The 54,528-nt window shown below is 73.2% G+C and carries 52 protein-coding genes and 7 pseudogenes (2 of these 59 cut by a window edge); 21 read left to right on the top strand and 38 right to left on the bottom strand.

Annotated features, from left to right (window positions below; genetic code table 11):
* Positions 1-414, bottom strand: partial view of a CarD family transcriptional regulator gene (locus ACOBQU_RS20965; RefSeq protein WP_003953493.1) — the 5' portion only. 69 nt of this gene lie to the left of the window's left edge; the window shows 414 of its 483 coding nt (coding positions 1-414); its start codon is at positions 412-414; the stop codon falls past the left edge of the window.
* 921 nt (positions 415-1,335) lie between these two features.
* Between ACOBQU_RS20965 and ACOBQU_RS20960 the strand changes: the two genes are divergently transcribed.
* Positions 1,336-2,115 (top strand): copper chaperone PCu(A)C, encoded by a 780-nt coding sequence (locus tag ACOBQU_RS20960; RefSeq protein WP_423628850.1) that lies wholly within the window; start codon positions 1,336-1,338, stop codon positions 2,113-2,115.
* Between the two features lie 77 nt (positions 2,116-2,192).
* Here ACOBQU_RS20960 and ACOBQU_RS20955 read toward each other — a convergent pair whose 3' ends face one another.
* Together ACOBQU_RS20955 and ACOBQU_RS20950 are read right to left on the bottom strand one after the other, a co-directional pair.
* The gene (locus ACOBQU_RS20955; protein ID WP_030682312.1) at positions 2,193-2,873 is read right to left on the bottom strand and encodes a response regulator transcription factor; all 681 of its coding nucleotides are present in this window, start codon (positions 2,871-2,873) and stop codon (positions 2,193-2,195) included.
* A pseudogene (locus ACOBQU_RS20950) lies at positions 2,870-4,134 on the bottom strand (sensor histidine kinase). The gene ACOBQU_RS20955 and the pseudogene ACOBQU_RS20950 overlap by 4 nt, the downstream one beginning before the upstream one ends.
* A 296-nt stretch (positions 4,135-4,430) precedes the next feature.
* Here ACOBQU_RS20950 and phoU point away from each other — a divergent pair.
* A complete protein-coding gene (phoU, locus tag ACOBQU_RS20945; protein WP_423628849.1) occupies positions 4,431-5,111 on the top strand; it encodes a phosphate signaling complex protein PhoU in 681 nt (226 codons plus the stop codon).
* 639 nt (positions 5,112-5,750) lie between these two features.
* Here phoU and ACOBQU_RS20940 read toward each other — a convergent pair.
* Entirely contained in the window at positions 5,751-6,248 is a 498-nt protein-coding gene (locus ACOBQU_RS20940; RefSeq protein WP_423628848.1) for a hypothetical protein, read from the bottom strand.
* Between the two features lie 177 nt (positions 6,249-6,425).
* Positions 6,426-7,186 (bottom strand): annotated as a pseudogene (locus ACOBQU_RS20935) (phosphoglyceromutase).
* A 185-nt stretch (positions 7,187-7,371) separates the two neighbouring features.
* On the opposite strand from ACOBQU_RS20935, the pseudogene ACOBQU_RS20930 reads away from it, so the two are divergent.
* A pseudogene (locus tag ACOBQU_RS20930) lies at positions 7,372-8,678 on the top strand (MDR family MFS transporter).
* Between the two features lie 175 nt (positions 8,679-8,853).
* On the opposite strand, the gene ACOBQU_RS20925 reads toward ACOBQU_RS20930, so the two are convergent.
* The 4 genes from ACOBQU_RS20925 to ACOBQU_RS20910 all read right to left on the bottom strand — a co-directional run bounded on the left by ACOBQU_RS20925 (position 8,854) and on the right by ACOBQU_RS20910 (position 10,982).
* Positions 8,854-9,327 (bottom strand): hypothetical protein, encoded by a 474-nt coding sequence (locus ACOBQU_RS20925; RefSeq protein WP_423628847.1) that lies wholly within the window; start codon positions 9,325-9,327, stop codon positions 8,854-8,856.
* A 10-nt stretch (positions 9,328-9,337) separates the two neighbouring features.
* Positions 9,338-9,604 carry a hypothetical protein gene (locus tag ACOBQU_RS20920; protein ID WP_423628846.1) on the bottom strand — a complete coding sequence of 89 codons (267 nt, stop codon included), beginning with the start codon at positions 9,602-9,604 and terminating at the stop codon, positions 9,338-9,340.
* A gap of 306 nt (positions 9,605-9,910) precedes the next feature.
* Positions 9,911-10,108 carry a DUF397 domain-containing protein gene (locus ACOBQU_RS20915; RefSeq protein WP_423628845.1) on the bottom strand — a complete coding sequence of 66 codons (198 nt, stop codon included), beginning with the start codon at positions 10,106-10,108 and terminating at the stop codon, positions 9,911-9,913.
* Positions 10,092-10,982 carry a helix-turn-helix domain-containing protein gene (locus tag ACOBQU_RS20910; RefSeq protein WP_423628844.1) on the bottom strand — a complete coding sequence of 297 codons (891 nt, stop codon included), beginning with the start codon at positions 10,980-10,982 and terminating at the stop codon, positions 10,092-10,094. Before ACOBQU_RS20910 ends, ACOBQU_RS20915 begins: the two co-directional genes overlap by 17 nt.
* Before the next feature lie 241 nt (positions 10,983-11,223).
* Here ACOBQU_RS20910 and ACOBQU_RS20905 point away from each other — a divergent pair, with 241 nt between their 5' ends.
* From ACOBQU_RS20905 to ACOBQU_RS20880, 6 genes are all read left to right on the top strand, one after another.
* The gene (locus tag ACOBQU_RS20905; RefSeq protein WP_423628843.1) at positions 11,224-11,388 is read left to right on the top strand and encodes a hypothetical protein; all 165 of its coding nucleotides are present in this window, start codon (positions 11,224-11,226) and stop codon (positions 11,386-11,388) included.
* Between the two features lie 11 nt (positions 11,389-11,399).
* The gene (locus ACOBQU_RS20900) at positions 11,400-11,855 is read left to right on the top strand and encodes a hypothetical protein (protein ID WP_423628842.1); all 456 of its coding nucleotides are present in this window, start codon (positions 11,400-11,402) and stop codon (positions 11,853-11,855) included.
* A gap of 164 nt (positions 11,856-12,019) precedes the next feature.
* Positions 12,020-12,925, top strand: coding sequence for a radical SAM protein (locus tag ACOBQU_RS20895; protein WP_423628841.1), 906 nt, complete (start codon positions 12,020-12,022; stop codon positions 12,923-12,925).
* Positions 12,926-13,062: 137 nt separating this feature from the next.
* Positions 13,063-14,058 carry a methyltransferase domain-containing protein gene (locus tag ACOBQU_RS20890; RefSeq protein WP_423628840.1) on the top strand — a complete coding sequence of 332 codons (996 nt, stop codon included), beginning with the start codon at positions 13,063-13,065 and terminating at the stop codon, positions 14,056-14,058.
* 170 nt (positions 14,059-14,228) lie between these two features.
* Entirely contained in the window at positions 14,229-14,477 is a 249-nt protein-coding gene (locus tag ACOBQU_RS20885) for a hypothetical protein (protein WP_423628839.1), read from the top strand.
* Between the two features lie 65 nt (positions 14,478-14,542).
* The gene (locus ACOBQU_RS20880; RefSeq protein ID WP_423634619.1) at positions 14,543-14,734 is read left to right on the top strand and encodes a hypothetical protein; all 192 of its coding nucleotides are present in this window, start codon (positions 14,543-14,545) and stop codon (positions 14,732-14,734) included.
* A 40-nt stretch (positions 14,735-14,774) separates the two neighbouring features.
* On the opposite strand, the gene ACOBQU_RS20875 is transcribed toward ACOBQU_RS20880, so the two are convergent.
* The 3 genes from ACOBQU_RS20875 to mshA all read right to left on the bottom strand — a co-directional run bounded on the left by ACOBQU_RS20875 (position 14,775) and on the right by mshA (position 18,624).
* Entirely contained in the window at positions 14,775-16,451 is a 1,677-nt protein-coding gene (locus ACOBQU_RS20875; RefSeq protein WP_423628838.1) for a glycosyl hydrolase family 28-related protein, read from the bottom strand.
* Positions 16,452-16,787: 336 nt separating this feature from the next.
* Positions 16,788-17,276, bottom strand: a complete 489-nt coding sequence (locus tag ACOBQU_RS20870; protein WP_423628837.1) for a YbjN domain-containing protein — start codon at positions 17,274-17,276, stop codon at positions 16,788-16,790.
* A complete protein-coding gene (gene mshA, locus ACOBQU_RS20865; protein WP_423628836.1) occupies positions 17,269-18,624 on the bottom strand; it encodes a D-inositol-3-phosphate glycosyltransferase in 1,356 nt (451 codons plus the stop codon). Before mshA ends, ACOBQU_RS20870 begins: the two co-directional genes overlap by 8 nt.
* A gap of 314 nt (positions 18,625-18,938) precedes the next feature.
* On the opposite strand from mshA, the pseudogene ACOBQU_RS20860 reads away from it, so the two are divergent.
* From ACOBQU_RS20860 to ACOBQU_RS20850, 3 genes and pseudogenes are all read left to right on the top strand, one after another.
* Positions 18,939-19,755, top strand: a pseudogene (locus ACOBQU_RS20860) (class I SAM-dependent methyltransferase).
* A gap of 178 nt (positions 19,756-19,933) precedes the next feature.
* Positions 19,934-20,983 carry an NlpC/P60 family protein gene (locus tag ACOBQU_RS20855; protein WP_423628835.1) on the top strand — a complete coding sequence of 350 codons (1,050 nt, stop codon included), beginning with the start codon at positions 19,934-19,936 and terminating at the stop codon, positions 20,981-20,983.
* Between the two features lie 355 nt (positions 20,984-21,338).
* Positions 21,339-22,784: a PP2C family protein-serine/threonine phosphatase gene (locus ACOBQU_RS20850; RefSeq protein WP_423628834.1), complete on the top strand. Its 1,446-nt coding sequence runs from the start codon at positions 21,339-21,341 to the stop codon at positions 22,782-22,784.
* Between the two features lie 61 nt (positions 22,785-22,845).
* On the opposite strand, the gene ACOBQU_RS20845 is transcribed toward ACOBQU_RS20850, so the two are convergent.
* The 6 genes from ACOBQU_RS20845 to ACOBQU_RS20820 form a co-directional block, all read right to left on the bottom strand.
* Positions 22,846-23,172, bottom strand: a complete 327-nt coding sequence (locus ACOBQU_RS20845; RefSeq protein ID WP_423634618.1) for a DUF2516 family protein — start codon at positions 23,170-23,172, stop codon at positions 22,846-22,848.
* A 149-nt stretch (positions 23,173-23,321) separates the two neighbouring features.
* Positions 23,322-23,933, bottom strand: coding sequence for a hypothetical protein (locus ACOBQU_RS20840; protein ID WP_423628833.1), 612 nt, complete (start codon positions 23,931-23,933; stop codon positions 23,322-23,324).
* 43 nt (positions 23,934-23,976) lie between these two features.
* Complete coding sequence (locus ACOBQU_RS20835) at positions 23,977-24,438, bottom strand: helix-turn-helix domain-containing protein (RefSeq protein WP_423628832.1); 462 nt, start codon at positions 24,436-24,438, stop codon at positions 23,977-23,979.
* Between the two features lie 28 nt (positions 24,439-24,466).
* Complete coding sequence (locus ACOBQU_RS20830) at positions 24,467-25,732, bottom strand: NAD(P)/FAD-dependent oxidoreductase (protein WP_423628831.1); 1,266 nt, start codon at positions 25,730-25,732, stop codon at positions 24,467-24,469.
* Complete coding sequence (locus ACOBQU_RS20825; RefSeq protein WP_423628830.1) at positions 25,732-26,055, bottom strand: 2Fe-2S iron-sulfur cluster-binding protein; 324 nt, start codon at positions 26,053-26,055, stop codon at positions 25,732-25,734. Before ACOBQU_RS20825 ends, ACOBQU_RS20830 begins: the two co-directional genes overlap by 1 nt.
* A gap of 397 nt (positions 26,056-26,452) precedes the next feature.
* Positions 26,453-27,412 (bottom strand): LysR family transcriptional regulator, encoded by a 960-nt coding sequence (locus tag ACOBQU_RS20820; protein WP_423628829.1) that lies wholly within the window; start codon positions 27,410-27,412, stop codon positions 26,453-26,455.
* A 206-nt stretch (positions 27,413-27,618) separates the two neighbouring features.
* Here ACOBQU_RS20820 and ACOBQU_RS20815 point away from each other — a divergent pair, with 206 nt between their 5' ends.
* Entirely contained in the window at positions 27,619-28,896 is a 1,278-nt protein-coding gene (locus ACOBQU_RS20815; RefSeq protein WP_423628828.1) for a cytochrome ubiquinol oxidase subunit I, read from the top strand.
* A 118-nt stretch (positions 28,897-29,014) separates the two neighbouring features.
* On the top strand, positions 29,015-30,103 hold the full coding sequence (locus tag ACOBQU_RS20810; RefSeq protein WP_423628827.1) for a cytochrome d ubiquinol oxidase subunit II: 1,089 nt from the start codon (positions 29,015-29,017) through the stop codon (positions 30,101-30,103).
* A 622-nt stretch (positions 30,104-30,725) separates the two neighbouring features.
* On the opposite strand, the gene ACOBQU_RS20805 is transcribed toward ACOBQU_RS20810, so the two are convergent.
* The 4 genes from ACOBQU_RS20805 to ACOBQU_RS20790 all read right to left on the bottom strand — a co-directional run bounded on the left by ACOBQU_RS20805 (position 30,726) and on the right by ACOBQU_RS20790 (position 34,746).
* Positions 30,726-31,508: an ABC transporter permease gene (locus ACOBQU_RS20805; RefSeq protein ID WP_423624894.1), complete on the bottom strand. Its 783-nt coding sequence runs from the start codon at positions 31,506-31,508 to the stop codon at positions 30,726-30,728.
* Entirely contained in the window at positions 31,505-32,509 is a 1,005-nt protein-coding gene (locus ACOBQU_RS20800) for an ATP-binding cassette domain-containing protein (RefSeq protein WP_423628826.1), read from the bottom strand. The genes ACOBQU_RS20805 and ACOBQU_RS20800 overlap by 4 nt, the downstream gene beginning before the upstream one ends.
* Positions 32,510-32,705: 196 nt before the next feature.
* Positions 32,706-33,542 (bottom strand): DUF4097 family beta strand repeat-containing protein, encoded by an 837-nt coding sequence (locus ACOBQU_RS20795; protein ID WP_423628825.1) that lies wholly within the window; start codon positions 33,540-33,542, stop codon positions 32,706-32,708.
* A gap of 553 nt (positions 33,543-34,095) precedes the next feature.
* Positions 34,096-34,746, bottom strand: a complete 651-nt coding sequence (locus tag ACOBQU_RS20790) for a TetR family transcriptional regulator C-terminal domain-containing protein (RefSeq protein ID WP_423628824.1) — start codon at positions 34,744-34,746, stop codon at positions 34,096-34,098.
* Positions 34,747-35,000: 254 nt separating this feature from the next.
* Here ACOBQU_RS20790 and ACOBQU_RS20785 point away from each other — a divergent pair, with 254 nt between their 5' ends.
* The gene (locus tag ACOBQU_RS20785; protein WP_423628823.1) at positions 35,001-35,693 is read left to right on the top strand and encodes a peroxiredoxin-like family protein; all 693 of its coding nucleotides are present in this window, start codon (positions 35,001-35,003) and stop codon (positions 35,691-35,693) included.
* Here ACOBQU_RS20785 and ACOBQU_RS20780 read toward each other — a convergent pair.
* Complete coding sequence (locus tag ACOBQU_RS20780) at positions 35,591-36,658, bottom strand: LysR substrate-binding domain-containing protein (RefSeq protein WP_423628822.1); 1,068 nt, start codon at positions 36,656-36,658, stop codon at positions 35,591-35,593. The genes ACOBQU_RS20785 and ACOBQU_RS20780 overlap by 103 nt on opposite strands.
* A gap of 198 nt (positions 36,659-36,856) precedes the next feature.
* On the opposite strand from ACOBQU_RS20780, the gene ACOBQU_RS20775 reads away from it, so the two are divergent.
* Both ACOBQU_RS20775 and ACOBQU_RS20770 read left to right on the top strand, forming a co-directional pair.
* Complete coding sequence (locus tag ACOBQU_RS20775) at positions 36,857-37,963, top strand: diaminopropionate ammonia-lyase (protein ID WP_423628821.1); 1,107 nt, start codon at positions 36,857-36,859, stop codon at positions 37,961-37,963.
* Complete coding sequence (locus tag ACOBQU_RS20770; protein ID WP_423628820.1) at positions 37,960-38,559, top strand: LysE family translocator; 600 nt, start codon at positions 37,960-37,962, stop codon at positions 38,557-38,559. Before ACOBQU_RS20775 ends, ACOBQU_RS20770 begins: the two co-directional genes overlap by 4 nt.
* Before the next feature lie 149 nt (positions 38,560-38,708).
* Here ACOBQU_RS20770 and ACOBQU_RS20765 read toward each other — a convergent pair.
* A pseudogene (locus ACOBQU_RS20765) lies at positions 38,709-40,750 on the bottom strand (HelD family protein).
* Between the two features lie 332 nt (positions 40,751-41,082).
* Between ACOBQU_RS20765 and ACOBQU_RS20760 the strand changes: the two are divergent.
* Positions 41,083-41,672: pseudogene (locus tag ACOBQU_RS20760) on the top strand (TetR family transcriptional regulator).
* A gap of 2 nt (positions 41,673-41,674) precedes the next feature.
* On the opposite strand, the gene ACOBQU_RS20755 reads toward ACOBQU_RS20760, so the two are convergent.
* The 3 genes and pseudogenes from ACOBQU_RS20755 to ACOBQU_RS20745 form a co-directional block, all read right to left on the bottom strand.
* Positions 41,675-42,679 (bottom strand): phosphotransferase, encoded by a 1,005-nt coding sequence (locus ACOBQU_RS20755; protein ID WP_423628819.1) that lies wholly within the window; start codon positions 42,677-42,679, stop codon positions 41,675-41,677.
* Positions 42,680-42,940: 261 nt separating this feature from the next.
* On the bottom strand, positions 42,941-43,663 hold the full coding sequence (locus tag ACOBQU_RS20750; RefSeq protein ID WP_423628818.1) for an HAD family hydrolase: 723 nt from the start codon (positions 43,661-43,663) through the stop codon (positions 42,941-42,943).
* Positions 43,664-44,562: pseudogene (locus tag ACOBQU_RS20745) on the bottom strand (winged helix-turn-helix domain-containing protein).
* A gap of 152 nt (positions 44,563-44,714) precedes the next feature.
* Between ACOBQU_RS20745 and ACOBQU_RS20740 the strand changes: the two are divergent.
* Positions 44,715-44,903 carry a hypothetical protein gene (locus tag ACOBQU_RS20740; protein ID WP_423628817.1) on the top strand — a complete coding sequence of 63 codons (189 nt, stop codon included), beginning with the start codon at positions 44,715-44,717 and terminating at the stop codon, positions 44,901-44,903.
* Positions 44,904-44,991: 88 nt separating this feature from the next.
* On the opposite strand, the gene ACOBQU_RS20735 is transcribed toward ACOBQU_RS20740, so the two are convergent.
* From ACOBQU_RS20735 to ACOBQU_RS20725, 3 genes are all read right to left on the bottom strand, one after another.
* Positions 44,992-45,924 (bottom strand): winged helix-turn-helix domain-containing protein, encoded by a 933-nt coding sequence (locus tag ACOBQU_RS20735; RefSeq protein ID WP_423628816.1) that lies wholly within the window; start codon positions 45,922-45,924, stop codon positions 44,992-44,994.
* Positions 45,925-46,515: 591 nt separating this feature from the next.
* The gene (locus tag ACOBQU_RS20730) at positions 46,516-47,484 is read right to left on the bottom strand and encodes an asparaginase (RefSeq protein WP_423628815.1); all 969 of its coding nucleotides are present in this window, start codon (positions 47,482-47,484) and stop codon (positions 46,516-46,518) included.
* 69 nt (positions 47,485-47,553) lie between these two features.
* Entirely contained in the window at positions 47,554-48,186 is a 633-nt protein-coding gene (locus tag ACOBQU_RS20725) for an ABC transporter substrate-binding protein (RefSeq protein ID WP_423628814.1), read from the bottom strand.
* A 157-nt stretch (positions 48,187-48,343) separates the two neighbouring features.
* On the opposite strand from ACOBQU_RS20725, the gene dtd reads away from it, so the two are divergent.
* Entirely contained in the window at positions 48,344-48,769 is a 426-nt protein-coding gene (dtd, locus tag ACOBQU_RS20720) for a D-aminoacyl-tRNA deacylase (RefSeq protein ID WP_423628813.1), read from the top strand.
* Positions 48,770-48,897: 128 nt separating this feature from the next.
* Here the strand turns inward: dtd and ACOBQU_RS20715 are convergent, their stop codons facing one another.
* From ACOBQU_RS20715 to ACOBQU_RS20705, 3 genes are read right to left on the bottom strand one after another with little or no spacing between them, the layout of a single operon-like run.
* Positions 48,898-49,863 (bottom strand): YgfZ/GcvT domain-containing protein, encoded by a 966-nt coding sequence (locus ACOBQU_RS20715; protein ID WP_423628812.1) that lies wholly within the window; start codon positions 49,861-49,863, stop codon positions 48,898-48,900.
* 34 nt (positions 49,864-49,897) lie between these two features.
* Positions 49,898-50,377, bottom strand: coding sequence for a Fur family transcriptional regulator (locus ACOBQU_RS20710; protein ID WP_423628811.1), 480 nt, complete (start codon positions 50,375-50,377; stop codon positions 49,898-49,900).
* A 17-nt stretch (positions 50,378-50,394) separates the two neighbouring features.
* Entirely contained in the window at positions 50,395-50,967 is a 573-nt protein-coding gene (locus tag ACOBQU_RS20705; protein ID WP_423628810.1) for an FABP family protein, read from the bottom strand.
* Positions 50,968-51,213: 246 nt separating this feature from the next.
* Here ACOBQU_RS20705 and ACOBQU_RS20700 point away from each other — a divergent pair, with 246 nt between their 5' ends.
* A complete protein-coding gene (locus tag ACOBQU_RS20700; RefSeq protein ID WP_423628809.1) occupies positions 51,214-51,474 on the top strand; it encodes a DUF3099 domain-containing protein in 261 nt (86 codons plus the stop codon).
* A gap of 195 nt (positions 51,475-51,669) precedes the next feature.
* Here the strand turns inward: ACOBQU_RS20700 and ACOBQU_RS20695 are convergent, their stop codons facing one another.
* The 5 genes from ACOBQU_RS20695 to ACOBQU_RS20675 form a co-directional block, all read right to left on the bottom strand.
* Positions 51,670-51,957: a DUF1416 domain-containing protein gene (locus tag ACOBQU_RS20695; RefSeq protein ID WP_006139129.1), complete on the bottom strand. Its 288-nt coding sequence runs from the start codon at positions 51,955-51,957 to the stop codon at positions 51,670-51,672.
* A 54-nt stretch (positions 51,958-52,011) separates the two neighbouring features.
* Positions 52,012-52,857 (bottom strand): sulfurtransferase, encoded by an 846-nt coding sequence (locus ACOBQU_RS20690; protein ID WP_423628808.1) that lies wholly within the window; start codon positions 52,855-52,857, stop codon positions 52,012-52,014.
* 153 nt (positions 52,858-53,010) lie between these two features.
* Positions 53,011-53,091 (bottom strand): putative leader peptide, encoded by an 81-nt coding sequence (locus ACOBQU_RS20685; protein ID WP_361843195.1) that lies wholly within the window; start codon positions 53,089-53,091, stop codon positions 53,011-53,013.
* Between the two features lie 239 nt (positions 53,092-53,330).
* Positions 53,331-54,083: a DUF2993 domain-containing protein gene (locus ACOBQU_RS20680; protein ID WP_423628807.1), complete on the bottom strand. Its 753-nt coding sequence runs from the start codon at positions 54,081-54,083 to the stop codon at positions 53,331-53,333.
* A 141-nt stretch (positions 54,084-54,224) separates the two neighbouring features.
* Positions 54,225-54,528, bottom strand: the 3' end of a protein-coding gene (locus tag ACOBQU_RS20675; RefSeq protein WP_423628806.1) for a hypothetical protein. The gene runs 962 nt beyond the window's last position; 304 of the gene's 1,266 nt are visible here — the last part of the coding sequence; its start codon lies off the right edge, out of view; its stop codon occupies positions 54,225-54,227.

Here is a 54,528-nt window from a genome sequence, read left to right as displayed (position 1 = left end):
CTCGCTCACCAGGATCTGGCGGGCCTTGGCGAGCATGCGCTTCTCACCGGCGGACAGTCCGCGCTCACGCTCTCGGCGCCACAGGTCACGGACGACTTCCGCGACCTTGATGACATCGCCGGAGGCGAGCTTCTCGAGATTTGCCTTGTAACGGCGCGACCAGTTCGTGGGCTCTTCGGCGTACGGCGCGCGCAGCACTTCGAAGACCCGGTCAAGGCCGTCCTGACCGACCACATCACGCACACCGACGAACTCCGCATTGTCCGCTGGCACACGTACCGTCAAGTCGCCCTGGGCGACCTTCAGCACCAAGTAGGTCTTGTCCACGCCTTTGATCTGGCGAGTTTCGATGGCCTCGATCAGCGCGGCCCCGTGATGGGGATAGACCACGGTGTCGCCAACCTTGAACGTCATGTGACAGGTACCCCTTCCGTGGCTATCCAGGGTAACACGGATACGGCGTCTTCTGAATGGCGTTTTCGCAGGTCAGGGCATATCTCGGGGCTTGACAACAGCAACAGGAACGTGCTGCGGACGGGTCACGGAAGGGGGTATTCGCAGGTCGGAGCGGCTCTTCGGGGAGGGGGAAACAGGCACGTTACACGCCCCGCGCGAGCGCCCCAAGGGGACGAACGTCCCGGTTTGCCGGGTTCCCGTAGGTGAACTTCCGCTACTCCGTTCGGTGACCGGCGACACGTACCGGCCGACATCGGCACGAAGTCCGCCCCCTCCCCGGGGGCGATTCCAGAATTGATCAAGAAGCGCGCCGAACGCTTCGGTGAACTGTTCGGTGATCGGCGTGGAGATCGGCGTACAGATCGATGTACGGATGGGCGCGCACATCGCGCGCACATCGGTGTGGAGATCGGCCGGAGATCGCCGGGAGATCGGCAGGAGATCTCGCCGAGATCGGCCGGGAGATGTCCCCGCCGAACAGGTCGAACAACTCGGGTGCGCGCGCGGACAACGCACGGAGATCACCCCGAGATCACCCCGAGATCGCCCGGAGATCGCCCGGAGATCACCCCCGTAATGTGGTCGATCGGATACCGGGGCGAAAGGCGGCCCGAAGCGCCTCCCCCGGGGCGGGCGGGGATCGCGGGAAATCGCCGGAAGGCCCCGGCGGGGGTGAGCGAGGGTTTCGGGAGGCGGCGCAGGCGGAGCCGGAGGGGCGCCTTCCCGGGGCGGGGCGCGGGCGCCGGGAGTGGGCCGCGCCCCCTTGGGGGCGGGTCGGGTGCCGCGGCGCGGGAACGGCTCGGTAACCTAAGCGCGCTGACACACCCTTAGGGCACCTGCCCTCCCCGTACCGCCCACGTACAAGGAGTTGCCGCCGCCGTGAGCCGCAGCCTTCGACGCGGCGCCATCGCCGCCACCGCCCTCGCGATCTCGCTCGCCTCGCTCACCGCGTGCGGTGCCGGGAACAACGCCCAGACGATCGAGATCAAGCCGGACAACGCGGCGACCGCCGTCGGCGACATCAAGATCCAGAACGCCATGATCATCACGCAGCCGGACCGCGAGTCGACGGGCCCCGCCGTGGTGTCCGCGACGGTCTTCAACGAGGGCCGCACCGACCAGACCCTGGAGTCGATCGAGGTCGACGGCACGGGCAAGAAGGCCGAGCTGAGCCCCGCCAAGGGCGACCGGCCCGGCAAGAAGGGCAAGGGCGGCGGCCTGGTCATCCCGGCCGGGGGCTCCGTGGTCATCGGCGGCAAGGACAACGCGTCCGCGGTCCTGCCGAGCAGCCGCGAGGCCGTCAAGGACGGCAACGCCCAGCCGGTCACCTTCGCCTTCAGCAAGACCGGCGACGTCAAGCTGAAGACGTTCGTGATCCCGGCCGAGAGCTACTTCGAGAAGTGGGGCCCGACCGAGCTGCCGAAGGCCCCCGACGGCAAGCCCTCCGGCTCCCCGTCCGGGAAGCCCTCCGACAAGGCCTCCGACAAGGCCTCGGGCAAGCCGTCCGACGACGCCTCCGGCGCTCCGTCCGGCAAGCCCTCGGACGGTGCCTCGGACGACGCTTCCGGCGAGCCGTCGGGCGAGGCCGAGGCCCCGGCGGACGGCGCCCGGGCCGACGCGGACGCCTCGCACGGCGCGGAGAGCGGCCAGCAGCACTGACGGGCCGTACAGGACGCGTGAAGGGCGGGAACCCCCGGGGTTCCCGCCCTTCACGCGTGTCCGGGGCCGGGCGCGGTCTACGGCTCGAACTTGTAGCCGAGGCCCCGCACCGTCACCAGGTAGCGCGGCGCCCCCGGGTCCGGCTCGATCTTCGCGCGCAGGCGTTTGACGTGGACGTCGAGCGTCTTGGTGTCGCCCACGTAGTCGGCGCCCCAGACGCGGTCGATGAGCTGCATGCGGGTGAGGACGCGGCCCGCGTTGCGCAGCAGCATCTCCAGGAGGTCGAACTCCTTCAGGGGGAGGTCGACCTTGGAGCCGGACACCGTGACCACGTGGCGGTCGACGTCCATGCGGACCGGGCCCGCCTCCAGGGCCTGCGGGGTGACCTCCTCGGGCTCGCCGCGGCGGCGCAGGACCGCGCGGATGCGGGCGACCAGCTCGCGGGACGAGAAGGGCTTGGTGACGTAGTCGTCGGCTCCTATTTCGAGGCCGACGACCTTGTCGATCTCGCTGTCCTTGGCGGTGACCATGATCACCGGGACGTTGGAGCGGCTGCGCAGCTGGCGGCAGACCTCGGTGCCGGGCAGGCCCGGCAGCATCAGGTCGAGCAGGACGAGGTCGGCGCCGTTGCGCTCGAACTCGTCGAGACCGTCCGGGCCGGTGGCCGCTATCGCGACCTCGAAGCCCTCCTTGCGGAGCATGTACGACAGGGCGTCGCTGAAGGACTCCTCGTCCTCGACGACGAGCACTCGGGTCACGGAAGGACCTCCGGGGCGGCTGGGATGGGTTCGTATGCGGTTGTGACGTCGGGCCTTGCGCCCTGGCGCGCGTCCTCGTCGCCGAGACCGTGCCCGGATCCGCGGTCGCGGGTGGCGCCCGCCTCGGGCAGGCGCAGGGTGAAGGTGGAGCCCTGTCCCTCCGAGCTCCAGACGGTGACCTCCCCGCCGTGCGAGGCGGCCACGTGCTTGACGATGGCGAGGCCGAGGCCGGTGCCGCCGGTCGCCCGGGAGCGGGCCGGGTCGACGCGGTAGAAGCGCTCGAAGATGCGCTCCTTGTCCTTGTCGGAGATGCCGATGCCCTGGTCGGTGACCGCGACCTCGATGAGGTCGCCGCCGGGGGCGGCGACCCGGCGGGCGGCGATGCCGACGCGGGTGCGGGCGGGCGAGTAGTTCACGGCGTTCTCGACGAGGTTGCCGAGGGCGGCGGCGAGCTGCCCCGGTTGCCCCACACGTGCAGTTCGGCGGTGCCGCCCGCGGCCATGGTGATCTGCTTCGTACCCGCCTGGTGGCGGCAGCGGTCCATGGCCTCGGCGACCAGCTCGTCCACGCGGACGGGCTCGGCGTCCTCCAGCGGGTCGTCGTTCTGCACCCGGGAGAGGTCGATCAGCTCCTGCACGAGGTTGGTCAGGCGGGTCGCCTCGGTCTGCATGCGGCCCGCGAAGCGCTCCACGGCCTCGGGGTCGTCCGCGGCGTCCATGACGGCCTCGGAGAGCAGGCTCAGGGCGCCGACCGGGGTCTTCAGCTCGTGGCTCACGTTGGCGACGAAGTCGCGGCGCACGGCCTCGATGCGGCGGGCCTCGGTCAGGTCCTCGACCAGAAGGAGCACCAGGCGGGAGCCGAGCGGGGCCACGCGGGCGGACACGGCGAGGGCGTCGCCGCGGCCGGTGCCGCGGCGCGGCAGGTCCAGCTCGACCTGGCGTATCTCCCCGTCGCGCCGGGTGTCGCGCGCCATCTGGAGCATCGGCTCGACGGCGAGCTTCCCGCCGCGTACGAGTCCGAGGGCGTACGCCGCCGAGCTGGCCTTGACCACGCTGTCCGCCTCGTCGAGGACGACGGCGGAGGAGCGCAGCACGGACAGGACGGTGTCGACGCCGGGCGGCAGCACCGGGTCCATGTGCAGGGAAGTACGAGTGGGGCGTTTCTGGTCGCGTTCGCTCCAGCGGAACGCCAGCATGGCGATGACGCCGGTGCACACCCCGGCGATCGCTGCCGCTGCGGCGACCGCCGCGTTCACGTCCATGTCTTTAGGTTATGCGGGCGCGGAGCACCGGCCACAGCCATCCGGGTGGCCGCGCGGTCAGTCGTCGCCCAGAGTTCACCGAGGGGACGGTGCTGGTTCATTTCGGGTGGTCCGGGCACCCGGGAGCGCGGGACGGGCGAACAAGGGGCGTCGCCCACAGTTCACCTCGGTGACAGGACTGGTTCATTTGCGGTGCCGGAAACGGTCGCGTCCGGGCCGCACCGTGGCAGCGTAGGGGACAGCCCCTGTGCCTTGAGGGGGCCTCCCCCTGTGACGTACGAGAGAGGGACAGTCAGATGCGTGACGCGTACCACGAGGAACTTGACTCGATCGGCGAGGGCCTGGTCGAGATGGCACGCCTCGTCGGGTCGGCGATCGGGCGCGCCACCACGGCCATGCTCGACGCCGACCTGAAGCTGGCCGAGAGCGTGATCGCCGCCGACCAGAAGGTCGACGACCTCCAGCACGACCTGGAGGCCCGCGCGATAGCCCTGCTCGCGCGGCAGCAGCCCGTCGCCACGGACCTGCGCATCGTGGTGACGTCCCTGCGGATGAGCGCGGACCTGGAGCGCTCCGGTGACCTCGCCCAGCACGTGGCGAAGCTGGCGCGGCTGCGCTTCCCGGACTCGCCGGTGCCGCGCGACCTGCACGCGACCATCCTGGAGATGGGCCAGCTCGCGCAGCGCCTGATGGCGAAGGCGGCGGAGGTCATCATCACCAAGGACGTCGACCTCGCGCTCCAGCTGGAGCAGGACGACGACGAGATGGACCTGTTGCACCGCACGCTCTTCCAGCACCTGATGGACGACCGCTGGAAGCACGGCATCGAGACGGCGGTCGACGTGACGCTGCTCGGCCGCTACTACGAGCGGTTCGCCGACCACGCGGTGTCGGTGGCCAAGCGCGTGGTGTACCTGGTCACGGGGGAGCACGCGGACGAGATCCAGCCGGGGGTCACGGCGGTCGAGAGCGCGTAGGCGCGGGCGCCCGGGGGCGGGGGTGGGGCGGAGGCTGCGGGGCGTGTGGGGCGCCGGGGCAGAGGGGGCTGGCCCGCCCGCCGGGGCGCCGCCCGCCAGGACGCCGCCCGTCAGGACGCCGCCCGCCGGGGTGCCGGTGCCGGGCCGGGGCCTGGCCGCCCGCCGGAGTGCCCGGACGCCGAGGCGCCGGGCCGTGCGCCGGAGCCGAGGGCCTGGCCGTGCGCCGGAGCCGAGGGCCTGGCCGTGCGCCGGGGCGTGCGCCGTGGCGCCGAAGCCGGGCGCTGGAGCGCCGGGCCGGGCCGGGGGCCTGGACTGCCCGCCGTGCGCCGGGGCGCCGGTGTCGAGGCCGGGAGCCTGGGGCGCGCGCCGGGGTGCTGGAACGGCGGAGGGGGTGGGGCAGGCGCCCCACCCCCCTGGATCCGGCGGAGTGTCAGCCGCAGCCGCCACCGCACTGGCAGGGGCCGCCCGACTGGCAGCCACAGCTACAGCCGGGGCCGCACTGGCAGCCGTTGGCACAGGTGTCGCGCTCGGGGGGTACGGGCATGGTCTCCTCCTCGAAGGCGTGAGCGAACTGCCTGCTACCCATTCCATGCAGGCGCCAACGGGGCGCGTCAACGGCGCACACGAGCGCGCTCACCCTCATGCACGCCGGGCATCGCCCCTGCCGTCGCTCCCGCCCCGCGCACCGCGCCCGGTCGCCTCCCGGCGGCGGCGCCCCGTCGCCGTACGCGGCATCGCGAGCCACGCGGCCAGCAGGCCCGCGGCGAGCCCGGCCAGGACGGCGAGCCGCGCGGTGGGGTGCTGCTCGGCCCACATGCGGCCGTCCGGGCCCAGGCCGAGCGAGCCGAGCAGTCGGCCGTTGCGGCCGGGGATCAGGCACACCACGGCGAGCGTCGCCACGAGGCCGGTCCCCGTGGCCAGGGCGCACCGCGGCCAGTGCCGCCGCGCGCGGGCCCGGGCCGCCGCCCAGCAGGCGATGACGCCGAACCCGCACAGCGCCCCGAAGACATGACCGGCCACCGGCCCGCCCGCGCCCGCGAGGCGCCACAGCCGGTCCCCGAAGGCGATCGACGCGAGGGCCCCGCCGAGGAAGACGGCCCCGCCGACGACCGTGGCGCGGCGCTCGGATGTGCTCATGACTGACTCATCGATGGCTCAGGGCTGACTCGTGGAGGGCTCAGGGCCGACTCGTGGAGGGCTCAGGTGGACGGCTCACGGGGGGCTCAGGTGGACGGCTCACGGTGGTGGCCCGCGCATGACGACGGCACCGTCGCGCCCCTGGGCGCGACGGTGCCGCGGCCGCCTCGGCGGCGGTTACTTCTTCTTGCCCTGGTTCTTGACCGCCTCGATGGCGGCCTTGGCGGCCTCCGGGTCGAGGTAGGTGCCGCCCGGGTTCAGGGGCTTGAAGGCGGCGTCCAGGTCGTAGGCGAGGGGGATGCCGGTGGGGATGTTCAGGCCCGCGATGTCGGCGTCGGAGATGCCGTCCAGGTGCTTGACCAGGGCGCGCAGGCTGTTGCCGTGGGCGGCGACGAGGACCGTGCGGCCCGCGAGGAGGTCCGGGACGATGCCGTCGTACCAGTACGGGAGCATGCGGACGACGACGTCCTTCAGGCACTCCGTGCGGGGCGCAGCTCCGGCGGGATGGACGCGTAGCGCGGGTCGTCCGACTGGGAGAACTCGGCGCCGTCCTCCAGCGGGGGCGGCGGGGTGTCGTACGAGCGGCGCCACAGCATGAACTGCTCCTCGCCGAACTCGGCGAGGGTCTGGGCCTTGTCCTTGCCCTGGAGCGCGCCGTAGTGGCGCTCGTTCAGGCGCCAGGAGCGGTGGACCGGGATCCAGTGCCGGTCGGCGGCCTCCAGGGCGAGCTGCGCGGTGCGGATCGCGCGCTTCTGGAGGGACGTGTGGACCACGTCGGGGAGGAGACCGGCGTCCTTCAGGAGCTCGCCACCGCGGACCGCCTCCTTCTCGCCCTTCTCGTTGAGGTTGACGTCCACCCAGCCGGTGAACAGGTTCTTCGCGTTCCACTCGCTCTCGCCGTGGCGGAGGAGGATCAGCTTGTACGGTGCGTCGGCCATGCCCACGAGCGTAATGGAACTCCCGTGGGGGCCGCCCCGGGCGCGGGGCCGGGGGCCCGGCCCGGCGGCGATTGACGGTCGGCGTCAATCGAGTGGTCGGCGTCCACCCGCACGCCGTAATTTGTGCTCGTCGCTTTGACACTTACCGAGCCTTGACGCTTACCGCACCACCACGGGGGACCCGCATGCTCACCGCCGCCAGACGCGCCGTCAGAGAATCCGTCTCCGGGCTGCCCCGGCGTTCTGGTGGCTGTGGACCAGCACCCTGGTGAACCGCCTGGGCGCCTTCGTGTCCACGTTCATGGCGATCTACCTCACGTTGGAGCGGGGCTACTCGGCCACGTACGCGGGTCTCGTCGCCGCCCTCCACGGGCTCGGCGGAGTGATCGCGTCCGTCGCCGGGGGCGTGCTCGCCGACCGGCTCGGGCGGCGGCCCACGCTGCTGATCGCGCAGGCGTCGACGGCGGGCACGGTGGCGCTGCTCGGGTTCATGACCCACCCCGTGGCGATCGCGGCGGTGGCCTTCCTCGTGGGCGCCGCCAGCAACGCCTCGCGCCCCGCCGTGCAGGCGATGATGGCGGACATCGTGCCTCCGGAGAGCCGCATCCGGGCCTTCTCGCTGAACTACTGGGCGATCAACCTCGGCTTCGCGATCTCCTCCGCGGGCGCGGGCTTCATCGCCTCGTACAGCTACCGCGCGGGCTTCCTCATCGAGGCCGCCATGACGCTCGTCTGCGCGGTCGTGGTGTTCGTGAAGCTGCCCGAGTCGCGCCCGGAGCGCACGGCCGCCGAGCGGGCGGGCGAGGCGGAGGTCAGCCTCGGCACGGTGCTGCGGGACGGGCGGTTCATGAGCGTGGTCGGCCTGTCCTTCCTGGTCGCCCTGATCTTCCAGCAGGGGTCCATGGGCCTGCCCGTGGCGATGGGCGAGGCGGGCTTCTCGCCCAGCGACTACGGAGTGGCGATCGCCGTCAACGGGGTGATGATCGTCGCGTTGCAGATCCCGGTGACGCGGTTCATCGAGCACCGCGACCCGCAGCGGCTGCTGGTGCTCTCCTCGCTGATCGCCGGGTACGGCTTCGGCCTGACCGCGTTCGCCGGTTCGGTGGGCGTCATCGCGCTGACGGTGTGCGTGTGGACGCTCGCCGAGATCGTCAACGCGCCCACCCAGACGGGCCTGGTGGTGCGCCTCTCGCCGACGCACGGGCGCGGCCGCTACCAGGGCGTGTACGCGATGTCGTGGTCGGTGGCGGCCCTCGTGGCGCCGCTGATGTCCGGGTTCCTCATCGACCGCCTGGGGCCTCAGTGGCTGTGGGGCGGCTGCGCGGTGGTGGGGACGGTCGCGGCGCTCGGGTACTGGGGGCTGATGCGGGGGCTCCCGGCGGCGGAGGTGCCGGGCGAGGGGCCCGCCGAGGCGTCCACGGGGCGGCGGCCGGAGTCCCGTACGGAGAAGACCGGGGCCGAGCCCGAGACCGTGACCGAGGGCAGGGGCTGAACCCGACGGCTGAGGGCAGAGGCTGAGGGCGGCTCGTCCGGTACCGGCACGAGGCGTTCCCGCTCGCCTCGAAGACCGTCCCGCACCACTCAGTTCGGATCACCCGTCCGCGCCGAAGCCCCTCCCGTGGGGCAGGGCGGCGATGACCCTGTCGGCGCCATCCAAGCGTGGGCTCTCAGCGGCTGGCGCCTTCCGGCCACAGGATGCGGACGGGGGTGCCGCAGCGCTCGGCGTAGGCAACCACGTCCGCCGTCCCGCCATATCCCCGCGCCGGTTTTCCGTCCCACACGGCGACCAACTCATCTACCAGGCCGACCAGGATTTCTGATCCGGCCTGGTGCGCCTCGGGCGTCGATGCGGTCATGCCGGTCTCGTGGACGTCAGCCGCGCGGGACAGCAGGACGTCGTACGTCGCGTGGTGCCACTCCGGCAGGTTCTCCCGGTATTCCACCGCGGGCACGACGACCTCAAGTCGGCCGCCGTGCTTGAGCACGGCTTCGGCAAACCAGGCGTCGGGGCCGTCCGCGATGCACGAGACGGCGACCAGCTCGGACGCCTCGTAGCCGCTAACGACCTCGCCCAGCATCGCTCGTATACGCTCCTCAACCTCCGTGCTGAGCCCGCGGTGACCGGTGATCCCCACCCGCATGCCTGTCCTCCTACAGGTAGACGCCGTGGAGGCGCTCGTCGAAGTCCCGCACCGCCTTGGGCGGCGTGGTGGTGGTGAGGGTACGGCGCACAGCCCGGGCCCGCTCTACGATCCGCCCCGACCGGTACTTGAGTCCCGTGTCCCGTGCACGCCCGGCGAGGGCGAACGCGGCATCAACCCGTCCGTCGGCGAGATGCCCGGCAGCGATGTCGAGCACCAGCAGGGCCCGCTGCTTGGCATGCCCTGTGGCCAGGGCTTCGGTGTCCTCGGACAGCACCCACCTGGAGAGACCTAGACGGGCACCGCACGCTACCCGCGCGGCGACAGCCTTCGTCTCGGTGAACGTGAACACCCAGGGCCACGGCGGCGGCCCCTCTCCGACCGCGAGGCCCGCCTCGACGACCTGGAACGCCGCCGCTGGCCCCTCCCGCTGGTCACCGCCCTGGTCGCCGTGATCGGCCTCGCCCTGTCGACCTGGCAGCTTGCCCGCTGAAACAGGCCCCCGGTTCCTGGCACTGCGCCTGGAACCGGGGGCCTGTTCTGCTCTCTCCGTAGGGCGGTACGTCCTCGGACCCGAGGCGAACTAGCTCCGCCTCATCCAGGTGACGAGCGACGACCACGCACCGGAGCTGATCACCACTACCGGCCCGTGACTCTGCTTACTGTCCCTCGCCGCTACCTCGTGCGCCGAAAGGTGCGCCACTTCAAGGCAGTTGCCGTCTGCGTTGCTGTGGCTCGACTTGAACCACACCGCACCCTGTATCTCACCGTTGCTGCTCATGGCTCCCTGCTACCTCATAGATCAGGCGTCGGGACGCCTGCTCGTCAAGCGCCGCTTCCCAGATTCCCTGAAAGGCTGCGTCGTAGCGCTCTACCTCGTTCGGCCTGTCCAGGTACAGACCCCCCGTGTATCCGTCCGCGTAGACAGTCGGCGGCTCCGTTTCGCTCCCGTCACTGTTGCGCGGGAACCGAAGCGTCACGAACGGGCCCGTGATGGCTCCGGGGTGCATGCCCGCATCAAAGGGCACCACCCGGATGTCTACGTTGTCCCGCTCGGACGCCTGCACGAGGCGCGCCATCTGTGTGGCCATCACATCATGTCCACCAACCGTGCGACGCAGCACGGTCTCACTCAGCGCCAGCCGCAGCGTAGGGGGCGCCGCGCTTCGCGTGAGCAGGCCCTGACGCTCGATGCGCAGATTGACGCGAGCTTCTATGTCGTCGGCAGTCATGCCCCCCTTCGTACCGATCACCTCCCGGGCGTAGTCCGCCGTTTGCAAGAGTCCCGGTACGAGGTCACTCTCGTACGTGGTCAGACTCGACGCGGCTTCCTCAAGCCCGATGTAGAGATCGAACCATTCGGGGATCACGTCGCCGTACGCGTGCCACCAGCCGCGCGCCTTTGTCTCCTTGGCCAAGCCCATCAACGCTTCGGTCAGCTCGTCAGAGGCGCCGTAGACGAAGCACATGGCCTTGACGTCGAGGCTGCGCAAGGGCGTTTGCCCTGTCTCGATGCGCCACATCTTCGCCTCCGACCACTCCAACTCACGAGCCGCCGCACGGACCGTCAGCGATGCCTTGTTCCTGAGTTCTCGAAGGCTCCGCCCTAACTGTCGTCGCGGAACGGTCGAGCCGGTCGGCCGATCCTCGGCCATACGCCTCCCCCTTCTGTCCTGTACCCATTTTGAAAGACTTCTCCGCCCACGATGAAAGTGCCAAGTCATGCACCACGGCGCACAGTTCAGCAGTTCGACATCATCGCGGCGAATCATCTCCGTGAAGTCTTGCACGGCGACAGCCCCAGTAGCAGTGTGATGACTTGATCACTGTGTGCGTCAACCCAGGCACGCAGCAGGGACGTTGACGTTCGCCATGGCCATCCGTTGAGGGGTCCGCATGTCGACAGCTCAGGAACCGCCGCCGGAAGTCGCGCCGAAGCCGCCGGTGCCCGACGACCTGAACGCACTGGCCGACGAGTTGGGCAGGCGGATCGAGCGGCACCTCGCCATACTCAGCCGGGAGGGCGAGCAGAGCGGCACCGTCCCCGGGAGCGGGAAGTGACGGCCCCGCCGATGCCCGCTACCGCGCCGCCCCCGGCCGAGCGCCACCTGTGGTGCGAGATCACCGCGGCCGAGGCCGTCGCGCCCGAGCGGGCCCGCGAGTGGCTGGTGCGCGGTTACCTCGCCCCCAGCCCGCGCCTGGCCCTGCGCTGGCTGACGTCCCAGGCTCGGCACCTGGCCGACCACATCGACCCGCCCCTCGACGCCCCATGGGCCCCCCTGCGCGCCATGCGGGTCCTCAAGGAGTACGAGGCCCGACTCGACGCGCCCAGCACCCTGCGGCTGTGGGCCGACCTCGCTTCCGCGCCCCTCGGCATGGAGCGCCACCGGGTCCTCGACACGCTGCGCCGCGGCGCCCTGTACCGCCTCACCGTCACCGACGACACCCTGCGCTACAGCCTCTCCGCCCGCACCCTGCCCCTGCCGACCCGCGGCTACGCCCCCTCGCCCCCCGCCCCCTGCCCGTGACCGTCACGGCTCCCCTTGCCCGGCACCACCGGGCAAGGGGCGGGTCACCAGATCGCGCACCTGCCAAGACGAAGGGACGCAAGGACGCAAGGATCATCGCCGTCGCCCAATGGAACCTGGGGCATGACGGCGGATCAGACTAGCGAGAAAAGGAGAGCGCAGCCGTGACAACCGCAGCGGATCGCCCCGCCACCTCCCCCACCACGACCCTCAACTCGCTCGCGCTGGAACTGACCGGCGGGTGCCAGCTCACCTGCGCTCACTGCCTGTCCAGTTCGAGTCCGCAGGGCACGCACGGCACGATGTCCCTCGTCGACTGGGCACAGGTCATCCAGGACGCGGTGGCCCTAGAGGCCCCGCGCATCCAGCTCATCAGCGGTGAACCGACGCTCCACCCGCACTGGGTCGAGTTGGTCGACCTGGCGTTGAGCCTTGGCCGACAGGTCGAGGTGTTCACCAACCTGTTCCACGTCCGCCCGGCGTGGTGGGAGGTGTTCGCCCGCGACGGCGTGACGCTCGCGACGAGTTACTACAGCGACCGGGCCGCCGAGCACGACCGCCTCACCACTCGCCTCGGCAGTCACGTCCGCACCCGCGCCAACATCGCCGAGGCTCACCGCCGGGGCATCCCGCTACGGGTGGGCATCGTGGAAGTCCTCGACGGGCAGCGCGTGCACGAAGCCCGCGCGGAGATCGACGGCATGGGCATCACCGAGGTCGGCACCGACCGAGTGCGCGCGGTCGGCCGCGCGGCAGGCACGATGCCACCGACGGTGGACGCGCTGTGCGGGCACTGCGGCCGAGGGCACGCGGCGGTACTACCCAACGGTGACCTTGTCCCGTGCGTGATGGCGCGGTTCATGCCGTGCGGCAACGTACGCGAGCGGCGGCTCGCCGACCTCCTCGGTAGCGAGCCATGGCGGCAGGCCGTCGACCGCGTACCGGCCCCGGGGGCACAGGGCTGCAACCCGCCGTGCGAGCCCAACGACTCATGCAAGCCGCACACCCCCGCGTGCCTCCCCAAGTTCACGGCCGCACCGTTCGACGCGTCCCAGGACGGTGCACAATGACCGCGTGGCAGCAGCACGCCGACACGTTGGCACACGAGGTGACACACCCACAGTCCCGGTGGCATCAGGCCGTGCGCTCCACACCCCGGCACCTGTTCGTTCCCCGCTGGTGGGAGTCCGGGCCTGACGGTACGGCCGTGTGGCAAGACGGACCGAGCGACCCGGGACGATGGCTGCGCACCGCCTACAGCGACACCACCCTCGTGACGAAACTCGCGAGGGTGCACGCCGACCGGGCCGACCCCGGCGAGCACCCCCAGTGGCGCCCGACATCGTCGGCGACCCTGCCCTCGCTGGTGGTGCAGATGCTCCGGCACGCCCGCCCCGACGAGGGCATGGACGTGCTCGACGTCGGAACCGGGTCGGGCTACTCCACGGCTCTGCTGTGTCACCGCCTGGGCGACCGGCGCGTGACCACCGTGGACGTCGACCCGTACCTGACCGATGCGGCGCAGGAACGCCTCGCTCAAGCCGGGCACCATCCCGCGGTCGCCACCGTGGACGCCACCGGCGCCCTGCCCGGCACCTACGACCGCATCGTGACCATGGTGTCCGTCCCGCGCGTTCCCGCCTCATGGCTGGCCGCGCTGCGCCCCGGCGGGCGGCTCGTGTGCACCATCAGCGGCTCAGGACTGGTCATCGGTGCGGACAAGACCCCCGACGGCGGCGCCACGGGGCGCGTCGAGCCCCACCAGGCCGGGTTCATGGGAGCCCGGCACGACGACAGCCCCCCGCCCCGCCTCATCGACCAGTTCCCGCACGTCAGGGACCAGGACGGGGACGAGGTCACCACCGGCCGCTATCCCGTGCTCAACATCGACAACGCCTGGGACGTGAAGGCCCAGCTCTTCCTGGCCGCGCCCGGCGTCGAAACGCACTTCACTCAGGAGGGCGACCGGCGAACGGCGTGGCTGCTGCACACAGACGGCTCATGGGCCCGCGCCGAGGGAACACGAGACGCCCGGCCCACCGTGCACCAGAGCGGACCCCGACGCTTGTGGGACACATTGGAACGCATCCGCCACCTGTACAACACAGAAGGCCAGTTGGGCGTCCACGGCTTCCCCGTCCGCATCGAGCCGGACGGCGTGTGCCACATCACCTGGGGGAACTGGACCGTGACCCTCGAATGAAGACACCGCGCCGCCCCTCGAACGCCCACGGCTGAGGCCGACGTCAGGGCAAGGGCTGAGGGCGGCCCGTCTGGCCGCTACCGTGAGATCAGCGTCGGCCCCGCCCCAGGGGCCCGCGCCGGGACCGTCCAGGGACCGTCCAGGGACCCCAGGGAGAGAGTGACCCGACCATGGCCGAACCACTGAAGACGTTCATCGGCGGCGAGGAGGTCGACGTCCCCAACACGATCCCGGACATCCGCGCCGCGCTCCCCGAGGACAAGCGCGCGGAGTTCGACCGGGCCATCAACGAGGCGGGCGTCGACGAGATCCACTCCGTGATGCGGCACTGGATGCTGGAGGCCGTGCCCGACCCCGAGGCGGAGGCGCTGCTCGACCGCCTCGCGGCGGACGAGGCCGAGAGGCGGACCATCGCGTGAGCCGTCACAGGAGGGGGAGCTATCGGATCACGTACGCGCCGCCCGCCGACGACACCCTCGCCAAGATGGGCGACGCCGACCAGTTCCGCGCGGCGATGGCGCGCACCCTGGGGCGCGACCCCTATGGGCACGGGTCGACGGCCGTGGACGACGAGCGGGACCGCCGGGAGGCGACGGTCGGCGGCGCGATCGTCCTCTACTACGTGTCGGGGTCGGTCCTGACGGTGACGGTCGTACGGCTCGTGCCGTTCGGCTAGGGCCGTGGGGGCGGTTAGTCCGGCGGGGCGCCCAGGTCCGTCAGGGCGCGAGGGCGCGCTGGGCCTCGTACAGGTTCCGCGGCCGCACCGAGCCGGGTGAGCCGTAGGCCTCGCTGCGGGAGTTCAGCTCGCCCGTGAAGTCCGGCACGTCGATCTGGTCGAACTCGCGGACGTGGGAGATGCCGACGGTCGCACTCCAGGGGGCGATCTCGTCAATTTTGACGAGTCCGGCGCGCTGGTTGGTGACCGTCACGTTCCAGTGGGTGAACCGCGCTCCGTAGAGGGGGCCCGCGCTGGCATCGCCTCCGTGGCGGCCGTCGTTGTGGACGGTGATCTCGGTGCGGACGTTGGCGAACGGCATCCCCCGGTGCGTGTCGAACGTCCCCGTCTCCATGTGCCCGCGCGACCAGACGTTGTACGAGGACAGGCCCTCGACGTTGATGCCGTGCAGCTGGGTTCCGGCGGGGGCCGGGACGGTGCGGCGCTCGACGCGGAAGTCCTCGATCAGGTTGTCGTGGGAGCCCTCGCGGCAGAAGTACGGGTGGTGGGAGCCGCGTCCGCCGACGGCGGTGCGGCGCAGGGTGCAGGCGCTGGCGGCGACCAGGCCGAAGCCGTTGTCGACGTGGTGTACGCGGACGTCGTCGGCCCAGCAGTCGTACGCGCACTGGAAGGTGACGCCGTTGAAGCCCTTGTCGAGCAGGTGCGGGGCCTGCGGGGTCTCGACCGCCTCCAGGGTGAGGGCCTCCACTCCGGAGCCGGTCAGGGCCCGCACATGGGTGGTGAGCCGGGGGTCCCACTCGGGGCGGACGTCGAGCGGCAGGGGGCGCTCGAAGGTGACGGTGCGCCCTTGGACGCGGGTGACGCGCACGGGCCACTCGTAGGGGACGTACGACGTCAGCTTGGTCTTGTCGTCCCAGGAGTACGCCTCGGGGCCGGGGCCGCCGCCCGCCATGTGCTCCAGGAGGGTGTGGCCGGGGTCGTCGGCGAGGCGCAGCAGGACGAGGGCGCCCGCGTGGACCTGGGAGGGGTCGGCGACGCGCACGGACCAGTCACCGCGCGCCGCCGGGCCGACGGGGGTGAGGGTGCGCCACTCGTCGCGCGTGTTCCCGGTCCACCCTTCGAAGGGCCAGGCCCTGGCCCTGATGGCGGTGACGAGGGTGTCCCAACGCCGCTGCGGGCACAGCCAGATGAGGCCGCCCGCCCAGGACCAGCTCGACTTGTCGCCTCCGTAGCGGCTGCCGTAGGGGCCGATGAGGTCGGTGAGGCTCCGGGTGGCGAGCAGCGTGGTGCGTCCGCTGCTCGCGCCGCGCAGCACGACGTTGTCGTGGGCGATGCGGATGACACCGTCGATCCGGTACGTCCCCGCGTCGAGCTGGACCGCGCCCCCACCGGCCCGTCCGGCGGCGGCGAGGGCGCGGTTGATCGCGGGCGCCGCGTCCCCCTGGGCGCCGGGCGCGGCTCCGTAGTGCCGGGCGGGGAAGACGCGGCGGGGGCGGGGGAAGCGCCGGGCGCCCCGCCGGAAGCCCGCCCTCGCGACGTACGGGATCTGGGGGTGGGTGTACGGGGCGCGGCGGAGCTCCTGCCAGAGGGCCGCGGGTTCGCCAGGGGGCGCGGCGGGTTCGCCGGGGGCCGCGGCGGCCGGGGCGGCACCCTCCACCGCCCCGGCGGCGACGGCGACGGCCCCGCCGAGGACTCCCCGCCTGCTGAGGTTCACCATGCGACCCCTCCCTTATTCGCGTACATGAACGACATTCACATCTGCGTTGGGCGGGAGCATGCCATGGGGCGCCGGGGAGGGGAAGACGCCGGGCATGAGCGGCTGGACGGAGCTGGCATCCAGCGCCCGAGCCGCCCTCGCCGCGCCGCAGGAGGCGGCCAACACGGTGCTGACGCACGGCCAAGGGGCCCATGCCAAGGGGCCCATCAGCGCGCCGCCGAGGCCGCTCAACGAGAAGTCGGCGAGGGGCACCGCGAGCGACAGCCCCCGGACGTGCCGTGGCACGGGACGGACCCGGTCGGCGGCGGTTGAGTTCCCCGCCGTGGGCCGGAGGGCTCAGTCGCGGGGCTGGGTCAGGTGGGTGAACGCGTCGAGGTTGCGGGTGGATTCGCCCCGGGAGGTCCGCCAGTCGTACTCCTTGCGGATCGCGGTCGCGAATCCGAGTTCCAGGAGGGTGTTGAAGGAGCCGTCGGCGGCTTCGAGGACGGAGCCGAGGAGGCGGTCCAGCTCGTCGGGGGTGATCGCGGTGAGGGGGAGCTTGCCGGTGAGGTAGATGTCGCCGAGGGAGTCGATCGCGTAGCTCACTCCGTAGAGGCGGAGGTTGCGCTCCAGGAGCCAGCGGTGGACGGCCTCGTGGTTCTCGTCGGGGTGGCGGATGACGAAGGCGTTCAGGGACAGGGAGTGCCTGCCCACCTTGAGGGACAGCGTCGTGGAGAGCTTGCGGGTGCCGGGGAGCTTCACCACGTACGAGCCGGGCTCGGGGGACTCCCACTCCAGCTCGGCGTCGGTCAGGGTCTGTTCGATCGTGGCGGCTGCGTCACCCATGGTGCGAGCGTACGTGACGGCGGTGGTCGTGCATCGCCGCGGTGTACACGTCGGCCGTGGCCGACGCCGCCGTGCCCCAGCCGAAGGACTCGGCGTGCCGGGCGGCGGCCAGGCCCATGCGCTCCACCAGGTGCGGGGCGTCCACGAAGTCGCGCAGCGCGCGGGCGTAGTGGGCCGGTTCGTGGTCGGGGATCAGGAAGCCGGTGACGCCGTCGCGCACGGCCACGGGCAGGCCGCCCACCGCCGCCGCCACGACCGGCGTACCCGCCGCCTGCGCCTCGATGGCGACCAGCCCGAACGACTCGCTGTACGACGGCATGACCAGGACGGACGCCGCCCGGAACCAGTCGGCGAGCTGCTCCTGGCCCACCGGCGGCTGGAAGCGCACCACGTCCGCGATGCCGAGCCGGGCGGCCAGCTTCTGGAGGCCCTCCGGCTTCGCCAGGCCGCTGCCGCTCGGGCCGCCGACCACGGGGACGACGACGCGGCGGCGCAGCTCGGGCCGCTCGTCGAGCAGCACCGCCACCGCGCGCAGCAGGATGTCCGGCGCCTTCAGGGGCTGGATGCGGCCCGCGAAGAGCGGGATCAGGGCGTCCTGCGGCAGCCCGAGGCGCTGCCGGGCGGCGGCGCGGCCGTCGGCGGGGCGGAACCGGTCCAGGTTGACGCCGGGGTGGACGACGGCGACCTTCCCGGGGTCGGCGTCGTAGTGCCGGACGAGTTCGTCGGCCTCTTCGGAGGTGTTGGCGATGAGCCGGTCGGCGGCGCGGACGATCTGGGTCTCGCCGATGACGCGGGCGGCGGGCTCGGGGGTGTCGCCCTCGGCGAGCGCCGCGTTCTTGACCTTGGCCATGGTGTGCATGGCGTGCACGAGCGGGGCGCCCCAGCGCTCGGCGGCGAGCCAGCCGACGTGCCCGGAGAGCCAGTAGTGGGAGTGCACCAGGTCGTAGTACCCGGGGCGGTGGCCCGCCCAGGCCTGCATGACGCCGTGCGTGAACGCGCAGAGCTGCGCGGGCAGGTCCTCCTTGGCCAGGCCCTCGTAGGGGCCCGCGTCCACGTGGCGCACGAGGACGCCGGGGGCCAGCTCCACGGCGGGCGGCAGCGCGGCCGTCGTGGCGCGCGTGAAGATCTCGACCTCGACGTTGATGTCGGCGAGGCGCTTGGCCAGCTCCACGATGTAGACGTTCATGCCGCCCGCGTCTCCGGTGCCGGGCTGGTGCAGCGGTGAGGTGTGCACGCTGAGCATGGCGACGCGGCGGGGACGGCGGGGCGAGCCGGGCAGGCGCAGCCGGGCGGTCGCCGACGGCGCCGACGGGAAACGACGCCCGAGCCTGGTCACGTACTGGCTCACGTGGCGGTCCTCCTTGGCCTGGCGAGGGGCGGGCGGCGTACGGCCTTGCGGGTCGTGCGGTGGTGCGGTGGTGCGGTCCAGCGGGGCCGGGCGGTCGTGCGGGTCGTTCGAGTCGGGCCGGTCGTGCGAGTCGGGCCGGTCGTGCGGGGGCGGGCGCGTACGGCTTCCCCGTGTCGGCGTGCGCGGGGCATGCCAGCGGGGAGGTCGTACGCGGGCCTCCATGGGAGCAACGCCGGAAGCCTCACCTCCATTTCCTCTTTACCAAAGCATTACCTTGGGGGTGTCAACCCTGGGCCTTGCATACGCTTGCCCCCATGGCTCCCCGCGCCCCCCACTCCCCCCACTCCTCGGCCCGCCCCGTGGGGTCCGTGACGCGCGGCACCACCAACCCCAACCGGCTGCGCCGCATGGACCGCTGGATCGCCGCCGCCCACGGCCCCGCCCTGCGCCGCGCCGCCGACCCGCTCGCCGTCGACCTGGGCTACGGCGCCGCCCCCTGGACCGCCGTCGAACTCCTGCTCAGGCTGCGCGCGGCCGCCCCGCACCCGCGTGGTCGGCATCGAGATCGACCCGGCGCGGGTGGCGGCGGCACGTCCGTACGAGCGCGAGGGGCTCGCCTTCGCGCACGGCGGCTTCGAGGTGCCGCTGCCCGCGCGCCCGTCGCTGATCCGCGCCGCGAACGTGCTGCGCCAGTACGACGAGGGCGAGGTCGCCGCCGCCTGGCGGCGGCTGTGCGCGCGGCTCGCCCCGGGCGGGCTGCTCGTCGAGGGGACCTGCGACGAGATCGGGCGGCGGCACGTGTGGGTGGCGCTCGGCCCCGAGGGCCCGCGCACGGTCACGTTCGCCGCCCGGCTCGGCTCCCTGGACCGGCCCTCCGACCTCGCCGAGCGGCTGCCGAAGGCCCTGATCCACCGGAACGTGCCGGGCGAGCCGGTGCACGCCTTCCTGCGCGACTTCGACCGCGCGTGGGCGGCGGCCGCCCCGTACGCCGCGTACGGGGCCCGGCAGCGCTGGATCCGGGCGGTGCGGGACCTGACCGCCGACTGGCCGGTGGCGGACGGGGCGCGGCGGTGGCGGCAGGGGGAGGTCACGGTGGCGTGGGAGGCGCTGGCGCCGCGCGGGCCCGGGTGAGGAAGGGGGCCCGTCACCCACGGGCGTGAACCGTCGCGCCACGGGAACGATCTCCGCGTGCCGCCCGTCACACAGGTCGGGTGGGGAGGGAAGTCAGCGCGCGCCCCTGTCACTTCGGGCGCGGGCGTGGCACCATCCCGGGGCAGTGAGGTTACTGACGGTTAATCAGGGGGCGAGCGTGTCCGGCAAGCGGTACTCGACGGCGACGGCCGTGGCTCTGATCTGCGCGGCGACGGTCCTGTCCGCGCCGGGCGCGGCGTTCGCGAGCCCGGCAGAGCCGCGTCCCGGCACCGACCCGGCCCTGGAGAAGGTCCGCCAGAAGATCGACCGCCTCTACCGCGAGGCGGGCACGGCCACGGACGCGTACAACGCGGCGGAGGAGAAGGCCGAGAAGCAGTCCAAGGACATCGTCCGGCTCGCCCGCGACATCGAGAAGGGCCAGCGCAAGCTCGACCGCCTCAAGGCCCGCGCGGGCGCCGCGGCCCGCGCGCAGTACCGGGGCGGCGGCATCCCCGACGAGGCCCGCCTGGTGCTCAGCGACGACCCCGAGGCGTTCCTGGACGGCGCGGGCCGCCTGCGCCGCGGCCAGCACGCGACGAAGTCGCTGCTCACGGAGGTCACCCGCACCCAGGACGACCTGCGTACGTACGCCGCGGACGCCACCGCCCGGTGGAAGCGGCTGGAGGCCAACCGCAAGGCCAAGGCCGCGGCGAAGAAGAAGATAGAGGAGCGCATCGCCGCCGCCGAGAAGCTGGAGTCGCGCCTGGAGAAGAAGGAGCGCGAGCGGCTGCGGGAGCTGGAGGAGGAGGCCGCGCGGCGCCGCCAGAGCCAGTGGGTCGACTCCGGCGCGGTCAAGGACCTCAACGGCAAGGCGAGCGGCGCCGCCAAGAAGGCCATCGCGTTCGCCACGGCCCAGCTCGGCAAGCCGTACGTATGGGGAGCGGAGGGCCCCAAGGCGTACGACTGCTCGGGGCTCACGTCCAAGGCGTGGGCGGCCGCGGGCCGCGGCATCCCGCGCACCTCGCAGGAGCAGTGGAAGCGCCTGCCGCACGTCGACATCGAGAACATGCGCCCGGGCGACCTGATCATCTACCACAAGGACGCCAGCCACGTGGGTCTGTACGTGGGCGACGGGAGGATCGTGCACGCCCCCCGCCCCGGGCGCGACGTGACCCTCGCGGGCGCGGGCTCGATGGAGATCCTCGGCGTGGTCCGCCCGACCGGCTAGGCGGCTCCCCCGGGGCGCCGCGAACGGTGGGGCTGCCCGGCTCCGGGGCGCGGCGAACGGTCGGCCCCGCCGGGCGAACGGTCGGCCCCGGGCGCCGCGAACGGCCGACCGGACGGCTGCCCGGCTCCGGAGGCACCGCTCCGAACAGCCGGGGGCACCGCCCCCGGACAGCCGCGGGCACCGCTCCGAACAACCGCGGGCACCGCTCCGGACAGCCGCGGGCACCGCCCCCGTGTGAGCCAGCGCACGCGAATCCGCCCCGCGCTCAACCTCCCCGGCGTGATGTTCGTCATCACTGTCGGACCGAGTTCATGCCCTATGCGCGGTCCAGGAAGCGGATTATGCCGCTGGCCACGTGCTGCGCCGCATTCCCCAGGCCCCCCGCCTACCGCTATGGTCCCCGTCTGGTGTGGGGCGTGCGACCGTCGCCCCACCGTGCCCTCGGGGGAGGGAAGGAACTCAACCCATGTCCGTACCCATACCGCGGCAGAGAGTGATCCCGGCCGCGGCAGGCGGCGAGAACCATCCGGCGCCGACGCGCGCGCCGCAGGTGGCGGGCGTCGCCGACGGCGACGGACCCGTCGGCGGCTCCGGCCTGACCCTGCTGGTGATCGAGGACGACCCGGGCGGCTCCCTGAGCGTCCCGCAGCTCCTGGACTCCGCGGGCAAGCCCATCCGCGTACGCACCGCCCGCAACCTCACCGAGGCCGAGCGGCTGCTCACCGACGACGTGCACTGCATCCTGCTCGACCTGGCCCTGCCCGGCCGCGCCCCCGCGGGCGCCGACCCCGGCCAGGAGGCGCCCGCCGCCGAGGGCGACGACGCCGACGAGCTGGCCGCCCTCAAGCAGGTGCTGCGCCTCGCGCCCCGCCACGCCGTGCTCGTCCTCACCGCGTCCGGCGACGCCGAGCGCGGCGCCCGCGCGGTGCGGGTCGGCGCGCAGGACTACCTGTTCCGCGACGAGCTGGACGGCCGTCTGCTCAGCCGCGCCATCCGGTACGCGGTGGAGCGCAAGCGCGCCGACGCCGCGCAGCGCCAGCTCACCGAGTCCCGGCTGCGGGCGCAGGAGAACGCCCGCCTGGAGCGCGGCCTGCTCCCCACCCCGCTGCTCGAGGGCTCACCGCTGCGGTTCGCCGCCCGCTACCGGCCCGGCCGCTCCCGCGCCCTGCTCGGCGGCGACTTCTACGACACGGTCCGCACGCCCGACGGCTCGGTGCACGTGATGATCGGAGACGTCTGCGGCCACGGGCCCGACGAGGCGGCGCTCGGCGTGGAGCTGCGCATAGCCTGGCGCGCCCTGACCTTCGCGGGCCTGGTCGGCGACGACCTGCTGTCCACGCTGCAGAAGGTCCTGGAGCACGAGCGGGCCGACGAGGAGATCTTCGCGACCCTGTGCACGGTCGACATCGCGCCGGACGGGCGCCGCGCGGGTCTGTGCCTGGCGGGCCATCCGTCGCCGCTGATCGCCCGCCCGGGGCGCCCGGCCGAGCTGCTTCCGTACGAGAACTCGGGCCCCGCCCTCGGGCTGCTCCCCCGCGCCCGCTGGCCCCGCCAGCAGGTGGAGCTGGGCGGCAGCTGGAACCTGATGCTGTACACGGACGGCCTGATCGAGGGCCGGATCGGCGAGGGCAACCAGCGGCTCGGGCAGGACGGCATGCTCGACATGGTCCGCCGCCAGCTCGCGACGGGGCTGCGCGGGGACGCGCTGCTCGAAGCCGCCGTGAACGAGGCGCGGGAGCTGAACGGCGGGGACCTCACGGATGACGTGGCGGTGCTGCTGCTGGCGCGGGAGCGGGAGTAGGCGGGAGCAAGGGCCCGCGCCTCTGAGGGCGCGGCCCACTCGGCCCACTGCTCGCCGCGCGTTACCGCCCGCCGTTGTACGGCCCGTACGGACCGTCGCTGCTGGAGCCCCGGCGGCCGCCGCCGCCCACCTGCCGGAGCGCCGGGCGGACGTCGACCATGTACACGATCGTGGCGATGAGGCCGATGATCGGCAGGAACGAGAAGATGTTGAAGATCAGGTTCACCACGAAGGCCAGGCCGAGGATGATCAGCCAGAACGGCTTGGTGTTCTTGTCGGCCGCGCGGTAGGCGTCCTCACGGCGGACGGCGGCGTCGATGAGCGCGAAGCCGCTGAACAGGATCAGCGCGAGTGACAGCAGCCACATGAAGTTCGCGAACCCCTGCATCAGCACAACGTCCACCACCCGTTCCGGCGAAGCCCACGCGACGCACTCGTCTGTCCGTACAAAGTCCCGTACAAAGTCACGGTACCGCTACCCCGGCAACGGACCGGGCACTCCGAGAGTGCCCGGTGCCGTGTGCGGGTGCCAATCCGTCAGCTGGCGGGCGGGGTGGTCTTCTTCGCGGCCGCCTTGCGCGGGGCGGCCTTCTTCTCGGCGGGCTTGGCGGCGGGCGCCTCGTCCTCGGCCCCGGCGGCCTTCTCGGCACCGGCGCTCTTCTCCGCACCGGCGGGCTTCGCGGCCTCCGGCTCCGCGTCGGGCTCGACCGCGACGGCCAGCTCGGTGATCTCGTCGGCGGCCTCGCCGCGCCAGTGCTTCACCGTCTGCTCGCCGTGCTCGGCGACCTTCTCGTACGTCTCGCGGGCCTGGACGCCGTACTCGACGGCGACGCCGACGCCGCGCAGCGCCAGGTCCTGGGCGTTCTCGCCGAGCTTCTTCAGGTCGGTGTCGAGGGTGGAGATGAACTCGCCGACCCGGGTCTGCAGGGTCGAGCCGACCTCGCGGGCGCGGGCGACGGCCCGGTCCTGGACCTCCTTGGGGTCGGCCTTGCGCACCGCCTCGATGCGGGACGGCGCCTCGGCCGCGACCTGCTCGATGAGGCCCGGCACCTTCTTCACCTGCTGGAGCGCCAGGTCGGCGGTGCCGACGACGAAGAACAGGGGGGTGGGGTTGGTGACGGTCTTGCGCACCTCTTCGGTGATGGGCATGACGTGGGTCCTCCCGGTGTCGCTGCGGCTGGAGGCGGCCGTCCTAGGACCGCCCCGCAGAGGGGTCGGCATCGCTGCCGTCGGCCGTGCGGGGCCGGTCAGCGGGGGTGTCCTCCGCGGCGCCCCGGGGGTCCTCGGCGGGGTCCGGGGCGTCCGCGGTGAAGCCGTTCTCCTTGCGGAACGACTCGTAGATCTGGAGCAGGACCTGCTTCTGCCGCTCGTTGATGGACGGGTCGGCGAGGATGACGGCGCGCGTCTCCAGCTCGTCCCGCTCCTTCTCGTCGAGGATCCCGGCCCGGACGTACAGCGTCTCGGCGGAGATCCGCAGCGCCTTGGCCACCTGCTGGAGGACCTCGGCGCTCGGCTTGCGCAGCCCGCGCTCGATCTGGCTCAGATAGGGGTTGGACACCCCGGCGGCGTCGGCGAGCTGCCTGAGCGAGAGCTGGGCGTTGCGCCGCTGCTCGCGCAGGTACTCACCGAGGTTGCCGACGTTGAGCGATGCCATGCCCCCGATACTGCACCCCCTTCGCTAACTATTGCAAGCGCCCGCTTGCAAAAGTGCGCCACGCCACGAGGTGGTCCCTGAGCGCGAACCCCGGCCGGGTGGCGTCCTCCGGGGTGAGCGGGGCGTCGGCGGTGAGGAGGCGGCGGGCCGCCAGGTGGTCGGTGGGGCGGTTGACGGACTCGACCGCGCGCAGGTGGGGGCCCTGGAAGAGGAGGACCGAGAACGCGTCGGGGCCGTCGCCGAGCACCACCTCGCGGTCGTGGCCCCGGGCGAGGCCCGCGATCTGGAGGGCCGTCGTGAACTGGTCGCTCCAGAACCAGGGCAGCGCGTCATAGGCGCGCGGCCCGGCCCCGGTCAGCCGCTCGGCGACCGCCTGGGCCTGCGCCACCGCGTTCTGCACCGACTCCAGGCGCACCCGTCGGCCCGAGCGCGCCTCGGGGAACGCCGCGCAGTCGCCGATGGCAAAGACGTGCGGGTCGCCGGTGAGGAGGCGGGCGTCGACCGTGACGCCGTCGTCCACCGCCAGGCCCGCCGCGGCGGCAAGTTCCGTGCGCGGGGTGACGCCGACGCCGACCACCACCAGGTCGGCGGGCAGGCTCCGGCCGTCGGTCAGCTCCACCGCCGCCACCCGGCCCCGCCCGTCGCCGGTCAGGGCCGCCACGCCCCGGCCGAACAGCAGCTCGGTACCCGCGGCGCGGTGCAGCCGCGTCAGGTGCGCGGCGGTCCGCGCCGTCACGGCCCGCGCCAGCGGCCGTTCGCCCGCCTCGACCACCGTCACCGCGCACCCCGACTCCCGTGCCGCGGCGGCCACTTCGAGGCCGATGAACCCGGCGCCCACCACCACCGCGCGCCGGGCACCGGCCAGCGCCGCCCGCAGCGCGGCGGCGTCCGGCGCGGTGCGCAGCGCGTGCACGCCGCGCAGCCCGGCCCCCGGCACGTCCAGCGTCCGCGGGCGGGCCCCGGTGGCGAGTACCAGGTGGTCGTACGCGTACGAGGAGCCGTCGGCGAGCCGGACCGTGCGGGCGGCCCGGTCGATGTCCGTGACCTCGCCGGTGATCAGGTCGATGGCGTGGCGTACGTAGTACGTGGCCGGGCGCAGCCACAGGCTCTCGGTGCTCGCGCCCGCCTTGAGGTACGCCTTGGACAGCGGCGGGCGCTCGTACGGCAGCGCGTCCTCGGCGCTGACGAGGGTGACGCTCCCCCGGTGGCCGAGTTCGCGCAGCGAGGCGGCCGTCTGGTAGCCGCCCTGGCCCGCGCCGACGATGACGACGGACCCCGTGTGTGCCGCGCCCATCAGTACTGCCGCTCGGGGAGGTGGACGATCAGGCCGTCCATGGCGTCCGTCACCGTGAGCTGGCAGCTCAGGCGGCTGCCCGGTCGGCGCGGGGCGGCGGTGAAGCCGAGCATGTCGTCCTCGTCGGGCCGGGCGGGCTCGGTCCGGTCGCGGCTCGACTCGTCCACGTACACGTGGCAGGTGGCGCACTGCGCGTTGCCGCCGCACTGGGCGACGATGCCGTCGATGTCGTTGAAGACGGCACCGCGCATGACGCTGGTGCCGACGGGGACGTCGACGGTCCGCTTCGTGCCGTCGACGGATACGTAGGTGATGGCGGGCATGGCGGGACTCCTCGGTACGCGGGAGGTGTGCCTGGGTACGCCGGGTGCGCCGGGGTACGCCGCGACGGCGTCCGGCGGCGCGCGCCGAACCGCACAGCGGCCGGGGCAGGGCGGGGCCAGGGTGGTGGGAAGGATGGTGGGGGTGGTGGGCGCCGGTGGCGCCGTCGGTGGGGGACGCGACACCCCTGCCGACTCACCGCCGCCTGACGGCCGCCCGGACACGCGACGTCCGGGGTTGCAGGTGCGGCGGCGGGCTGGAGCGTAGCAAAGGGCCCGGGGTGGGGGCCAGGCCGATTCGGTCGCGGGGCCATGCCGGGGCGGTCGCGGGGGGTTACGCCGGGTCGGTCGCGGAGGGGTACGCCGGTTCGGTCGCGGGGAGTTACGCCGGGTCGGTGCCTCAGGGCCGGGGCGGTTCGATCTCGACGGGGGTGTCGAGGACGCGGCGGCGGCCGCGGCGCGGGTCCGGCGGGCGGTGCGTCATGAACGGCCTGCTGGTGGTGAACTCCCGGAACTTCAGGGCCGCTTCGGACAGGTACGCGTCGCGGTTCCAGACCAGCGAGAGCACCCGGTGGCAGTCGGGCGCGGCCACGTGCACCCAGGCGACCGGGACCACCGTCGTCGTACCGGCGCGCCGCGACATCGCCGGGATCAGGCCGATCCCGAGGCCCGCGCTGATCAGGTCCTGGCTGGCGCCCGGCTCGTCACCCTCGCAGGACAGCCGCGGCGTGAGCCCCTCGGCGGCGAACAGCCGGTCCAGGAGGGCGCGTTGCCAGTGGCCGGTGCGCGTGGTGACGAAGGGCTCGTCGGCGACTTCGGGGATGGTGACGCTCTCGCGGCCGTCGAGCCAGTGCCCGGGCGGCACCGCGAGCAGCACCTCCTCCCGGGCCAGCTCGATCACGTCCAGGTTCGGGCCCGCCAGCGGCTGCGACGCCACGCAGAAGTCGACCTCCCCGGCGCGCAGCTGACGGGCCATCTCGTCCGCCGTGGACTGGTAGAGGCGCACGTCGGCGCCGGTGTGGGCGGCCTGGAAGCTGCCGAGGAGGTGGGAGACCGTGAGCAGCGTCTCGGAGGCGATGCTGACCCGGCCGAGGCCGGTGTCCCGGGCGTCGGCCAGGGCCCTGCGGCCGTCGTCCAGCTCACTCAGGGCGCGGTCGACATGGCGCAGGAAGATCGCCCCGTACGGGTTGAGCCGGATGCGGCGCCCCCGGCGGTCGAAGAGCGGGGCGCCCAGCTCCGCCTCCAGGCGGGCGATGGTGCGGCTCAGCGAGGGCTGGGCGACGCGCAGCTCCTCCGCCGCGCGGCTGATGTGCTCGTACCGGGCGACGGCCTGGAAGTAGCGCAGTTGGAGAAGATCCACGGTCCACCTTCACTTATGCCTTCCGCGTCATCATCACATGGCGGAAGTGGTCTTGGAATCGCATAAGCCGAGGTCGCTACGGTCGCTGTCGCGGGGTCACCGCGCGGACGGCGGGCAACGGCGCCCGGCGTCCGCACACGCGACGCGAGGACCCCGTCCACTCCGTTCCCTCCGTCCACCCCCTCGCCCCTCAGGAAGGCCGCGCCGTGAGCGCTGTGGATCTGGCCCGACTCCAGTTCGCGGCCACCACCGGAATCCACTGGCTGTTCGTGATCCTCACCATGGGGCTCGTCCCGCTGGTGGCGGTCCTGCACACCCGGGCCGCGTACACCCGCGACCCCGCGAAGCGCGCCGCGCGCGAGCGCATGACGCGCTTCTGGGGCCAGCTGTACGTCATCAACTACGCGGTCGGCATCGTCACCGGCCTCGTCATGGAGTTCCAGTTCGGGCTGAGCTGGAGCGGCCTCGGCAAGTTCGCGGGCAACGTCTTCGGCGCGCCGCTGGCTCTGGAGACCCTGATCGCCTTCTTCGCCGAGTCCACCTTCCTCGGCATGTGGATCTTCGGCTGGGGGCGGCTGCGGCGCGGCGTCCACACCACGCTGATCTGGCTGGTCGCCCTGACCGCGTACGTCTCCGCGTACTGGATCATGGTGGCGAACGGCTTCATGCAGCACCCCGTCGGCTACGAGGTCCGCGACGGCACCGCCTACCTGACGGACTTCGGCGCGCTGCTCACCAACTCCAGTGCCCTGGTGGCGCTCGGGCACGTCGCGCTGGGCGCGCTGACCACGGGCGGCGTGTTCGTCGCCGGGATCAGCTGCTACCACTGCGCACGGGGCGCCCGGGAGACCGAGCTGTTCCGGGGCTCGCTGCGCCTGGGCCTGTGGGTGAGCGCGGTCGCCTCGTTCTTCGTCGTCGTGGTCGGCGAGCTCCAGATGCCCGTACTGGAGCGGACCCAGCCCATGAAGGCGGCGGTCCTGGAGGGCAGCGGCGTCGCCGAGGAACGGGCCCGGCTGGTCGCCGAGCACGGGCCCGGCGACTGGGTGCCCTGGCAGGACACCGTGCGGATCTCCATGGACGCGATGACGCTCATCGGCAACACCGTGTCCACGGTCACGCTGCTCGCCCTGTTCCTGCTGTGGAAGGACCGCCTCGTGCGGTGGCGTCCGCTGGCGTACCTGATGACGGCGATGGTCCCGCTCCCGTTCCTGGCGTCCGTCGGCGGCTGGGTCGTGCGCGAGGCCGGGCGGCAACCCTGGCTGGTGTACGGGGAGTTGACGGTCGACGACGCGCTCTCCCACGTCAGCCGGGCCTCGCTCGCGGTGTCCTGCGCGGTGTTCGTCGCCGTCTTCGTGGCGCTCACGGCGGTGAACTGGACGCTGATCGTGCGCTTCGCCCGCCGGGGGCCGGGGGCCACGCAGCTCGGCGCGACCGAGCCGCTGGGGGGCGGGGAGGTCCCGCCGATGTCCGTCGTGGCCCTGTGAGTTCCCTCTCCCGCTGGCCGGTACGGGGCTGGCCGGTACGGGGCTGGCCGGACCCCCGCCGCGACGACGGGCAGGACGCGCGGGACGCGCGGGACGCGACCACGGAAAGGCGCGCGACATGAATGTGGAAACCCTGTGGCTGGCCCTGCTCGGCCTGCTGCTCGCCGGGTACTTCGTGCTCGGCGGCTATGACTACGGCGCCCAGATGCTGCACCCGTTCCTCCGTGAGGAGGGCAGCCTCCGCGAGGAGGGCAGCGGTCTCCCCCGTGAGGCGAGCGGCGGTCTCCCCCGCGAGGCGAGCGGCGGTGCCGTGTGCTGCGAGCGGAACGGGGCCCTCGACGCCGTCGCCCCCTTCTTCCTCGGCAACGAGGTGTGGCTGGTCGCCTTCACCGGCGTCCTCTTCGGCGCGTTCCCGCACCTGGAGGGCACCCTGCTGTCCGGCCTGTACCCGCTGATCGTGGCCATCCTCGTCGGCCTGGTCCTCGGCAACGCGGCGGTGCAGCTGCGCGGCCGCGCCGCCGACGCCCGCGCCCGCCGCCGCTGGGACGCGCTGGTGGTGCTCGGGGGCGCGCTGCCCGCCGTGGCCTGGGGGCTGGTCGTCGGGCTGCTGCTGCACGGGGTGCCGCGCCGCGCCGACGGCGGCTTCCACGTCGGGCTCTCCGCCCTGGCCTCGCCGTTCGTGCTGGCCTGCGGGGTGACGGCGGCGCTGCTCTTCGCGGCGCACGGGGCGGCGTTCGTCGCGCTGCGCTCGGCGCCCGCGCTCGCCGCGCGGGCCCGCCGCCTGGGTACCGGACTGCTGCGGGCCACCGCGGCGGTGGGCTGCCTGCCGGTGCTGCTGACGCTCTTCGGGGCGGGCGCCTCGCTGACCAACCCCGGCGCGGCGGCGGTCGTCACCGCGCTGCTCGCGGCCGCCGTCGCCGGTGCCTGGTGGGCGCTCGCGCTCGGCCACCGGGCCCGGGCGTTCGCCGCGACCTGCTGCGCGACCGCGCTGCCCGTGCTGCTCGTCGGGGCCGGACACCATCCGTACGTCCTGACCAGCTCGGCGGGGTTCGGCATCACGGTCCGGGAGGCCGCCGCGGACCACGCGACGCTGGTGGTGCTCTCCGGCTTCGGCGTGGTGGTGGTCCCGCTGATCCTCGCGTACCAGGCGTGGAGCTGGTGGATGTTCCGGGGCCGCACGGGCATGCGCCACCCCCACTACTTCTGACCGGGGGCCCGGCAGGAAACCGGTGGAGCACCGCCTGCCGCGCGAACTCCCACCGCTCGCCGCCGCCTGGCCCCCAGCCCGGGGCTCGCCGGGTGCGGGGCGGGGGCCGCCGCTCCGCCCGGGCACGGCGCTCCGCCCGGGCACGGCGGCACGCTGCGGGCCGTCGCCGACTTCCGTACGACGGTGTTACGAGTCGTTGGCGCCGCTCGCCCCGGCGGGAACCCCGGTGTTCCGCGCCGGGGACCTGCTGACGCGGGTCGTCGACGACGTCGACGCCGTGCGGGACCTACCGCCGCGGGTGCTGTTCCCGGCGGTGGCGGCCGCCGCCGTGGCCACCGCCACGACCGGGTGCGCGACGGTGCCGCTGCCGCGGGCGGGCGCCCCGCTGGGCGTGCTCCTGGCGGTGGCGGGGCTCGCCGTGCCCGCCCTGGTGCTCGCGCTGTCGCGGCACGCGGGCCGCGCGGAGAAGGCGGCGCGGGCCGAACTCGCCGCGTGCGCCCTGGACCTGCCCCCCGACGCCCCCGCACCGGTGGCATATCCGCGCGGTGGCGCACGAGTGGGCGGCTCCCGGTCCTCTCGGGAGCCGCCCACGTCGGCGGGGGACTATGTCCTGTGTCCTGACTCAGTTCTTGGCGTCCTTGTTGAACGCGGACTGGGCCCACAGATAGCCCACCACGGTCAGCCCGACCAGCCACGCAAGCGCGATCCACGCGTCGTTGCCGATCTCGGTGCCCAGCATCAGCCCGCGCAGCGTCTCGTTGATCGGCGTGAACGGCTGGTACTTCGCGAACCACTCCAGCACCGTCGGCATCGACTCCGGCCGCACCACCGCCGACCCCAGGAACGGCAGGAACGTCAGCGGCATCGGCGCGTTGGACGCCGTCTCCACACTGTCCGAGCCCAACCCCATCGCCGCCGACACCCACGACAGGGCGAACGCCAGCAGCACCAGCATCCCGATCGCCGCCAGCCACTCCACCACGTTCGCGTTCGGCCGGAAACCCACCGCCAGCGCCACCCCGATCACCAGCACCAGGCTGACCAGCGTCTGGATGACATTGCCCACCACATGCCCCACCAGCACCGACGACCGCGAGATCGCCATCGTGCGGAACCGGTTGATGATGCCCTCGGTCATGTCCGAACACACCGCCACCGCCGTCGAGATCGCCCCCGACGTGATCGCCATCAACAGAATGCCGGGCGTGACGTAGTTGGTGTAATCCCCCCGGTCCCCGCCCATACCGTTGCCCAGCGCCCCGCCGAAGGCGTACACGAACAGCAGCAGCATCAGCACCGGCATCGCGACCACGGACAACGTCATCGACGGATACCGCTGCGCCCGCTTCAGATTGCGGCGCAGCATCGTCATCGAGTCACGCACGGCGTACGAGGTGGTGCTCATCGCAGGGTCTCCTTCACAGCGCCCGCGCTGTCCGCGCCAGCGCGTCCACGGCCCTGACCGGTCAGGGCCAGGAACACGTCATCGAGGTCGGGGGTGTGCACGGTGAGCGCCTCGGCGTGGATGCCGGAGCCCTCCAGGACGTCCAGGACGGAGCGGAGGGCCGGGATGGAGCCGTCGCTCGGGATCTGGAGGCTGAGCGAGTCGTCGTCGCGCGTGACGGTGCTGAGCGCGAGGCGGTGCTGAGCGGCGTTCATGTGCTGGATGTCGTTGAACTGGAGGCGGATGTGCCCGCCGGGGATGCGGCGCTTCAGCTCGTCGGCCGTGCCCTCGGCCACGATCTTCCCGCCGTCCAGCACCGCGATCCGGTCGGCCAGTTGATCGGCCTCCTCCAGGTACTGCGTCGTCAGGAAGATCGTCGTACCCCCCGCGACCAGATCCCGGATCATCTCCCACATCGTGCGACGGCTGCGCGGGTCCAGACCCGTCGTCGGCTCGTCCAGGAAGATGATGCTCGGCTTCCCCATCAACGTCATCGCCAGGTCCAGCTTGCGGCGCATACCACCGGAGAAGTTCGACGCGGGCTTCTTCGCGCTCTCCGTGAGGTCGAAGCGCCCGAGGAGTTCGGCGGCGCGGCGCTGGCTCTCGGCACGGTCCAGGTGCAGCAGGTCACCGATCAGGAGCAGGTTCTCCTCGGCGGTCAGCAGACCGTCGACCGCCGCGAACTGCCCGGTGACGCCGATGGCCCGGCGGACGTCGTCGGCCTCCTTGTCCAGGTCGAACCCGGCGACGCGGGCCTGCCCGTCGTCGTGCGAGATCAGCGTGGTGAGGATCTGTACGGTGGTGGTCTTGCCCGCGCCGTTCGGCCCGAGCAGGGCGAAGATCGTGCCAGGGGTCACGGCCAGGTCGATCCCGTCGAGCACGACCTTGTCGCCGTACGACTTGCGCAGCCCCTGGGCGCTGATGCCCGCCGGTGGGGCGGTCGAACCGGTAGTGGCAGTCATCGTGCCGACTCCTTGCTTCGTTCTGTGGGCTTTGTTCTGCGGCTTCTGCGGCTTACTGCGTCTTCTGCGCTCTGCGGGCTTCTGCGGGCTCTGCGGGTTTCTGCGGGTTTCTGCGGGCTTCGGTCCGCGGCTGGGTCGGGGGGGCGGTCGGGCGCCGGGTCGGGGCCGGTGGGGTCACGGACCCGTGGGCGTCCCGTCAGGCGCGGCGGATCACGATGTCGCCGAGGCCGGTGCGGGCGCGGACCTGGACGGTCTCGGCGCCCTCGCCGGGCCCGTCGGTGGAGCCGAGCGAGTTGTGCACGGTGCCCGCCTGGGAGTTCACTTCGAGCCAGGCGGCGCTGGACTGGTGGATGCCGACCTCCACGTCGCCGTCGGCGGTCTGGAGGGTGACCAGACCCCGGGCCACTTCGCCGAGCCTGATGGCGCCGTTGTCCGTCCTGGCCTCGACTCCGGCGTGCGCGACGCCCACGGAGATGCGGCCGTTGGCGGACTTGGCGCGCAGTTCGCCGGTGACCTCGCCGATGGTGGTGTCGCCCTTGCGGTTCTTGACGGTGGCGGCGCCCGCGATGTTGCCGAGGTCGATCCGGCCCGCCGCGTCGACCTCGACGTCGCCGGTGGCGCGGTCCAGGCGGACGTCGCCGTGCTCGGTCTTGACGAAGGCCGCGCCGGTCTCCGACACGTGGATGTCACCGGCGGCGGACTCGAACCGGACGTCACCGAGGCGGCCCTCGGCGCTGAACACCCCGGCGGGCGCGAATCCCTGCACGTCGGAGCCCGCCGGAAGCTCGACGTTGACCTCGACGGAGCCGCCCTTGCCGAACATGGAGCGCTTCTTCGGGCCCTTGACCACGAGGCGGCCGTTCGCGCAGGTGACCTGGGCCTGCTCGGCGGCCTTGACGTCGGCCTCCTCGCGGCCGTCGCTGGGCAGCACCGTCACGACGGTGTCGAGGCGCTTGCTGGCGGAGATCCGGGCGGTGCCGATCTCGAACTCGACGAGGGCGGAGAGGGGTTCGGGAGTGTCGAAGGTAGGCATGGCCGTCCTATCCGGGCTGTGGTGTGCGGACCCGCCGGTGGGGCGGGCGGCACGGTGTGAGCTGTCTCGGTCGTGCGTCACTCCGGCGACCCGGCGTTCCAGGACGCTGGAGCCCCGAGGTCCATGACGCCAGCATGGCATCACCATGGCACCAACGCAAGCGCCATTGGCACCCGGTGGTGCCACCATCCGGTTCCCGGATCCGCGAACGGCCGTAAAGCACCCTCTGACCTGCTGCTATGAGGCCACTTACCGGATCCGTCCGAGCCCAGAACCCGGCGTCAAGAGTGCGTTAAGGCGCCCCGGCGCCAGCCTCCTCGGGCGAGGAAGCGCCACCGTGGCACCTCTGTACGCGCCACTGAGGCACCGGTCAGAGCCATGCGCGGGCCGAGCGGCGGGGGCGGCGGGGCGTCCGCTTCGGGCGGCGGCGCGTCCGCTTCGGGGCGGGGGCGCGTCCGCTTCGGGGCGGGGTGGCGTCAGGCGCCTGGGGCGGGGGCGGTCCGTCGAGGTCCGCGAGTCCGCCCGCGTGGCCTTCGCGGCCCGCTTGGCCCGCTTAGCCCGTGTGGTCCGTGTGGTCTGTGGGGCCTGTGTGGTCCGTGGGGCCCGTGCGTCCCGCGTGGCCCGCCAGGCTCCCGAGGGTCGCCGCCACCGTCCGGTGCAGCGCCTCGGGGCTCGCCCCGGCGCGGGAGCGCAGGTTCACGCCGTACGCGAGCAGGACCAGCGTCTCGGCGGTGACGTCGGCGGCCACGCCCGGGGCGAGCTGGCCCCGGGCGCGGGCGGTCTCCAGGGCGGTGCGCAGCGCGCCCCGGAGGCGCTCGTGGTGCTCGTCCAGGATGGCGCCCACCTCCGGGTCGGCGGCCTCCCCGGCCGCGTACGCGTTGACGAGCATGCAGCCCCACCGGGCGTGCTCGCCGGTGCAGCGCAGGTCGATCAGGGCCGCGAAGAAGTCCCGCACGGCGGGCAGGCCCCGCTCGTCGCGGGCGATGGCCTCGCACACGGGCCGGGACCGCAGGCGCAGATAGCGGCGCAGCGCGGCGAGGTAGAGCTGCCGCTTGCCGCCGAAGGTGGCGTACAGGCTGGAGCGGTTGAGCCCGGTAGCGGCGGTGACGGCCTGGATGGAGGTCGTGGCGGCGCCGTCGCGCCAGAAGAGCCGTTCGACGCGCTCCAGGGCGACGTCCGGATCGAAGTGCTTCACATCGGGCACGACCGCCCCTCCCCTCACACCCTCACATCAGCGACACCCGACACCTGATACCCGGCACCCGGCACCCGGCACCCGGCACCCGGCACCCGGCACCCGGCACCCATCAGGCCAGCGCCGCGCGTCACGCCCGCGTCACACCCGTACATCCTGAACTGGCCGTTCCAACTTAGCCCTTGACGCCTCCGAGCGCCCGCCACCATCCTGAAACGACCGTTCCAAGTTAGCTTCGCGCCGAGACCCCGAAGGGGCGACCCATGAGCCTGCGCGACGAGTTGCGCTCTGTGCACGACAACCGCCACCTCAAGCTCTCCGCCGAGATGATCGAGGTCATGGACCGCAACGGCCGCGCGCTCGCCGCGTCCGGCCTCGTGGAGCGCGCGCTGGCGGTGGGCGCCCCCGCGCCGCGCTTCACGCTCCCGTCGGCGACCGGGGCGCCGGTGTCCCTGGACGGCCTGCTCGCCGAGGGGCCGGTGGTGCTCACCTTCTACCGGGGCGCGTGGTGCCCCTTCTGCAACCTCGCGCTACGGGCGCTCCAGGAGCACCACGACGCCGTGGCCGCGCGCGGCGCCCGGCTCGTCGCCGTCTCGCCGCAGGTCCCGGACGCCTCCCTGTCCTTCGCCGAGAAGCAGGGGCTCGCCTTCGACGTGCTCAGCGACGTCGGCTGCGACGTGGCGAAGCAGTTCGGCATCGCCTTCGACCTCGGGGACGAACTCGCCGCGCTGTACGAGGCGTTGGGCCTCGGCCTCGCGGAGACCGGCGCCGGGAACGGGCGGACGCTGCCGCTGCCCGCCACGTACGTCATCGACCGCTCCGGCGTGATCCGGTGGGCGTTCGTGGCGGCGGACTACGCCCTGCGGGCCGAACCCGAGGACGTCCTGGCCGCGCTGGACGCGCTGGACGCCCCCGAGGGACCGGACACGCCGGACGCTCCGGAGCCGACGAGCTGAGCCGCCTCGCGCAGGGCGCGCCGGGCCGCCGTCGCCGCCGGGTGGCGGCTGCTGCCGCGGCGCACCACGGTGAAGATGCGCCGCGCCCCGTGGCCGCGGGGCAGCTCCCGCAGGGCCACCGTCGGGGTCGCCGCCTGCCACACCAGGTCGGGCAGGAGCGCTGCGGCGTGCCCGGCCTGGGCGAGGCGCAGATGGACCAGCAGGTCGGTGGACTCGAAGCGGACGTCGGGCTCGAACCCGGCCTCCCGGCACAGCGTCAGCGCCCAGTGCCGGGCCGCGGTGCCCTCGGGCTCCATGACCCAGGGGTGCCCGGCGAGCGCCCGCAGCTCGGCCCGCGGGTCCGCGCGCCCGCCGCGCCCGCCATGAACGCCGTGAACGCCGTGAACGCCGTGAACACCAGGGTCGTCGTCGCCGGGGCGCGGCGGGCCGTCCGCCGCCGGGAGGGCCAGGCGCATCGGGTCCTCGCACAGCTCCTGGAGTTCGAGCACGTCGGAGCGCGGCTCGGCGCCACCCGGGTACTCCTCGGCGACGACCAGGTCGAAGTCCCGGGCGAGCAGGGCGGGCAGGGCCCGTTCCGGTTCGGCCTGGGTGACGTGGACGCGCAGCCGCGGATGGGCCGCGCGCAGGACGGTCAGGGCGGCCGGGACCAGGGTGAGGGCGGCGGTCTGGAACGCGGCGATCCGCAGGGTGCCGGTGAGTTCGCGCAGCGAGGCGGCGATGTCGGCCTCGGCGCGCTCCAGGCGCTCCAGAACCGCCTCGGCGTGGCCGACGAGGATCTCGGCCTGCTCGGTGAGCCGCACCCGCCGCCCCACGGGTTCGAGCAGCGCCACCCCGGCCTCCGCCTCCAGCTGGGACAGCTGCTGGGAGACCGACGAGGGGCTGTACGAGAGGGCGGCGGCGACCGCGGCCAGGGTGCCGCGGTGCTTCAGCTCGCGCAGCAGGCGCAGCCGGTGGAGGTCGTACACGACGGGCCCCGATCCTCGGTCCTCGCGGCGCGCGGCCCGCGCACGACCGCCGGTCCGGCGGCGGACGGCCCCGCGTGGGCCCGGTCGTCCGGCCGGGGCGGGGGCGGCGGGCGGCCCGCTTATGTTCGGTTTCTCCGACGAATATAGGTCGGAAAGATGAGCTGGACCGACGGGTCCCGGGGGCCGCAGGGTGGCCGTATGACTCCTGTGGAACCTCCCGTGGAACCCCGTCTCTCCTGGTACGCCCGTCCCGCCGCGCGCGCCTGGACCACCGCGCCCGCACCCGTCGGCGTCCGCGCCTTCCACGCGGCGCTGCCGGAGTACGCGCCCACGCCGCTGACGGAACTGCCGTCTCTCGCCGCCGAGTTGGGCGTGGGCCGGGTCTTCGTCAAGGACGAGTCGGCGCGGCTCGGGCTGCCCGCGTTCAAGGCGCTCGGCGCGTCCTGGGCGGTGCACCGGGTCCTCGCCGGGCGGGCGGACGACGAGCGCGTGGAGCTGGTCACGGCCACCGACGGCAACCACGGCCGGGCGGTGGCGCGGGTCGCGCGGCGGCTCGGGCACGGGGCGCACGTGTTCGTCTCCGGGGGCGTGCACCCGGGGGCGGCCGCCGCGATCGAGGGCGAGGGCGCCCGCGTCACCCGGGTCGACGGCGACTACGACGAGGTGGTGCGGCTCGCCGCCGCGGCCGCCCGGGAGCCGGGCACGGTCCTGGTGCAGGACACCGCCTGGCCCGGGTACGAGGAGGTGCCGCGCCTCATCGTGGAGGGCTACTCCACGCTGTTCGCCGAGGTCGACGAGCAGGTGGCCGCCGCCGGGGCCGGGACGCCGGACCTGGTGGCCGTGCCGGTGGGCGTGGGGTCGCTGGCGCAGGCCGCCGTCACGCACTACCGCAGCCGCCCGGCGGGACGGCGGCCCGCGGCGCTGCTCGCCGTGGAGCCGACGGCCGCCGCGCCGGGCCTGGCGAGCCTCACCGAGGGCGCGCCGGTGACCGTCCCCACCGCCGAGACCACCATGGCGGGCCTGAACTGCGGCACCCTGTCCAGCCTCGCCTGGCCCTGCCTCCGCGACGGCCTGGACGCGGCGACCGCGGTCACCGACGCCCAGTCCGCCGCGGCGGCCCGCGACCTCGCCGCGCTCGGCGTGTCCGCCGGGCCGTGCGGCGCCGCGTCCCTCGCGGGGGCCAGGGCGGCGCTCACCGGCCAGGGCGCCGCCGCGCGCCGCGCCACCCTGGGCGCGGACGAGACCGCCACGGTCGTGCTGCTGAGCACGGAGGGCGCGGCGGCGAACCCCTACTCCGCCGCATGACCGGCGACCTCCTCGCCGCCACCGGCGCCCTGGCCCTGCTGACCGTGCTGCCCGGCCCCGACATGGCGCTGGTCACCAGCAGCGCGGTCGCCTCCGGCACCCGGGACGCCCTGCGCACGGTCAGCGGCATCGCCACGGGCCTGCTGGCGTGGGGCGCCCTCGCGGTCGCCGGGCTCGCGGCGGTGCTCGCCGCGTCGGCCGGTGCCTATCTGGCGGTGAAGCTCGCGGGCGCGGCCTACCTGGTGCTCCTGGGCGTACGCGCCCTGCGCCGCCGCCCGACCGAGACCCCCGCGCGCCCCGCCGCCACCGGCCACCCCTGGCGCACCGGCCTCGTCAGCAACGTACTGAACCCGAAGATCGCCGTCTTCTACACGGGCCTGCTCCCCACCCTCGCCCCCTCCGAACTCCCTCCCGTCCTCGGCATGTCCCTCCTCGTCGCCCTCCACGCCGCCCTCACCATCGGCTGGCTCAGCGCCTACACCTACGCCGTCGCCCGAGCCCGCGCCTCCCTGTCCCACCCCCGAGCACGCCAGATCCTGGACCGCGTCACGGGCGCGACCCTGATCGCGCTGGGAGTGAAGGTGGCCACCACGTAGGCCCGGAACCCTCCAGCCCGCCCCGGCGACGGTCCAGCCCGTCCGGCGCTTGAGGGCGAGGCCGCCAGGCCGACGAACGGGGGTGCCAGGGGGCTGGCCCCCTGGTTTCGGGAAAGGGGCGCCCCCGCGAGGCCCCCACCTCCGCCCCCTCAAGAACCGGCAGGCCACGGCACCCCCCGGCTGTGCACCACATCAAGCCGGGAAACCGCCCGGGTCAGCACCACATACAACCGCTGAAGCCCCCGCGGCTCCGCCTCCACCACGGCGACCGGCTCGGCGACCACCACGTGGTCGTACTCAAGCCCCTTGGCCACCGACGCGGGCAGCACCGTGACCCGCGCCCCCAGCTCGTCCGCCCCGGCGGCCTCCACGCCCGCCTCCGCGAGGGCCGCCCGCAGCCGCGGCACGTCCGCGTCCGCCGCGATGACCCCGATGGACCCCTCCCGGTCGAGCGCCCCGCGCACGGCGTCGACGGCGGCGGCGACCACGTCCGCCACCGCGCGGACCGTCAGCTCGCCGTCCCGCCGCAGGGAACGCGCGGGCGGCACGTCCACGTCGAGGGCGGCGAGCAGGTCGTTGGCGAGCGCCACCACCGCCTGCGGCACGCGGAAGCCGGTGGTGAGCGCGGTGACGGCGGCGTCCGGCTTGCCCAGGTGGGCGAGCAGCTCCGGCCAGGCGCGGGCGGCCCACGGCGTGGTGCCCTGCGCGAGGTCGCCGAGCACCGTGAGCGAGCCGAAGTCGGCGCGCCGGGCGATGGCGCGGCACTCCATCGGCGAGAGGTCCTGCGCCTCGTCGACCACGATGTGGCCGTACCCCTCGGGTCTCTCGATGAGCCCGGCCAGCTCGTCGAGCAGGACGAGGTCCGCGGCGGTCCACCGGGCCGACTTGTACGAGCGCGGGGGCTTGGCCCACAGCAGGGACCGCTGCTCGTCGGCGGTGAGGATCCCGTCGGCCGCGCGCGCCAACGCCCGCGCGTCCCCGAGGAGTTCGTACAGGACCTCCTCGGGCCGTGCCTTCGGCCAGGCCGCGTCGACGAACGCCGAGAGGGGCGGGCGCGCGAGATCCGCTGCACCCAGGCGTTGGTCACCGGGCCCGCGCGGCGCTCGGCCTGCTCCTGGATGTGCCGCACGGCGCGGCTGCGCACGCGCTCGCGGCCCGTGTCGTACGGCGGCTCCTCCGCGCGGACGTCCTGGACGATCCGGTCCAGCTCGTCGGCGGAGATCCGCCAGCGGTAGGACCCGTCGGGCACCGCGAGCGCGGCGGCGCCCGGCGTCACGCGCGCGTACAGGGCGCGGCGCAGCACCTCGGCCATGCGGGCGTCGTGCTTGACCAGGGCGGCGGCCGGGGCGTCCACGGCGCCGACCGGCTGGCGCGCTATCTCGTCGAGGACCGTGGACTGGCGCACTCCGGTCTCGCCGAGGGAGGGCAGGACCTCCGCGATGTACCGCAGGAACGTGCGGTTGGGGCCGAGGATCAGCAGGCCGGAGCGCTGCACGCGCTGCGGGTGGGTGTACAGCAGATACGCCGCCCGGTGCAGGCCGACGGCGGTCTTGCCGGTGCCGGGGGCGCCCTGCACGCAGACCGAGGCCGTGAGCGGGGCGCGCACCAGGTCGTCCTGCTCGGGCTGGATGGTGGCGGCGATGTCCCGCATCGGGCCGACGCGGGGGCGCTCGATCTCGCCGGTGAGGATGCGGCTCGGGGCGGCGTCGGGCTCGCCGGAGCCCAGGTGCTCGTCCTCCAGTCCCGTGAGGTCCGCGGAGTCGCCCTTGCTGCCGGGCGCCCAGCCGAACCGGCGGCGCACGGCGACGCCCTGGGGGTCACGGGCGCTGGCCTGGTAGAAGGCGCGCGAGACGGGGGCGCGCCAGTCGACGACGAGGGGCGGGGCGGCCGGGTGCTCGGTGATGCGCAGACGGCCTATGTGGTACCGCTGCCCGCGGTGGTCGCCCGCCTCCGGGGCGTCCGCGGCAAAGTCGAGACGGCCGAAGTACAGCGGCGCGTCGGGCAGTTCGCGCAGCTCCTTGGCCTTGCTGCGGAGCTGGTAGCCGAGCACCTCGGCGTCGGCGCCGGACGCCGAGACGTCCGCGCCGCTGACCACCTGCTCCTGGGCCCCCTCGACCATGGCGGCCAGGGCGGCGCGGCAGGTGTCGTGATACCGGCGCTCCCGAGCGAGCGCCTCGTCCAGTGGCGTCATACCCACCACCGTACAGCAAAACGTTACCGAGTTACATATATTACTGAGACTCATTCGTGGGGTAAGCTGTCCCCATGACCGGCGACGACCACCACGGCACGGGCTCAACGCGCACGGACGGCACGGGCTCAACGCGCACGGACGGCACGGGCACGGGCTCGACGAGAACGAACACCCGCCGCGCGAACACCGGCGGCACGAACACTGGCAGCGCGAGCACCCGTGGCACGAGCACCGGCAGCGCGAACACCGGCGGCACGAGCACGAACGCCGCGGCGGCCACACCCGCCGACGAGCCCCCCGTCGGCCTGCGCGAGCTGAAGCGGCAGCGGATGTACCGAGCCGTCTCGGAGGCCGCGATCCAGCTGTTCCTGGAGCGCGGCTTCGACAAGGTGTCGGTCGCGGAGGTGGCCGCCGCCGCGGAGATCTCCAAGCCGACCCTGTTCCGGTACTTCCCGGCGAAGGAGGACCTCGTCCTGCACCGCTTCGCCGACCACGAGGACGAGGCCGCCCGCGTCGTCCGGGACCGCCCCTCCGACCGCTCCCCCTGGACGCGCTGCGACGGCACTTCCTCGACGGCCTCGACCGACGCGACCCGGTCACCGGCCTCAACGACGCGCCGGGCGTCCTCGCCTTCCACCACCTGCTGTACGGCACGCCGTCCCTGGTGGGCCGCCTGTACGCCTACCAGGAGCGCTCCGAGCAAGCCCTCGCCGACTCCCTCGCCGACGCCCTCGGCCACTCCCCCTTGGAAGCCCGCCTGGCCGCCGCGCAGATACTCGCCACGCAGCGCGTCCTGGCCCTGGAGAACTGGCGCCGCGTCGCCGCGGGCGAGCCCGCGGCGGACGTCCACCCGGACGCCACCCACGCCGCCGACCGGGCCTTCACCCAGCTCGCCGCGGGCCTGCCGTGGTGCGCCTGACCTCAGGCCCACCGCCTGAGGGCGTCCGCCACGTCCTCCCGGGACGGGGCCGGGCCGAGGCCGAGGGCGGGGCGGGCGGCCTCCAGGGCCGCCCTGACTCTTTCCGCCGCGGGCTCCGGCGGCGCCCCCGACCCCAGCAGCCGGGCACCGCGGATCACGTCGGTGAACACCGACTGGGCCCGCTTGTAGTCCAGGATCTTCGGCAGGTCCGCCCGCCACCCGGCGGAGCTGCCGGGCCGCACCGCCTCCACCGCCTCGCACCAGCGGCGGCGCACCTCACGGGCCTGGTCCGGGGTGTAGCGCATCAGATGCAGATGAGTGGCGAGGTCGTACAGGGGGTCGCCGACCATCGCCAGCTCCCAGTCGATGGTCCACAGCAGCCCGGCGGGGTCGACGATGAAGTTCTCCCGGTGCAGATCGCCGTGGAGCAGGCAGAAGGGCCGCGGGCGCAGCCCGGACACCCGCTCCCGCAGCACCCGGAAGGCATCGCGCCCGATGCCGAACTCCTTGAAGAGACCGCCGAAGCGGGACTCGTTCTCCAGGAACACCCGCTGCTCGGTGAAGTGCACCAGCCGCTCGACGAACCCGTCGGTGTCCCCGTCCTGCGGGCGGTCCTCCGCCGCGCAGCGCCGCTCCACGGCCAGGGACTCCGGGGCGACGCGCACGATGTCGCGGAAGAGCGCGATGATCTGGTCGACCAGGGCGGCGGGGACCGCCGTACCGATTCCGCACCGCTGGCCCAGCGTCTGCCCCTCGACGAAGCGCTGAAGCCGGAACGTTTCCCTCTGCAACACCTCCGGGATGCGCGCGACGCGCCCGGACAGCGCGACGAGCAGCTCCTCCTCGGAGTGGAAGCAGCGCCGGTCGAACCAGAGCAGCTCGGCGCGCGGCGCCCGGCACTTCCAGCGCCCCTCGCCGACCCCCTCGGGCAGCGCGAAGACGTACGTCTCGTGGTGGTAGCCCTCCAGGGGCCCGACGATCTCGCTCAGCCCACCGCTCGCACGCACAGCGCTGTCCCAGGCGGACGCAGCGGGGTCAAATGGCATGGCACGTTACTTTCCGCCCAGGACCGGATCGATGACGAAGAGCAGCGCAAAGGTATAGCCAGCACCCGCCAAGTCCACAATCTCACCTGGCCACTTGGGGGTGACCCGCACCCCGTCCGGTCGACCGGACGCCGTCCAGGAGGACAGCGGACCCCAGGTCACCGCACCCACGCCCCAGGTCACCGCACCCGCGCCCCAGGCCGCCCCCGCCCGCGTCCCACGTCACCGCCGCTCGCTCCGCAGCAGGTCGAGGACCGGGAGCAGGGACGTCACGACATGCTGGGCGCCCGCCTCGCGCAGGAGGAGTTCCTTGCGGGCATCGCGGGCGTAGCCGAGGAAGTGGGTGCCCGCGGCGCGGGCGGCCAAGTAGTCGGCGGGGCTGTCGCCGATCATCAGGGACTCGGCGGGGTCGGCGCCGAGCGCGGCCAGGGCGCGGTGCACGCAGTGCGGGTCGGGCTTCAGGAGGTGGAGGTTCCGGGTCCGGCCGTAGATATGGGGGGCGAAGCAGGACAGCAGGCCGCGGCCCTCCAGATAACGGGTCACGGCCTGCGGCGAGTTGTTGGTGGCGACGGCGAGCCCCGCGCCCACCGCCGACCAGGTGCGGATCAGCACGTCGGCGTACGGCGTCGGCCGGGCCGAGGACGCCGCCCTCACCTCCGCCTGCGTGAGCTGCTCCTCAAGGACCGTGACGAGGTCGCTGCCGCGGTGGCGCAGGTCCAGCTCGCGCAGCACGGCGTGCGGATCGCCCTCGGCGGCGCCCCGCGCCGGGACCAGCGCGCCGAGGCCCTGCCCGCGCAGCCAGCTGATCTGCTCCCGGGCCACCCGCTTCGCCGAGTGCCCGGCGAAGAGGCCGCAGATCGGCCCGTCGAAGTCGAAGAGCACGAAGCGCACGACGCCGATCAGCTTCCGGGGGCTCTCCAGCGGATCACTCTCTTCAGAAGTCACCTAAGAGAGTGTTAGGTCCGTCGTGATCGTTTCCCAGAGGGCGTCGAACCACTTCTGCGATTCCGTCACGAACCCGGCATCGCGCGCGCCGCCGCCCCCGGCGAAGGAGAACAGCGGCGTCTGGAGGCCGTGCACGTCGTACGCCTCCAGGGTCTCCGCACCCTCGGCGTCCAGCTCCAGCTCCGCGCGCGCCGGGGTGTAGTACGCGAGCAGCGCCTCGGCCCCGTTCAGCAGGTACAGCTTCACCGGCGTGGTGAACGGCAGCGCGCGGAACGTCACATGGACGTCCACGCCGTGCGGGGCGCCGCGCAGGGTGAGGAGGTTGTGCCGCAGCACCTGCCCCTGCGCGTTGCGCTGCGCCAGCCACCGCTGGTGCAGCCGCGCCTTCTCCGCGCCGTCCTCCCCGCCCTTCCGCCCGACCCGCCCCACCGGCACGGGGAAGGCGAGGTCGATGTCGCTGCTGGGCAGCAGGATGCGTACGTCGATGGAGTCCGGGCGGACCACGCCCGCGTGGACCTGGCGGATCGGCTCGCTGAGCGCGTTCATCAGCGTCTCCGCCGTGTACGACACCGCGTCGACCCGCACCCTGGGCGCCTGGAACGCCTCCACCAGGCGCGGCGCGAGGGCCACCATCGACGGCTGGGGGGCGAGCGCCGGGGGCCCGGCGGTCTCCGGCGGGGCGGCGACGCGCGGGGGCTGCCCTTGCTGATGTGGTTGAGCAGCCCGTCCCGCTGGAGGCGGTGCAGCGCCTGGCGCACCGTGCCCCGCTCCACACCGAACTCCTGGGCCAGTTGGGCCTGGGTGGGCAGGCGGTCGCCCGCCTTGAGGGTGCCGGTGCGGATGCGGTCGCGCAGGGCCTCGGCGATGTCCTGCGGGGAGGTCTTTCCACTGCCGGTCACGGCACCGTTCTCCTTGGTCACGGCCTGACGATACAACTCCTCGCCATCTCAGGGGAGTTGGATGGATAGTTGTTTATGGATATCAACCAAGTGGGGACAACTTCCTTGAGTTGGCTGCCAACTCTTCCAAGATGGCAGAAGGGGGAACCACCATGCCCGCCATAGCCCTCCTCGCAGCCGTGTTCACGGTCACCGTCGAGCAGTTCGTGCAGTGGAAGTACGGAACCCTCGGCATCGTCGGCCTGGTCCTGCTGACCGTGGGCGTCAAGGCGCGGAACACCACGTGCAGCTCCCTCGGCGCGTTCGTCCTCGCGCTGCTGGTCACGGGCCCCGCGCTCTAGCCCCGGCCCGGCGCACGGCGCACGTCGTACGACGCACGACGTACGACGCTGTCCGGCAACGCCCGGCCCGCACGCCCCGCGGGCCGCGCTACGGACCCGGATCCAGCTTCAGGTCCTCACTGATCGTGCTCCACAGGGCGTCGAACCACAGGTGGGACTGCTCCACGAACGTCGTGTCCCGCGCCCCGTCCCCCTGGTGGAACGGGAACAGCGTCGACCGCGTTCCCTGCGCGTCCCACATCTCCAGGTGCTCCTGGCCGATCTCCACCCCGCGCTTGGTCAGCGTGTAGTACGCGAACAGCGCCTCGGTCCCGTTCAGCAGGTACAGCTTCACCGGCGGCGTGAACGGCAGCGCCCGGAACTCCACCCGCACGTCGATCTGGTGCGTCGTACGCAGCGTGAGCAGGTTGTGCCGCAGCACCTGCCCCTGCGCGTTGCGCTGGTCGAGCCAGCGGCGGTGCACCTGGCCGCCCGCGTCCGGGCCCGCCACGGGCGCCGGGAAGGCGAGGTCGATGTCCCGGCTCGGCAGCAGGACGCGGACGTCGACCTTGGCCGGTTTCAGTCGGCCCGCGTGGATCTGGCGCAGCGGCTCGCCGATCGCCAGCGTCAGCGATATCGCGGTGAGGCAGAGCGCGTCGATCTCCACGTGCGGCGCCTGGAAGGCCGCGGCGACCCGGGGCGCGAGCCCGACCATCGTGGGCTCGGGCCGCACCGCGTCCGGGACGGGGCCCGCCGGGGCCGCGACCGTCGCCGGGCTGCCCTTCGACACGTTCGCCAGCAGGTGCTCGCTCTGCAGGATCCGCAGGGCCCGCCGCACGGCACCGCGCTCCACGCCGAACTCGGTCGCGAGCGCCGCCTGCGTCGGCATGCGCTGGCCCGGCCGCAACTGCCCGGACCTGATCCGGTCCCGCAGCACGTCGGCCACATCGCGATGCGAGCGGTGGGGCGCGCTCGGCCTCTCCCGCTCCTCGACGGAGGCGTGGTCCGTGCTCACAACCAAAACGTTACAACTTCTCGCCATCTTTGGGGAGTTGCTGGGAAGGTGGTTATGAGACGCACCATCGCGGAGATAAGTCCCTTGAAGTTGGTAGCCAACTCATGACGACCTGGTCGGGCCCCTGCGGTTCGCTGGCGCGGTTGGTGACGACTCGACCAGACGGGCTGGCCGGGCTCTCATCCGGAGGGGAGCCGGGAGTTCGGTCAGCCGTTGAGCGGGGCGGGGGTGCCCCTGGCCGTGGGGCGGCGGACTTGCCGACGCCGCCCCACGGTCTTCTGGCCTCTAGGCCCGCTGCGGGGTTCTTTCCTTTCCCACCCGCCCGCCCGTGCGGGCCCGTGACGGGGTACCGCTCCCAGCGGGGGCTGAGCGCCGTCGGCGCGTGCGGGGCCTCTCCCCCTTCCGGGCCGCCGCCCGTGCGGGGCCGTGACAGGGGACCGCTCCCTACCGGGGCTGAGCGCCGTCGGCGCGTGCAGGGCCTCTTCCCCTCCGGGCCGCCGCCCGTGCGGAGGCGGGGCGGTGGTCCGCGGCCCGGAGGGGCGCGGGGAACTGCGCGGGCGGCCACGGCGGACCCGCGGACTCGCGACGGCGGGACGGGGCACATCCGGCCGACTGCGCCTAGAACACCGCGCGGATGTGGCCGACCTCCTGGGCGCCGCCGTGGAGGGGGGCGTGGCCGACGCGGTTGAGGACGGGGGCGTCGACGCCCAGGTGGCGCAGGGCGTGGGCCAGGACCGGGCCCAGGGCGCGCGTCGCGCCGTCGTCGATCTTGAAGGCGAGCGCCCGCCCGTCGGCGAGGGCGACCGCCTGCACGGCCTCCGCGCCCATCTTGGACAGCGTCCCCGGCAGCTCGCGCATCAGCCACGTGTCGGGCCGCCGCGTCCCGGCGACGTACTCGGGGTGGGCCCGCATGGCGTCGGCGACGCGCCGCTCCGGGGTGCCCTCGGCGGCGCGCACGAAGTGCCGGTAGGCGCGGGCGAGCCCGGTGAGGGAGATCGCCATGAGCGGCGCCCCGCAGCCGTCCGTGCCGACGGCGGCGACGGGCTCGCCCGCGGCCTCCTCGACGACGTCCCGGATCAGCACCTGGAGGGGGTGCCCGGGGTCGAGGTAGGTGTCCTTGGGCCAGCCGTTGAGGTCGCAGGCCGCGAGCATCGCCGCGTGCTTGCCGGAGCAGTTCATGGTGACGCGGTCGCGGACGGCCCCGGCGGCCAGGTACGTCTCCGCCTCGGCCGGGTCGAGCGGCAGGTCGGGCGGGCACCGCAGCTCGGCGGCGGTCAGACCGTGCTCGCTGAGCATCTTCCGTACGAGATCGCGGTGGAAGGTCTCACCGGAGTGACTGGCGGCGGCGAGCGCGAGCCGCTCCCCCGCCAGGTCGAGCCCGGCCCGCAGCACGGCCGCGGCCTGCATCGGCTTGTTGGCGGAGCGCGGGAACACCGGCGCGGTGACGTCGCCGAGCGCGAGCTCCACCTCGCCGTCGGCGCCGAGGACCACGAGGCTCCCCCGGTGGCGGCCCTCGACGAAGCCTGACCGTACGACTTCGGCGAGGACCGGGGGTATGACGGGGGTGGCGGCGGACGTCGGCGTCATCGTTCGGCCTTCCTGCGGGTGGTGCGACGGACCCGCCGCGGGAAGGCCGGGACGGCGGCGCCGTCGGGGTCACGCGAGCAGGTCGTCTACTTGTGCTTCGCCTTCACGGTACCTGCGCGCGATCTCCGCGCTGCAATCGTCGGTGGTCCGCTGCATCTCCTGGCGGCGCCGGGAGACCTGCCGCTCGTAGCGCACGAGGCGGCCCATCGCCTGGTGCAGCTCGTCGTCCGTGCGGGCGGCGAGGTCGGACAGCTCGACCTCGGCGAGCATGTCGGCGGCCAGGCGGCGGTACTCCTCGCTGTGCGGGGTGCCGAGCGTGACGTGCCGGGCGGAGGAGCGGTGCCGGGCCGGGCCGTCCTGGAGGATCTCCGGGAGCCGGTCCACGACGAGGCCCGCCCCGGCGCCGGGGGCCGCGGGCGCCCCCTCGGGCCGCGCGCCCGTGCGCCGCGCCGTCTCGGCCCGCAGGATGTCGATGCGGCCCTGGAGCAGCCGCCGTACGTAGCTCAGGTCGGCCTCGTCCTGCTGCGCGGCGCGGCGCAGCTCCCGCAGCTCGGCCAGGCGCAGCGCGGTCAGGTCCCGCGCGGGCCGCTCCGGCAGCACGGGGCTGTCGGTGCGCTGCGCGGGCGGCCGCGGCAGGCTCGCGCCGCCCACGCCGGTCGCCCCGGGTGCCCTGGATGCCCTGGGCGTGCTGGATGTGCTCATGGTGCTCTACCGTCCCCTCAGCCGGTGCGGTACACCGCGTGTGAGCATCGTGCCACCCCCCGTGGCCCCACAGTGCCCGAGTGACCCCAATCGGCCCCGGATGGGGGGTTCTGGGCAGGCGCACGGAGGGCGCACGGGGGCAGGCATGATGGTCCGTATGCGTGCGGTGGTGCAGAGGGTGGACGGCGCGAGCGTCGTCGTGGACGGCGAGACGGTCGGCGAGATCACCGGCGAGGGCCTGTGCGTCCTGGTGGGGGTCACGCACGACGACACCAAGGAGCAGGCGGCGCGGCTGGCCCGCAAGCTGTGGACGCTGCGGATGCTGCACGACGAGAAGTCCTGCTCGGACGTGGGGGCGGGGCTGCTCGTGATCAGCCAGTTCACCCTGTACGGGGATGCCCGCAAGGGGCGGCGGCCCACGTGGAACGCGGCGGCGCCCGGGGACGTGGCGGAGCCGCTGGTCGAGGAGGTGGTGGCCCAGCTGCGGGCGCTGGGGGCCACGGTGGCCACCGGGCGCTTCGGCGCGCACATGCGGGTGAGCCTCACCAACGACGGCCCCTTCACGGTCCTCCTGGACGTCTGACCCTCGCGGGACGCATGGCACCCCGGACGGGCTGGAACTCTGCCGCGACCGGCAGAATCCAGCCCGCCCGGCGCTTGAGGGCGAGGCGCGGAGCGCCGATGGGGGCGGTGCGGGGCGCCCACGCCAGGCTACGGCTCGACCACGGGTTCCTGTGCCGCGGCGACCCCGCCAGCGAGAAGCTCCGCGTCCAGCGGCACGTTCCGCTTCACCAGCGCCAGCGCGATGGGCCCCAGCTCGTGATGGCGTACGGAGGTGGTGATGAAGCCCAGCTTCCGCCCCTCGGGCCCGTCCGAGGCGAGGTGCAGCGGCGTGCCGTGCACCGGCAGGTGCACCTCGCTGCCGTCGAGGTGGAGGAAGACCAGACGGCGCGGCGGCTTGCCGAGGTTCTGGACGCGGGCGACGGTCTCCTGGCCGCGGTAGCAGCCCTTCTGGAGGTGCACGGCGGTGCCGATCCAGCCCAGCTCGTGGGGGATGGTCCGGTGGTCGGTCTCGAAGGCGAGCCGGGGCCGGTGCTGCTCGACGCGCAGCGCCTCGTACGCGAGGATCCCGGCGACGGGCCCGTGGTCCTCGGCGAAGGAGGCGAGCCGGGCGCGCGGCAGGAACAGGTCGCGCCCGTACGCGGTCTCGCGGACCGCGGCGCCCTCGGGCACCGCGGCGATGGAGCCCGCGGGCAGGTACACGACCGCGAACTCCTCGGTGCGGTCGGCGACTTCGACGCGGTAGAAGAACTTCATGCTCTCCAGGTACGCGATGAGCGCGTCCTGCGTGCCCGGCTCGACGTGCGCCCACATGGTCTCGCCGTCGTCGACGAGGTACAGGGCGTGTTCGATGTGGCCGTTGGCGGAGAGGATCAGGGCCTCGGTGGCCTCGCCCGCGGGCAGCTCGCTGACGTGCTGGGTGAGCAGCAGGTGCAGCCAGCTCAGCCGGTCGGCGCCGCTGACGGTGACGACGCCGCGGTGCGAGAGGTCGACGAAACCGGTGCCGTCGGCGAGGGCGCGCTGCTCGCGGAACAGGTCACCGTAGTGGGCGGCCACGCCTTCGTCCGCTCCTTCGGCGGGGACGGCGCCGGGCAGGGACAGCAGAGGGCTCTTCATGTTCACACAGACTACGACCAGGGGGCGGCCCCGTTTATTTCTCCCCGGCGCCGTCGGTCCCGTCGGCCTGAGCGCCCCCGTCCGTGGCCGCGGCGTCGCCGCACTTCTCGCAGCGGCCGAAGATCGCGAAGTGCTTCATATCGGTGTCGAAGCCGAACAGGCCGCGCAGCTTCTCGGTGAACTCCGCGGCGACCGACACGTCGGCCTCGATGACGCCGGTGCAGTCCCGGCACACCAGGTGGAGGTGGTGGTGGCGGTCCGCCAAGTGGTAGGTGGGCGCGCCGTGGCCGAGGTGGGCGTGGCTGACCAGGCCCAGCTCCTCAAGCAGCTCCAGGGTGCGGTAGACCGTGGAGATGTTGATCCCCGACGCCGTCTTGCGGACCTCGCAGAGGATGTCGTCGGGGGTCGCGTGCTCCAGGGCGTCCACGGCTTCCAGCACGAGCTGGCGCTGCGGCGTCAGGCGGTACCCGCGCTGCCGCAGATCGCTCTTCCAGTCGGAGTCGGCGCTCACCACGTCCCCGAGTTTATTGGCTACTTGAAGAAGGCGATGCCGTCGTCGGGCAGGTCACCCAGGTTGCGCGCCATGTCGGCGACCTCCTCGGGCGTGACGACCTTCTTGAGCTGCGCGGACATATACGGCCGCAGCGGCACCTCGGGGGTCTGCTTCTCGCCGACCCACATCAGGTCGCCCTTCACATAGCCGTACAGCCGCTTGCCGCCGCTGTACGGGCCGGAGGCGGCGGTGCGGGCCACGGCGTCGGTGGCGAGGTCGATCTGCGGCTTCTTGTCGGCCAGCTCGCCGTACCAGACCTCGACGACGCCGTCCTGGCGGACCATGACGACCTCGACCTTGCGCTCCTTGTCGACGCGCCAGAAGCCGGACTCGGTCTCCAGGGGCTCGGTCTTGTTGCCCTCGGCGTCGAGGATCCACGTGCGCGACCGGTACTCCAGGAAGTCCCGTCCGTCGTGGGTGAAGGAGACCTCCTGCCCGAAGTTCGCCTTCGGGGAGCCGGGGAAGTCGGTGACGCCCGCGCCCGCCCAGTTGCCCAGGAGCCAGGCGAGGGGGACGAGGTCGGGGTGCAGGTCGGACGGGATCTCGATCATGGGATTGCTCAGGCGTCTCTCGGTGGGGGGCTCAGTGGGGGTCAGCGCTGGCCCTGGTACAGCTTCTTCACGGTCAGACCGGCGAAGGCGAGGACGCCGACGCAGACCAGGACAAGGAGGGCGGAGAAGAAGGCCTCAAGCACGGGGTGCTCCTCGGTGAGCTGGGGTGGGCGGTAACAGAGCCGGGTTCCACTCTAGTGGGGCCGCGCGGCCCTCTCTCGGTGAGGTCCGCCGTACGCTGGACGTATGTACGCGCGACGGCGCCGGGTGTACTTCGCCATGATGGGCACGTGCCTCGCCCTGTTCGTCCTGGCGTGGGGTGTCGTACGGCTCTGGTCGGTCCCGGCGGCGGTCGCGATGTGCGTGGTGGCGATGGTGATCCCGCCGCTGGCGGCGATGGTCGCGAATCGGCGGGGGCCCGATGACCGCTGGTGGGACGACCCCTCGGGGGACCCGAAGTCCGACGAGTGGTGGGACGAACTGGACGGCAAACACCACCGCCGCTAGCCCTCGCGGGGGGGCGCCCCAGACCCGCCCCTTCCCCGATACCATGGGGCTCCGCCCCCTGGCACCCCCGAAAATCGGCCTTCGGCCTCGTCCTCAAACGCCGGACGGGCTGAATCCAGCAAGCGGAGCGCGGCGCGCGAGGGCCGCGTCTCCGTGGTGTCCAACCCCGAGACGCGGCCCCCGGCCAGTGAAGGGTCAGACCGCGATGGCGACCTCCGCCAGGCCGCCCTGCTGGGCGACGACGGTCCGGTCGGCGCTGCCGCCCGGCACGAGGGCCCGCACGGTCCACGTCCCCTCCGCCGCGTAGAAGCGGAACTGCCCGGTCGCCGAGGTCGGCACCTCCGCGGTGAACTCGCCGGTCGAGTCGAGCAGGCGGACGTAGCCGGTCACCGGCTCGCCGTCGCGGGTCACCTGGCCCTGGATGGTGGTCTCACCGGGCTTGATCGTCGAAGCGTCCGGGCCTCCGGCCTTGGCTCCACACATGCGTACTCCTAGAACCTGGAAGAGAGAGTGAGGGAGGGAGAGGGAAGGTCCGGCCTACTTGTTGGCGCCCAGCTCGATCGGCACGCCCACGAGGGAGCCGTACTCGGTCCACGAGCCGTCGTAGTTCTTGACGTTCTCGACGCCGAGCAGCTCGTGCAGGACGAACCAGGTCAGGGCCGAGCGCTCACCGATGCGGCAGTAGGCGATGGTGTCCTTGGTGAGGTCCACGTTCTCGTCGGCGTAGAGCGCGCGCAGCTCGTCGTCCGACTTGAAGGTGCCGTCGTCGTTGGCGTTCTTCGACCAGGGGATGTTGCGGGCGCTCGGCACGTGGCCGGGGCGCTGCGACTGCTCCTGGGGCAGGTGGGCCGGGGCGAGCAGCTTGCCGGAGAACTCGTCGGGCGAGCGGACGTCGACCAGGTTCTGGTTGCCGATGGCGGCGACGACGTCGTCGCGGAAGGCGCGGATGGAGGCGTCCTGCGGCTTGGCCTTGTACTCGGTGGCCGGGCGCTGCGGCACCTCGGTGCCGTCGACCAGCTCGCGGGCGTCCAGCTCCCACTTCTTGCGGCCGCCGTCGAGCAGGCGCACGTCCTGGTGGCCGTACAGCTTGAAGTACCAGAAGGCGTACGACGCGAACCAGTTGTTGTTGCCGCCGTAGAGGACGACGGTGGAGTCGTTGGCGATGCCCTTGGCCGACAGGAGCTTCTCGAAGCCCTCCTGGTCGATGAAGTCGCGGCGCACCGGGTCCTGGAGGTCCTTGGTCCAGTCGATCCGGATGGCGTTCTTGATGTGGTTCTTGTCGTACGCCGAGGTGTCCTCGTCCACCTCGACGAGGACGACCTTCGGGTCGTCGAGGTGGGCCTCGACCCAGTCGGCGTCTACCAGGACGTCGCTGCGGCTCATGCGTTTCTCCTCCGGAGCAGGTGCGGCGGGGCGGAACGGGGGTGTGCGGGTACGCGAGTGCGGGGAGGCGACGGGCGTACGCGCGTGATGGCCCTGACAGCGGTGAACGGGCCTGTCGACGGGCCGGGGAATACGGGAGTCGGAGCATCCCGCTCAGAGAGCGCGACAGAGCATGGCGGCGACGCGGCACAGGTCCACTGCCCGCCGCTTCGTGAGGTCCGCCTGTCGGTGCATGGGTCCGATCGTAGGGACGCCCCGGCGCCCGTGTCACCGGCACTCCGCATAGTGAGACGGATTCGTTCACGATGTGAGCTACGGGATCACTTCCGGCCGCCGCCGGGGGCGCGCGGGCCCCTGCTCCCGGGCCCGGTGCCGCCGGGGCATCTGACAGGCGGACGGCTCCGTCTCGCCTTGCGGACCATCGACCGCTCCGGGACGGCCCGGGACGCTCCAGGACGCTCCTGGGCCCCTCGTCAGCTGACCAGGTTGACGTTCTCGCCCTTGACCGCCACGTCCACGCCGTCCGGCGCGGCCTGCACCGTGTCGAGCTGGATGCCGCCGGGCAGGTCGGTGATCCGCTCCTCGAAGTCGGTGACGTCCCGGACCAGGCCCTCGGGCAGCGGGACGCTGACGCCCAGCAGGTCGAGCTTCTCCGGAATCCGGTCGGCGTGCACGCGGATGGTGTCGCCCTCCACGCTGACCGTGCTCAGCACGTCCACGGGCTTGGGCAGCTTGGTGCCGTTCTTGCTCACCTCGACGGAGACCTTGATCTTCCCGCCGCCGCCGTCGGAGAGGCCGACGACCTTGCCCTCGGCGCCCAGCGGCAGCTTCACGGGCTCGGCCTCGGCCTCCTTGAGCAGCTCGTCGTACGAGATCCGGGCGACGCCCGCGGCCCGGTCGGCGGTCGCCGAGCTGTAGTCGCTGGAGAAGTCGACGCCGTGCATGGTGGCGCTGAGGTCGGCGACGCGGATGGTGTCGCCGTCGGACTTGGCGTCGTAGTCCTCGATCCCGATCTCCACCTCGTCGAGCTTGCCGCCGAGGGCCTGGGTGAGGAACGGGAAGCCCTTGATCGACACGTCCGGCGTGCTGCTGAGCCCCTCCTGCGACTTGATCTTCTCGGCCGCCTCGCTCTCCGCGAAGGAGACGGCGAGCCGGTCGGCCGCGACGAAGAGGCCGCCCAGGACGACCACGACGATCAGGAGTATGCGTACCGCGCGTTTGCTCATGCCTGCTGTTCCCCGTTCCCCCGCCTCAGGTGTCCGATGCCGCGAGCCTAAAGGACGGATCCCCGGCCATGACCTTTGGCCGGGGATCCGTAGAACGCTTGTGACGATCGCCTCGTACGCGTACGAGGCCGGGGCGCGGGGTCAGCCGAGGGCGCGGCCCAGCAGGTACACGGCGGGCGCCGCCGCCGCGAGCGGCAGGGCCACGCCCGCCGTGAAGTGCACGAACCGCGACGGGTAGTCATAGCTGGCCACCCGGTGCCCGATCACGGCGCAGGCGCCCGCGGCGAGCCCGAGCAGCGCCCCCTCACTGCCGTAGTCGGTGGCCCCGCCGACCGCGATGCCCGCACCGGCCGCCGCGAGCAGCGCCACCACCACCGAGGCGGGCGTGGGCAGCGGCAGCGCGCGGGCGAGCACGGCCGCGGCGACGGCGACCGCGCCGACGGTG

This window comes from Streptomyces sp. G45 (assembly GCF_049542095.1).
Taxonomy (GTDB): domain Bacteria; phylum Actinomycetota; class Actinomycetes; order Streptomycetales; family Streptomycetaceae; genus Streptomyces.
The sequence above is the reverse complement of the archived record's forward strand: the minus strand, read 5'-3'. Positions and strand labels throughout refer to the sequence as shown.

What these genes read in the sequence shown, in the direction of transcription:
- ACOBQU_RS20940 (WP_423628848.1), bottom strand. Translation starts at nt 6,248, where the DNA reads ATGAGCACATCCGAGCGCCGCGCCACGGTCGTCGGCGGGGCCGTCTTC.
- ACOBQU_RS20910 (WP_423628844.1), bottom strand. Translation starts at nt 10,982, where the DNA reads ATGGCCGAGGATCGGCCGACCGGCTCGACCGTTCCGCGACGACAGTTA.
- ACOBQU_RS20785 (WP_423628823.1), top strand. Translation starts at nt 35,001, where the DNA reads ATGAGCCTGCGCGACGAGTTGCGCTCTGTGCACGACAACCGCCACCTC.
- ACOBQU_RS20725 (WP_423628814.1), bottom strand. Translation starts at nt 48,186, where the DNA reads ATGAGCACATCCAGCACGCCCAGGGCATCCAGGGCACCCGGGGCGACC.
- ACOBQU_RS20690 (WP_423628808.1), bottom strand. Translation starts at nt 52,857, where the DNA reads ATGAGCCGCAGCGACGTCCTGGTAGACGCCGACTGGGTCGAGGCCCAC.
- ACOBQU_RS20740 (WP_423628817.1), top strand. Translation starts at nt 44,715, where the DNA reads ATGCCCGCCATAGCCCTCCTCGCAGCCGTGTTCACGGTCACCGTCGAG.
- ACOBQU_RS20730 (WP_423628815.1), bottom strand. Translation starts at nt 47,484, where the DNA reads ATGACGCCGACGTCCGCCGCCACCCCCGTCATACCCCCGGTCCTCGCC.
- ACOBQU_RS20770 (WP_423628820.1), top strand. Translation starts at nt 37,960, where the DNA reads ATGACCGGCGACCTCCTCGCCGCCACCGGCGCCCTGGCCCTGCTGACC.
- ACOBQU_RS20795 (WP_423628825.1), bottom strand. Translation starts at nt 33,542, where the DNA reads ATGCCTACCTTCGACACTCCCGAACCCCTCTCCGCCCTCGTCGAGTTC.
- ACOBQU_RS20840 (WP_423628833.1), bottom strand. Translation starts at nt 23,933, where the DNA reads ATGCCCATCACCGAAGAGGTGCGCAAGACCGTCACCAACCCCACCCCC.
- ACOBQU_RS20715 (WP_423628812.1), bottom strand. Translation starts at nt 49,863, where the DNA reads ATGAAGAGCCCTCTGCTGTCCCTGCCCGGCGCCGTCCCCGCCGAAGGA.
- ACOBQU_RS20680 (WP_423628807.1), bottom strand. Translation starts at nt 54,083, where the DNA reads ATGAGCAAACGCGCGGTACGCATACTCCTGATCGTCGTGGTCGTCCTG.
- phoU (WP_423628849.1), top strand. Translation starts at nt 4,431, where the DNA reads ATGCGTGACGCGTACCACGAGGAACTTGACTCGATCGGCGAGGGCCTG.
- ACOBQU_RS20805 (WP_423624894.1), bottom strand. Translation starts at nt 31,508, where the DNA reads ATGAGCACCACCTCGTACGCCGTGCGTGACTCGATGACGATGCTGCGC.
- ACOBQU_RS20825 (WP_423628830.1), bottom strand. Translation starts at nt 26,055, where the DNA reads ATGCCCGCCATCACCTACGTATCCGTCGACGGCACGAAGCGGACCGTC.
- ACOBQU_RS20880 (WP_423634619.1), top strand. Translation starts at nt 14,543, where the DNA reads ATGGGCGACGCCGACCAGTTCCGCGCGGCGATGGCGCGCACCCTGGGG.
- ACOBQU_RS20735 (WP_423628816.1), bottom strand. Translation starts at nt 45,924, where the DNA reads ATGGCGAGAAGTTGTAACGTTTTGGTTGTGAGCACGGACCACGCCTCC.
- ACOBQU_RS20810 (WP_423628827.1), top strand. Translation starts at nt 29,015, where the DNA reads ATGAATGTGGAAACCCTGTGGCTGGCCCTGCTCGGCCTGCTGCTCGCC.
- ACOBQU_RS20695 (WP_006139129.1), bottom strand. Translation starts at nt 51,957, where the DNA reads ATGTGTGGAGCCAAGGCCGGAGGCCCGGACGCTTCGACGATCAAGCCC.
- ACOBQU_RS20800 (WP_423628826.1), bottom strand. Translation starts at nt 32,509, where the DNA reads ATGACTGCCACTACCGGTTCGACCGCCCCACCGGCGGGCATCAGCGCC.
- ACOBQU_RS20775 (WP_423628821.1), top strand. Translation starts at nt 36,857, where the DNA reads ATGACTCCTGTGGAACCTCCCGTGGAACCCCGTCTCTCCTGGTACGCC.
- ACOBQU_RS20700 (WP_423628809.1), top strand. Translation starts at nt 51,214, where the DNA reads ATGTACGCGCGACGGCGCCGGGTGTACTTCGCCATGATGGGCACGTGC.
- ACOBQU_RS20870 (WP_423628837.1), bottom strand. Translation starts at nt 17,276, where the DNA reads ATGGGTGACGCAGCCGCCACGATCGAACAGACCCTGACCGACGCCGAG.
- ACOBQU_RS20900 (WP_423628842.1), top strand. Translation starts at nt 11,400, where the DNA reads ATGCCCGCTACCGCGCCGCCCCCGGCCGAGCGCCACCTGTGGTGCGAG.
- ACOBQU_RS20915 (WP_423628845.1), bottom strand. Translation starts at nt 10,108, where the DNA reads ATGAGCAGCAACGGTGAGATACAGGGTGCGGTGTGGTTCAAGTCGAGC.
- ACOBQU_RS20875 (WP_423628838.1), bottom strand. Translation starts at nt 16,451, where the DNA reads ATGGTGAACCTCAGCAGGCGGGGAGTCCTCGGCGGGGCCGTCGCCGTC.
- ACOBQU_RS20830 (WP_423628831.1), bottom strand. Translation starts at nt 25,732, where the DNA reads ATGGGCGCGGCACACACGGGGTCCGTCGTCATCGTCGGCGCGGGCCAG.
- ACOBQU_RS20705 (WP_423628810.1), bottom strand. Translation starts at nt 50,967, where the DNA reads ATGATCGAGATCCCGTCCGACCTGCACCCCGACCTCGTCCCCCTCGCC.
- ACOBQU_RS20835 (WP_423628832.1), bottom strand. Translation starts at nt 24,438, where the DNA reads ATGGCATCGCTCAACGTCGGCAACCTCGGTGAGTACCTGCGCGAGCAG.
- ACOBQU_RS20925 (WP_423628847.1), bottom strand. Translation starts at nt 9,327, where the DNA reads ATGCGGGTGGGGATCACCGGTCACCGCGGGCTCAGCACGGAGGTTGAG.
- ACOBQU_RS20885 (WP_423628839.1), top strand. Translation starts at nt 14,229, where the DNA reads ATGGCCGAACCACTGAAGACGTTCATCGGCGGCGAGGAGGTCGACGTC.
- dtd (WP_423628813.1), top strand. Translation starts at nt 48,344, where the DNA reads ATGCGTGCGGTGGTGCAGAGGGTGGACGGCGCGAGCGTCGTCGTGGAC.
- ACOBQU_RS20685 (WP_361843195.1), bottom strand. Translation starts at nt 53,091, where the DNA reads ATGCACCGACAGGCGGACCTCACGAAGCGGCGGGCAGTGGACCTGTGC.
- ACOBQU_RS20905 (WP_423628843.1), top strand. Translation starts at nt 11,224, where the DNA reads ATGTCGACAGCTCAGGAACCGCCGCCGGAAGTCGCGCCGAAGCCGCCG.
- ACOBQU_RS20845 (WP_423634618.1), bottom strand. Translation starts at nt 23,172, where the DNA reads ATGCAGGGGTTCGCGAACTTCATGTGGCTGCTGTCACTCGCGCTGATC.